29 protein-coding genes, 1 tRNA gene and 2 pseudogenes are annotated in these 42,407 nt (G+C 47.7%); 18 read left to right on the forward strand and 14 right to left on the reverse strand.

Translation table 11 applies throughout. The features are described from left to right. Positions 1–149: 149 nt before the first annotated feature. Positions 150–599, forward strand: a pseudogene (locus tag EV12_RS08595) (transposase); the annotation flags it as partial. Between the two features lie 950 nt (positions 600–1,549). Here the strand turns inward: EV12_RS08595 and EV12_RS08600 are convergent. From EV12_RS08600 to EV12_RS13480, 5 genes are all read right to left on the reverse strand, one after another. After that, positions 1,550–10,828, reverse strand: coding sequence for a lectin-like protein (locus EV12_RS08600; protein WP_036914605.1), 9,279 nt, complete (start codon positions 10,826–10,828; stop codon positions 1,550–1,552). A gap of 1,230 nt (positions 10,829–12,058) precedes the next feature. Continuing rightward, positions 12,059–12,694, reverse strand: coding sequence for a hypothetical protein (locus EV12_RS08605; protein WP_152562326.1), 636 nt, complete (start codon positions 12,692–12,694; stop codon positions 12,059–12,061). A 1,106-nt stretch (positions 12,695–13,800) separates the two neighbouring features. Then, entirely contained in the window at positions 13,801–14,976 is a 1,176-nt protein-coding gene (locus EV12_RS08610; RefSeq protein ID WP_036931145.1) for a tyrosine-type recombinase/integrase, read from the reverse strand. A 3-nt stretch (positions 14,977–14,979) separates the two neighbouring features. Further along, the gene (locus EV12_RS08615) at positions 14,980–15,159 is read right to left on the reverse strand and encodes a hypothetical protein (protein ID WP_036914608.1); all 180 of its coding nucleotides are present in this window, start codon (positions 15,157–15,159) and stop codon (positions 14,980–14,982) included. 877 nt (positions 15,160–16,036) lie between these two features. After that, a complete protein-coding gene (locus tag EV12_RS13480) occupies positions 16,037–16,393 on the reverse strand; it encodes a Nif11-like leader peptide family natural product precursor (protein WP_081939880.1) in 357 nt (118 codons plus the stop codon). Between the two features lie 68 nt (positions 16,394–16,461). Between EV12_RS13480 and EV12_RS08630 the strand changes: the two genes are divergently transcribed. Beyond that, on the forward strand, positions 16,462–16,827 hold the full coding sequence (locus EV12_RS08630) for a hypothetical protein (protein ID WP_241466509.1): 366 nt from the start codon (positions 16,462–16,464) through the stop codon (positions 16,825–16,827). Positions 16,828–17,298: 471 nt separating this feature from the next. Here EV12_RS08630 and EV12_RS08635 read toward each other — a convergent pair. From EV12_RS08635 to EV12_RS08650, 4 genes are all read right to left on the reverse strand, one after another. After that, a tRNA-Met gene (locus EV12_RS08635) sits at positions 17,299–17,375 on the reverse strand. 48 nt (positions 17,376–17,423) lie between these two features. Continuing rightward, positions 17,424–18,401 (reverse strand): asparaginase, encoded by a 978-nt coding sequence (locus EV12_RS08640; RefSeq protein WP_036914610.1) that lies wholly within the window; start codon positions 18,399–18,401, stop codon positions 17,424–17,426. Between the two features lie 156 nt (positions 18,402–18,557). Beyond that, positions 18,558–18,926 carry a ribosome silencing factor gene (gene rsfS, locus EV12_RS08645; RefSeq protein WP_036914611.1) on the reverse strand — a complete coding sequence of 123 codons (369 nt, stop codon included), beginning with the start codon at positions 18,924–18,926 and terminating at the stop codon, positions 18,558–18,560. Beyond that, a complete protein-coding gene (locus tag EV12_RS08650) occupies positions 18,919–19,554 on the reverse strand; it encodes a DUF3318 domain-containing protein (RefSeq protein ID WP_011826028.1) in 636 nt (211 codons plus the stop codon). The genes rsfS and EV12_RS08650 overlap by 8 nt, the downstream gene beginning before the upstream one ends. A gap of 120 nt (positions 19,555–19,674) precedes the next feature. On the opposite strand from EV12_RS08650, the gene carB reads away from it, so the two are divergent. Continuing rightward, positions 19,675–22,983: a carbamoyl-phosphate synthase large subunit gene (carB, locus tag EV12_RS08655; RefSeq protein WP_036914612.1), complete on the forward strand. Its 3,309-nt coding sequence runs from the start codon at positions 19,675–19,677 to the stop codon at positions 22,981–22,983. 36 nt (positions 22,984–23,019) lie between these two features. Continuing rightward, a complete protein-coding gene (locus tag EV12_RS08660) occupies positions 23,020–23,703 on the forward strand; it encodes a DUF3386 domain-containing protein (protein ID WP_036914613.1) in 684 nt (227 codons plus the stop codon). A gap of 524 nt (positions 23,704–24,227) precedes the next feature. On the opposite strand, the gene EV12_RS08665 is transcribed toward EV12_RS08660, so the two are convergent. Together EV12_RS08665 and EV12_RS08670 are read right to left on the reverse strand one after the other, a co-directional pair. Next, positions 24,228–24,464 (reverse strand): DUF6447 family protein, encoded by a 237-nt coding sequence (locus EV12_RS08665; protein ID WP_036914636.1) that lies wholly within the window; start codon positions 24,462–24,464, stop codon positions 24,228–24,230. Positions 24,465–24,639: 175 nt separating this feature from the next. Then, a complete protein-coding gene (locus tag EV12_RS08670; RefSeq protein ID WP_036914614.1) occupies positions 24,640–26,397 on the reverse strand; it encodes an ABC transporter ATP-binding protein in 1,758 nt (585 codons plus the stop codon). A 37-nt stretch (positions 26,398–26,434) separates the two neighbouring features. Here EV12_RS08670 and EV12_RS08675 point away from each other — a divergent pair, with 37 nt between their 5' ends. The 3 genes from EV12_RS08675 to folP are packed head-to-tail and all read left to right on the forward strand — an operon-like array spanning position 26,435 to position 28,217. Further along, complete coding sequence (locus EV12_RS08675) at positions 26,435–26,632, forward strand: RNA-binding S4 domain-containing protein (RefSeq protein ID WP_036914615.1); 198 nt, start codon at positions 26,435–26,437, stop codon at positions 26,630–26,632. 33 nt (positions 26,633–26,665) lie between these two features. Further along, positions 26,666–27,397 carry a triose-phosphate isomerase gene (gene tpiA / locus EV12_RS08680; protein WP_036914616.1) on the forward strand — a complete coding sequence of 244 codons (732 nt, stop codon included), beginning with the start codon at positions 26,666–26,668 and terminating at the stop codon, positions 27,395–27,397. Further along, the gene (folP, locus tag EV12_RS08685; protein ID WP_446727372.1) at positions 27,375–28,217 is read left to right on the forward strand and encodes a dihydropteroate synthase; all 843 of its coding nucleotides are present in this window, start codon (positions 27,375–27,377) and stop codon (positions 28,215–28,217) included. The genes tpiA and folP overlap by 23 nt, the downstream gene beginning before the upstream one ends. 23 nt (positions 28,218–28,240) lie before the next feature. Here the strand turns inward: folP and EV12_RS08690 are convergent, their stop codons facing one another. Continuing rightward, positions 28,241–32,284: a magnesium chelatase subunit H gene (locus tag EV12_RS08690; RefSeq protein ID WP_036914618.1), complete on the reverse strand. Its 4,044-nt coding sequence runs from the start codon at positions 32,282–32,284 to the stop codon at positions 28,241–28,243. 115 nt (positions 32,285–32,399) lie between these two features. Between EV12_RS08690 and dapB the strand changes: the two genes are divergently transcribed. The 4 genes from dapB (at position 32,400) to EV12_RS08710 (ending at position 35,720) form a co-directional block, all read left to right on the forward strand. Next, positions 32,400–33,251 (forward strand): 4-hydroxy-tetrahydrodipicolinate reductase, encoded by an 852-nt coding sequence (gene dapB / locus EV12_RS08695; protein WP_036914619.1) that lies wholly within the window; start codon positions 32,400–32,402, stop codon positions 33,249–33,251. 17 nt (positions 33,252–33,268) lie between these two features. Next, positions 33,269–33,925: a hypothetical protein gene (locus EV12_RS08700; protein ID WP_036914621.1), complete on the forward strand. Its 657-nt coding sequence runs from the start codon at positions 33,269–33,271 to the stop codon at positions 33,923–33,925. Positions 33,926–34,295: 370 nt separating this feature from the next. Further along, a complete protein-coding gene (locus tag EV12_RS08705; RefSeq protein WP_081939882.1) occupies positions 34,296–35,486 on the forward strand; it encodes an FAD-dependent monooxygenase in 1,191 nt (396 codons plus the stop codon). 21 nt (positions 35,487–35,507) lie between these two features. Next, positions 35,508–35,720, forward strand: coding sequence for a DUF2949 domain-containing protein (locus tag EV12_RS08710; RefSeq protein WP_036914624.1), 213 nt, complete (start codon positions 35,508–35,510; stop codon positions 35,718–35,720). On the opposite strand, the gene EV12_RS08715 is transcribed toward EV12_RS08710, so the two are convergent. Next, positions 35,711–36,229 (reverse strand): adenine phosphoribosyltransferase, encoded by a 519-nt coding sequence (locus tag EV12_RS08715; protein WP_036914637.1) that lies wholly within the window; start codon positions 36,227–36,229, stop codon positions 35,711–35,713. The two genes, EV12_RS08710 and EV12_RS08715, sit on opposite strands and share 10 nt — an antisense overlap. Before the next feature lie 43 nt (positions 36,230–36,272). Between EV12_RS08715 and EV12_RS08720 the strand changes: the two genes are divergently transcribed. The 3 genes from EV12_RS08720 to EV12_RS08730 all read left to right on the forward strand — a co-directional run bounded on the left by EV12_RS08720 (position 36,273) and on the right by EV12_RS08730 (position 38,022). Then, positions 36,273–36,872 (forward strand): DUF3038 domain-containing protein, encoded by a 600-nt coding sequence (locus tag EV12_RS08720; RefSeq protein WP_241466510.1) that lies wholly within the window; start codon positions 36,273–36,275, stop codon positions 36,870–36,872. Next, positions 36,872–37,489 (forward strand): DUF4335 domain-containing protein, encoded by a 618-nt coding sequence (locus EV12_RS08725; RefSeq protein WP_036914625.1) that lies wholly within the window; start codon positions 36,872–36,874, stop codon positions 37,487–37,489. The genes EV12_RS08720 and EV12_RS08725 overlap by 1 nt, the downstream gene beginning before the upstream one ends. A gap of 131 nt (positions 37,490–37,620) precedes the next feature. Next, positions 37,621–38,022: a hypothetical protein gene (locus tag EV12_RS08730; RefSeq protein ID WP_036914627.1), complete on the forward strand. Its 402-nt coding sequence runs from the start codon at positions 37,621–37,623 to the stop codon at positions 38,020–38,022. On the opposite strand, the gene EV12_RS08735 is transcribed toward EV12_RS08730, so the two are convergent. Beyond that, positions 38,019–38,540, reverse strand: a complete 522-nt coding sequence (locus EV12_RS08735) for an EF-hand domain-containing protein (RefSeq protein WP_052039485.1) — start codon at positions 38,538–38,540, stop codon at positions 38,019–38,021. The genes EV12_RS08730 and EV12_RS08735 overlap by 4 nt on opposite strands. 151 nt (positions 38,541–38,691) lie before the next feature. Here EV12_RS08735 and EV12_RS08740 point away from each other — a divergent pair, with 151 nt between their 5' ends. The 4 genes and pseudogenes from EV12_RS08740 to EV12_RS08755 all read left to right on the forward strand — a co-directional run. Then, entirely contained in the window at positions 38,692–39,417 is a 726-nt protein-coding gene (locus tag EV12_RS08740) for a response regulator (protein ID WP_193742191.1), read from the forward strand. Beyond that, complete coding sequence (locus tag EV12_RS08745) at positions 39,417–40,739, forward strand: ATP-binding protein (RefSeq protein ID WP_036914628.1); 1,323 nt, start codon at positions 39,417–39,419, stop codon at positions 40,737–40,739. The genes EV12_RS08740 and EV12_RS08745 overlap by 1 nt, the downstream gene beginning before the upstream one ends. A 134-nt stretch (positions 40,740–40,873) precedes the next feature. Then, positions 40,874–41,815, forward strand: coding sequence for a polyphosphate kinase 2 (gene ppk2, locus EV12_RS08750; protein ID WP_036914630.1), 942 nt, complete (start codon positions 40,874–40,876; stop codon positions 41,813–41,815). Positions 41,816–42,160: 345 nt separating this feature from the next. Next, a pseudogene (locus EV12_RS08755) lies at positions 42,161–42,407 on the forward strand (S-layer homology domain-containing protein); the annotation flags it as partial.

The raw sequence follows: 42,407 nt of genomic DNA on the forward strand, positions 1-42,407 counted from the left end.
GTTGCCACCTAGATGAACATCGCACTGAGCCCGTTTGCATCAGGTGGCTCCAAGTCTCAATCGCGTTACGGATCTTGGTGTGAAGCTGGCTGTGCTCTCAGACGACGCGTGATTTAGTGATCAGTGGAATAACAGCTCTGAGGCTGTAGATGTTCGAGCAAATGGGAGCAAAGGTGAGAGCAAAACGCTTACTGCCATCTGGCTGCAGTTTTCACATCACGCTGCGCTGCAATGGCAGGCAGTTCTTAATCGCCAAAGCCCTTAGGCGTGATGTGTTGTTGGCGGTACTTAAAAAGGCCAAGCAGAAATTTGCCGTGAGGGTGTATGGGCTCTGCCTGATGGCTAACCACCTTCACTTGCTGCTTAAGCCAACCGATGCCAAGGATTTGCCGAGGTTGATGCACTGGTTCGCTTGGTATTCCGCCATGGCCTTGAACCGCTTGAGCGGTCGTTGTGGGCACTTCTGGGAGGCCAAGTATTTCTCAACGCCGATCCACCCCAAAGATCACCGGCGAATGCTGAATAGCTTGAGGTATATCCATGCCAACCCAAAAGCGGCTGGGGTAAGGAAAGGCTTTTATGACCCCTATTCCAACTTTATCAATCTGTCCACTAGGTTATGGCTATGACTTGGGTTTGAGGGTGTCTTTAGGGTTGATATGTCAGTGATATGCGCTTGTTTGACAAGTAGATGTGACCTTCCATAACCACCTTCCTCCCCCTTGATCCCATCTATAGATAAGCCCATCTTATTACTATAGCATGATATTGACAAGAAAAGCTAATAGAAACAGATGAACAGCAAATCCTTCGGCATCCTCGGCCAGGATCTGTCTTCAAGTATATGTCTATCTTATAGAGATATAATGATAATGTGAGTAAATATTAGGGAGAGCAGGAGGAGATGGTTATTCTCGTCTAACCCAAGCGCGTTAGCGGCTGCTTCTATTGACTATGGCTGCGGCGAGAGCGTTCTGCTCTATCCACGCCGTAAATAAGCCTTAGCGCAGGGATGACTGAGAGGCCCATGCCCACAGCTTTGACCATCAGGCCACGCTGGAAGGCCCTATAAGCGCTCTAATGGCCTTGTTAGAGAGTCCCCTCAAAGCTTCTTCTGCTCCATGCAGAGGCATGTATAGGGAGTGGCTCCTTCCTTTTTTCAATGAGGGGGTTGGCTATGGGGGAAATTAGTGGCCCTCGTCTATACGTATACCCTTCAGAAAAAAATGTCATTTTACTCCGAAAATGTTTAACCAGATACATACCTCTAAATGAACGCATAGACATCAACAGGGAACCTACCTTCCCTCAATCAAGCATTAAATAAAGACGGCTCATAAGTATCACTCCCAGTCATTAAATCACCATCTGAGGCCTGACCCAAGTGGCTTTGAGCTGCTTAGGAAGCCTGACTCAGTCTTATGCCAACCTTCAGGGATTTAATTGAGCCGATCATCTCAATTCCAAGCCAATCGTTGTTGGCTGGCAAATAGCCTTCGCTTGTTGTTTTACTGGCGCCAGTGCAGATGGCTGTTTTAAGCGATGACGCTTAAGTCGATAGCGGATCCTGGAAATAATCACCAGCAATGTCGTTATCGCTGCTGTCGCTATTGCCATCTCCTCCGATCACCCCTGTCGTACCTGAGCTTTCCAGGGATTCAACGAAGTCAGTGCCGGCTTCTACAGCGTTTTGATCCTTAAACGCTTGGTTATCCCAGGTCGTGTCGCCTGTTGTGCCTTGGTTATCCAGTTGCTCCCATGAAATTTCACTCTCGCCAAGGAAGGCATCTGTTGATGTTTCTGCTACTTGATGCAGGCTTTCGCCCCAGTCGGCATCCAACACAGCTAGATCAGCCATCGAAATCTGCCCATCAAAGTTGGCATCCACTCCTCGCGCCACACTCGCATCAACAAAGCCATCTCCATTTGCATCCACTGAATCGGGATCCTCACTGGCTTGTTGTTGTCTTGCTGCTCCAGCATTGAGATACGCCAGATCTTTCATCGAGACCCTGCCGTCGTAGTTGAGATCGCCTTGGAAGGTGATTAGGTTTTTGGAGCCCTTTTGATTTTTAAAGATGTCTGAGCCTGTTGCTTGAAGACTGAGGATGCCTTGGCTTAGATCAACAACATTGCCTGCAGCACCGGTGATCTCGATATCGGCAACCAGTTGCGCTGTTTCTTGGCCTGCTTGCACAAATGCGCCATCAACAAAGCTGCCACTCTCGAGGTCTGTTGATGTTTGACTGTCGTCAGGTGAACTGATATAGAAACCAGAGCTCGTTAAACTTGCATTGGCATTTGTTAGGCCAGTAATTTGTATGTCTTTTGCCTGAATGTTGCCAACATTGGTCCATTCACTTGTGGCTGTAATCGTATCGCCAGCTCGTACTAAATTTGTTTGTTTTGAGTTATAAGAGCCAATATCAAGATCACTACTTAAGATCAAGCCATCGCCTTGTTCTTCTAGATTGATTGTTGCCTCATAAAGGGTGACTTTGGTTCCTTCTACAGCTAAATCACCACCAAGATCGCGCAAGCTCTTGATCTCGCGATTGCTCAATCCTGATGCATCGGTGAGATCCTTAGAAAATACTGTTTCATCTTGATTGGCACTCAAGCCAAAGAACAGTGGTGTGCTGGGATCAAGGATCTTGCCATTGGAGTTTTGCGTGAGCGTATCGAGGCGAAACTCATTGAAGTTCAGATCAATCGATGCCAAAACACCACCATCCGCGCCGATGCTCGCTCCAGCATCGGCTAGATGGTTTCCATAAAGATCTCCTGGAACTAGATCACCAAGACTTGCAGCAGCAATACGGATTGTTCCCACATCATTATCGATGCGAACCGCATTGGCGATGGGTAGTTGGCCGCCAATGGTGATATCCGATGCCTTGATCTCGTTAAACAGAAAAGGATCAAAGTTGATCGTGATATCTGCTGTTTCTAAGTCATATCCAGCTGCCAAGCTCTTGGCTGTGATGTCCAGGCGATAGGTGTCTTGCCAATCAACAGAATCGCCAAGCACTGCCAGTTGCTTGAGATCAGTTTGTGTGTCAGTGCCATTGATTGAGTGAAGGCTATAGCTCAGTTCCAGATCGCTATCTGGTGTTAGTGAATAGGCTGGAGCATATTTACTCAGAAAAGCATCTTTACTACCATTATTGATCTGTCCATCAAGGTTGCCAGCTGTGTAGCCAGCGATATAGATCGAGCCGTCGCTGCCTGTTGTTAGCGCAGTGGCTTCGTCACTTGAAGCTGTACCTAATAGGTGGGTCCATTCTTTATTGCCATCAGGATCATATTTAGTTAAAAAGGCATCACGACTTCCACTATACGGTTTTTCATCAAGGTTGCCAAGTGTGTAGCCAGCGATATAGATTGACCCGTCGCTGCCTGTTGTTAGCGCATTGGCTTCGTTATTTGAAACTGTACCTAATAGCTGGGTCCAATCTTTATTACCATCAGGATCATATTTATCTAAAAATGCATATCTTTTAACACCTATTAAATTGCTGTACGGAGGAATAGTGTAAGCATTGCTATCGTCATAAATAGAACCAGCGATATAGATCGAGCCATCGCTACCTGTCGTTAAGGCATTGCCCGATGAATTTTTGTTTGGACTTAATGTATCGGTCCAAACCTCCGTGCCATCAGGATTATATTTAGTTAAATAAGGAAGAAAGTCGAGAGTAGCAGCGACATAGATCGAACCGTCGCTGCCTGTTGTTAGTGCTCGGGCATCGTCATATGAAGTTGACCCTAATAGATTGGTCCAATCCTTCGTGCCATCAGGATCATATTTTGTTAAAAAGGCATCACCACGTCCACTATGCGGTTTTCCATCAAGGTCTCCACCTGTAATACCAGCGATATAGATCGATCCGTCACTGAATGTTGTTACCGCATGGGCATGTTCATATGAAGATGTACCTAATAACTGGGTCCAATCCTTCGTGCCATCAGAATCATATTTAATCAAGAGGGAGTCGGAGCTACCACTATTCGTCTGTCCATCAAGGTCGACAGTTGAGTAGCCAGCGATATAGATAGAACCGTCGCTGCCTGTTTCTAGCGCATAGGCCTGAATGTCACTTGGTCCTAAAAACTGGGTCCAATGCTTCGTTCCATCAGGATCATATTTAGTTAAAAATACATCTTCGCTACCACTATTCGTCTGTCCATCAAGGCTGAAATTTGCATCGCCAGCGATATAGATCGAGCCATCGCTTCCCGTTGCGAGGTATTGGTCGCTTACATAGGAAGCACCCAATAGCCTCGTCCATTGTTTGGCTAGAGGAGGTTCCCAACTCTGTGTAATATTCGGATTACTTCTGGCTAGGGATATTTCAGCAATGCCTTGAAGTTCTGCTATACCAGGCCAATTAGGATTTTCACCATCATCCCAAAGACCTGATTCACCGATGTAGCCGTAATCCTGCCCATTCGGATCGCTGGCTGTTGAATTGTCTGGATTAGTGCCAGACCAGTTTGTATAAGTGGAACCACTTCTATCAGCCCACTGCCAATCTCCTTCTACCTTGTAATCACTGAAGCCAATCCACTTTTTAAGACTTAGATTCTCAGTTAGCCACTGATTCTTTGCTGCATCATTAATCGTGACCAGATTCCCTCCAATACTTTGAGCGTTAGCTTCTGCTTCTTGCCATGAAGGCCCATCAACAATCACATAAGCCGAATCACCACGGCGTACGTAGTTGGTTGACATTGATGTGTCTTTGATCTCTACAGTGGCTGTATTGCCAACTTGCTCTGTGCGTAAAGCATCAGTAAATAGTTTGACGTCTAAGCTTTCAGGGCCTTCCCTTGTTTGATCATTCCTGAGCGTATGGGAGAAAGAGAACTTACCTTCTGAATCAGTTTGGCTTGAGCCTGTTAAAGCACCTTCTTCAAAGTCTCCTTGATTGATACCAGTACCAGAAACTGACCAATGCAGTTCAGTTCCTGGTTCTACAAATCCTGTACTGACATTAGTTGTCAGCACCTGGCCTTCTTCTATTGAGCTGGAGGATGTTGTTAGCTCATAGGTTGGTGGCTGAGATGTATCTCTGATCTGTACATCGGCAACTATTCCTGCCCAGGTTGTGCCAGCAACAGGCTGGTTATGGGCTGCATCCGTGAATAGCTTGATACCTAGAGTTTCATCTCCTTCTGTCTTTGCATCTTTAGCGAGGGTATGCGAGAAGATGAACTTGCCTTCTGAATCAACCTGACCTGACCCTTGAATTTGCCCATCAGAGAGATCATCTTGATTGATATTCGCCCCAGTTAATGACCAATGCAGTTCTGTGCCTTCTTCTACATATGTCGTACTGACAGTAGTCGTTAAAACATCGCCTTCATCAATTGCCTTGCTAGAGGTTGTGAGTTGATAAAGCGGTTCTTTTGAAGTGTCTACCACTTCAATGGCTCTTGGCTCTACAACTTCCTGTGTGCGCTGTGGATCAGAGAATAACCTTATTTGAAAGGTCTCCAGATCTTCTGTTTTGAGATCCTCTGCAAGTGTGTGAGAGAAGGAAAATTCAGCAGCGAGGTCTGGTGTTTCTATATTGTTAGTCAGCTCTACTGTTCCAGAACCTGTTAGTTGCCCTGAACTAAAGTCTGATTGATCAATATTGTTGCCTGAGATCTGCCAATACAGTTCAGTACCCGGATCCACATAATTGGTATTAACGCGGGTTGTTACAACATCGCCTTCTTCTAGATGAGTAGTCGTAGTGGTAAGACTATAAGCAGGAGACTTGGATGTATCTTGAATGATAATTGAAGCACTCTGTGCAACTTCATCTGTTCGTTGATAATCGGAAAATATTTTCACTCGTAATCGTTCTGCTCCTTCTGATTCACGATCATTCGCAATCACATGAGAGATCGTTGCTTGGCCTTGGGAGTCAAGATATTCCGTTCCCTTCAATTGACCTGAATTAACATCAGACTCTGTTATGTCATCTCCTGCTTCACCAACTAATGACCAATAGATTGGCGTACCTGATGGGAGATTCGTTGTATTGATTGTGCTCGTAAGAAGTTCCCCTTCTTGCAAGGACTCTTTTGAGCTGAAGAGCGAGTAAGTTGGAGTTAGAGAAGTGTCTATGATTTCAATCTCCAAGGTCTCGCCTACTTGGTTATCTCTTAAAGAGTCAGTAAATAATTTGATCTCTAAGTTTTCGTTTAGTTCTGTTTTGCGATCATTAGCGAATTCGTGAGTGAAATTCGCTTTTCCGAGTGCTCCGATGAGAATTGAGCCTTCTAAGTTTCCTTCTGAAAGGTCTGCTTTGGTTATGTTATTGCCATCTAAAGACCAGAACAGCTCTGTTCCTGGATCAATATTGGTCGTGCTGACATGAGTAGTGAGTCGTTTTCCTTCTTCTATTATTGTTGATGAAGATGTTAATGCGTAAGTTGGAGTTTTGGATGTATCAACTATTTCTATCGATACTGGGTAAGCAGCTAACTCTGTTCTTTGCTCGTCAGAAAATAGGTTAAATTTGATTTCTTCGTTGCCTTCTGTCTTTTGATCATTATTTAGAGTATATGAAAGATTTATACTGCTGTTTCCTTGAGCGGTCCAGTCTCCATCAAGCTCGCCTGCCGCGAAATCATCTATATCAATATTTTCCCCTGAAAGATTCCAGTAGACCTTAGAGTTTGAATTGGCATCTAAGCTTTCTATCGAGATGGTAAAAGATTGATCCTCTTCGGTTTGAGTCGTTGATGTCGTTACTTCAAAGCCTGCTTCATAACTGTATTTTGTAAGGTAAAAATCCTGGTTGCCCGTGTAACCCTTACCATCATCGCTATAAGTTTCACCATTGAAATTACCCTCTGTAGCGCCAATCAAATAGATTGAGCCATCTTCATATATAGCCATATCAGCAGTATTCTGAGTTCTGGAAGCAGACATGGCTCCAGAAAATGTATTGCTAGCAGATGTAGAAATATAATTTCCATTAATTAGTTCACTGTTGTAGCTATCAAAGTCGCCTGTTCCATCCGATCTAATCTTCGAGATATATACATCCATTCCATCTCCGAAAGACCAACTTGATCCTGCTGAAACGACTGATCCATCCTTATAGGTATCGATTTGACCCCCATAGTCAGGCGGGCTTCCGCCTAGCAATCTTGTCCATTCTCTATGGCCTTCACTAGTCAATTTAGATATAAAAACATCTTCCTTAGAGCTCCATATGCCGCTGTGATTATTTTGCTCACCATACATATCTCCAGCCGTACTTCCAGTAACATATAGTGAATCATCAAACCCTACTGATACTGACACGCTCCCATATTCATTTTCAGCACTGCCTATAAGGGTTGTCCAACTTCTATCACCATCTTTCGTGTAAGAACTGATGAATACATCTGCTGCTACTCCATGATTATTTTGGCCATCAAGCACAGAACTAGTTGTGGTTCCGGAGACATAAACTTGACCATCACTATCAGTAGCTAGTGAGGAAGTAATATCATAGGCCCAATCATTTCCTATCAGATTGATCCAATCAAAAGCACCATCGCTATCATATTTACTGATAAAGCTATTATTTCCTCCAAGAACGAAAAAATCACCTGTTACATAAATAGAGTCTTCTCTGTCTACGTGGATATCTTTTGGGGCTGATATATATCCAACTTCACCTGTATTATTGATTAATTTGCTCCATATCAGATCTCCATCAGAAGTATGAGTACTAATGAAGCCCAGGCGTACTACATGCTTTACTGTCTCGCCTTCGTATTCTATTTTGTAATCCGTATCATCGCCAGCTCTTATAGTTCCTGCGATATGAATATTTCCATCTTCGGCAACTGTGACAGCATTCGTTTCTTTTGAAGCGTTTGTAATTTCAAATAAGTTATTCCATTGCTGCGTACCTTCGCTTGAATATTTGCGTATAAAGGATGATCCATCTACTGTTCCTGTTATGAATACATTCCCGTATCTATCAGTCGCTACTGAACTAAGAGATGTTGCTTCATGATCATCTAATAACTTTGTCCAATGATGTTTATAGGTATTCAGTGGAATGCTTGTTGACGTGTCATTAATCAGAATATTTGAACTCTCGGCTACTTGATTAGATCTTGCTGGATCAGAGAAGACCTTGAGCTTTACGGTTTCGTCGCCCTCCGTCCCGTGGTCTTCTGCAAAAGTCTGCGAAATGATGATTTTGCCTTCAGAATCAACCTGAGCAGAACCTTCTAATTCTCCAGCTTCTAAATCATTAGCAGTTATATTTCTCCCGCTAAGCCTCCAGTAAAGAGTCGCATCTGGATCTGCATTAGTAGTAATAACTGTAGTTGTTAACTGTTGGCCTTCATTAACCTGGCTAGCGGAGGTTGATAATGTGTATGTGGGGTCAAGCGATGTATCGTTGATAGCAACTGAAGCAGTATTAGCGACTTGAACTGTTCTGGCAGAATCAGTAAAGATCTTGACTTTTAGATCTTCATTGCCTTCTGTTTTGCGATCTTCTGCAAGCGTATGAGAGAAGGTGGCCTTGCCTTGAGAATCAACCTGCGCAGAACCTTCTAATGCGCCGGCTTCTAGATCATCTGCTGTGATGTTATTGCCACTCAGTTGCCAGTAAAGCGTGGTGCCAGGGTCTATTTCGGTTGTCGTGATTGTTGTTGTTAGCTGTTGGCCTTCATTAACCTGGCTCGCAGACGTTGATAACGTGTAAGAGGGATCAAGCGATGTATCGTTGATGGCAACTGATGCTGTATTTCCTACTTGAGAAGATCGTGCGGAATCGGTATAGATCTTGACTTGCAAGTTTTCATTGCCTTCTGTTTTTCGATCTAATTTAAGTGTGTTAGTGAAGCTGGCCCTACCTTGATCATTAACCTGCGCAGAACCTTCTAATTCGCCAGCTTCTAAGTCATCCTCTGTGATGTTATTGCCGCTCAGTTGCCAATAAATCGTGGTTCCAGGGTCAACAAACGATGTACTAATTATGCTTGTGAGAACTTGGCCTTCATTGACTTGATCGGCGGAAGTAGAGAGGCTATATGTCTGTTGATCATCAAGATCATTCACCCCAAGAGTGAATGACTTCGCAACGGCTAAACCTTCTGTATCTTTTGCTTGTAGCCGTACAGAGTAGCTATCTTTAGTTTCATAATCAGCAGCTTCATTAATGACAAGTTGATTGCCACTGATGCTAAAGAATGAATTATCTTGGCTGCCAGCTCCTGATAAGAATGAGAAGCTATGGTTGTTGCCTGAATCAGGATCCGTTGCTGATAGCGATACAATCGCAGTTCCAGCTGCTAGGTTTTCATCAAAGCTTGAGGCTGAAAGCGTTATATCGGTTGGAAAGTCATATGTTGAGCCATTGAAATTAATCCGTTCAATATTGAAGAGTTGATCTGTTCCATCTCCCCCTCTCAAGGAGCTGAGGAGTTGATCTGTTCCATCTCCCCCTCTCAAAGAGCTGCTATCAGCAACTTGAAATGCTCCACTACTGCCATCCAGGCTTAAATTGTATTCACCAATATTTCCACTAAAGGCAGCTGTATCAAATCCTGCCTGGCCATCTATGAGGTCATTGCCTGATTCTCCAAAAATAATATCGCTATTGTCTCCCCCTTGAATCGTGTCATGTCCATCTCCCCCTTGAATCGTGTCATATCCAACTCCCCCCTGAATCGCATTATGATAGTCGTTTCCTACTATCGAATCAGAAAATGATGAACCTTTCGCATTTTCGATAACAGCATTGCCTGTTGAGTTATAAGCAATCGTGTAACCCTTAAGTTCACCATCAACTTGAGAAACAAAGCCGCCACCTCCTGGCTCATTCTCTAATGTTGCATTGCGTAGGTCAATTGTGACTGATCCAGTAGCACCTGATGCATCAATGGTGTCATTGCCTGCAGCATCCCAGATTGACTGAAAGCCATTTAAATTTAAATCTAGTGAGTAAGTGTCATCGCCAGTTTTGTTGGATTGGTTAGGGCCATAGAGATACTGGATGGCTGCAATATCAAAAGCACCGATTCCGGTTAAATATCCATTGGTATCTGATAAGGAAGGAGCATATTGATTCGCATCGTTATTGTTGTAGGTCATCACCGACCAAGGAGTGGCGTTTAAACCGTTATCGCCTCCATCAGTCCATGCTGGTGGCCATTCACCAGATTCAGTTGGCTCATCTGTTGGATTTTCTATACCGGGGAAAGGCGGGAATGGAGTTCCATAACCGTCTCCGCCAGTGGCATGTGGATGCTTTAAACCAAGTGCATGGCCAAATTCATGAGTATAAGTTAGGTAATTGTTTCCACCAGGTTCAAGACTTTGGCTTGTTGTCTCGTCGTAGTATGCCCTATTGATTTGTATAAGACCAGACAATAGTGCGTCTGGGTGAGTTATCCATCCCCAGCCTGGTCCATCGTTCGGATCATCAACTATTGACCACTGAATATTTGCTGGATTATTAAACTGATCAGGATCTGTATTTTCAATAAACCTTAAATTGCCAACATCTGAGTAAGCAGACATTGCGCTTAATGCCGCATCCTTTTCAGCTTGTGTCAAGTCTAAATTGTTTACATTTAAGTCAGGCGCAAGATCTGTTATATAAACGTCAAAAAGCTCCTTGAATTTATTGTTAACCGCGGCCCACTCTCCAGCCGGAGAAAAATGATACTCAATATCTACTATGACATTGTTGTCAGGATCTAGATTCCCCCACTTGCCCCCATCTATCAGCCCTTTTATATATGCATTGCCTCCATTTAGTTCATCCCATGTGTTAACAGAATCTAATACAATCTCTGGAGGATTTGGTTGCATTACCTTTTGCCCCCGCTCATTAGCTCCCCTCTAGCCACTAGGTAATATCTCTCATCTAATATGCACTTCATTGCTTGCTGGCGGCGGATGATGTGATCCATACCCTCCAGAGCAACTCTTTATCAAATCACTGTCTGGTGTTTGATGGTGTGTTTCTTTTTAATTCTCTATCCAAGAAGCCAGACAAGAATCTTGGCAGTAGGTATTTAGCGCAGTCTTCTTGCGTCATATATGCACTAATGCGCCACTGCAGACCTAAAGCCCTCTATCCCAGGTAAAAACCCTTGGTACATGCTCTAGGTCAACGCAAGACAACCGCAGAGGCAACTAGTTCCACGCTCTTCGTGGATTGATCTTGGTGTTGTGGTTTCAGCTCTTCTGGCTGTAAGGGCTACCTACCTACAAATAACTAGGCATCTCTAAGCACACACACCTCCTAATGGCATCTCAAGGAATTGAACCTTGACTAGGCACCAGCGATGCTTTTTTCTATAGCAAAGGACACAAGCAAGGTGTCACCTACAAAAGAAACTAAACCACTAAAGACTACCTCTGACCACTCGAACCACCAAGGGATCAACAGGCTCCGATATTTATGCCTCGGTAACGGGCAGTAGTCTACTGGTGGTCATATTGTTGGTCCTAACCTAAGAGGGCTTCAGCCGCACTGAAGTAGGAATCTCTAATGCTGTGCAATGTCCTACGGGTTTTACCCTTCTTGTAAGTATTTGCGTAGGCGTCAGCTCGTACAGCCTTCTTGATTAGAAAAGCTGCTACACGCTCTCTGCTTGTCAATTCTTGTGTTGGCATTGGATTACTGGGGATGATTAGAATGATTCTTTACTGGCTCTTCCAAAACAAATAACTCCTTTTATTAGGTATTCAAGTTGAGGAAATCCACCTTAAAGAGTAATATATACAGGCATACTTCGTATGCAATATATAGCCTTTAAGGCTGTTATACCTTCACTAGGCATTATAGATGCTAGGGTAAAAACCTTCTATATATATTAATTCGCTTCGCTCATACAAACACTGGGTTTTCCAGTGCCTTCACTGAGGCGATTATTAGAGGGGCTATAGAACTCAGGAACCTTCAAAACCTGGAACTACGGGGACTCTTGCTGACTGTGCAGCGTTTTATCCTTCGTATAGGGCCCCCTCCCTTATTTTTCCCTGAGATTTCTTGTGTTAGAAGGGATCCCAGGGATAGGGGAGAGGGTACAAAATTTAGAGTAGGTATTTATCGAGGATGTCATCCAGCCTTGTGTTGTGCCTCTTTGGGTGGGTGGTGAGTGTCACCTTGAGTGGTTCTGCGTTTGGTTTTGTTTCCCAGTTAATGACCATCTCTTCGATCTCTTTTTTTTCTTCCTCAGTCATTGGTTCCTCTAAGTCTTCGTATAGAGATGCGGCTCCCTCCCAGCAGGCCATATTCATCTGGAACTTAGCTAGGTCATAGTCGATACGGCCTGTGTCTAGATCAATTGCTTCAGCACTGTGCTCAAGCAGCCAATCATCCAACAGTGCATTTTCTCTCTCTTGGCGTTCAACAGCTTCGTCAAAGCTCTTCTCCTTTGCTGCATGTAGGGCTTTCAGAGTTGAGCCACCTTGTCTGTCTCTTCCCCCTGCATCCAGCCACTCTCTATTGAGTTGTTTCTGGCTGATCTTCTTGCTTTTTGTCAGGCTTCTGATGTCTCCTCTGCGGATTGATTCAGCCAACTCCAGGTAGTAATACCTCAAAGCTTCAGCTTCAGTGATCCTCCACTGTTCAGCGCCTTGCCGCAGCAATACACATTCACTTTCAGTAAGCCTGATCTGTAGCTCATGATTCCTTAGACCAGCTTCAATGCCTCTGTTAGCACCCATAAGTGCAGAGTGTGATCGGTGCCAAAGCACTGCGCTATCTTGCTCATACATGGCTATCCGTATCGCCTCAGAGCTGTTCTTGCATTGAAGAATGTTGGTTAAGCCTTCCAGGACTTGAAGCTCATTGTGAGTCATCCGGATGGTTTTCTTCTTGGTCTTCTTTTCTTTGTTAGTCCTTATCGGGTGTTTGGTCGTATCGAACCTATGCTTATGGATAGGAAAATAAGTACCTAACGTGCCCTTATTGAACTTCTTATTCTTAGCCATTTTTGGTTTGGTCGGTTCAGTCCTTTTGCAGGTTTAATGTCTCGGCAGGACAATACCTTCAGCAATGGATTCGATCCATCAGCTCTAGCTTTTTGTCGAAGATTAAATTGATTGATTTCTGTTTCCCTTCTATTAATATTATAGGATACTTTTCAATCTAAAGTCAACCTTATTTGAGGATCTCCCTTAGATTATCCATGTAGATGCCAAGCTCAGCCTCTGGTAATCCTTGAGGGATTTTTCTTACAGCTTCTTTGAATTCAGCTTGTTTGCAGAGATAGCAAGGCTTAGTCAATTCCTTGTCGTTGAGGGCTACGTATGCCTTGCCGCAATTAGGACACTTTGTTTTTATAGATAATCATGAGAGATAACTCCTTCCGGTGATAAGCGCAGCTGTATAAGTTTTCTTGGGGGCAAAGGTCTGGGAATTTTTAGAGTTAATTACTCGCAATTCCCCTCTCTTACGGGCATGACCAAACCGCACCCTCTCAGCAGCACCTAGAAGCGCCTGCAACACACTTGAAAAGCAGCCGCGTCTACCAGGCGTAAATCGGGGCTTTTGTTCGCTACAGGCCCTCATAGGGGCCTCTCAGGATTTGAAATCTTTTGGCTTTTAGATTAGCTGAGCTTATTGATTATTGGGTTGTTGTGGTTCCTCTTGTTAACCAGTCCACCCAAATCAATGGGCGTTTCTCCTTAAGCAACAGGGATCAAATCAAGGAGCGTTTTTCTTGTATACATGTCGGACCAAAACTCACCCCTAGAAGCCCCTGCAATAAGCCTCTGCTATCTACACGCTGATTCTACCTATTTAACATTTAGGCGCCTTCTGGCTCCTCCTATACACCTCTCTGTGCCCAGCTGTCTAATACCTTCCACACCTTCTCTGCTTCTCTACGTAATAACTCCTCTGGGTATTGCCCATAAGTCATCGACATCTGACTACCTGCAAAGTGTCCAAGGATCCGCTCAACTGTAAACTCCTCAGCACCTGCTAATCGTGCTGCTGTTCTGTATCCGTGTCTGAAACTATGGGGGGTTAATTCATCGTGTGGTCTCAGCTTATTGAAGTGTCTTCTAAACGTCTGAGCATGGACTTCCACAACACCTTTACTTTTAACAAGTATTCCCTTAGTCCGTTCAGCTAGCTCCTCTGGAATCGGTACCTCCCTAATGCTCGCCTTGTTCTTTGGCTTCCAGTCTAGGGTAGGTCTAATGATTAATTTATTAGTTTCAATTGTACAGTTAAGCGCTTCTCCGATCCTTACGCCTGAGAATATCAATAATTGAAGGATTGCCCTTTGTCTAGGGGCTAGATTCCCTCTTTGAGCCCACATGTATTGATAGTCTTCTGGCTTAGCTTTATACAAATGCCTTGTTGAGGCAGCACTCGTATCAACTCGATCAAAGGGGTTGGTGAACTCATCATCTGTAAACCCACCCTTGATGAGAGATGAAATTAGATTCGATAAACCACTGGCTCTACAGGCAATGGTTAGTGGGCTTAATCCCTGAGCTTCCATTCTCTCAACCATCTCCCTTACATCTGCTGTCTTGACTGATAGTGGGCCAGCCTTAACAGCTCTTGCTGGTAGTGCCCTCAGGCCCGCCTCAACGTTCTCTTTCCAGCTCTTACTTACCTCTCCACCCCTCTTCCTTTGATGCCTCTTTGCAGCGATCTCAATAGCCTTATCCCAGTTGATCCCTCCTACTACCTCCTCTACTTCTAGGTCTACTTCTTCTTCATTGAATAGGTTTATTGCACGTGTGGTCGCAACCCTTTCCTTTCCTGTATCTGGATCTAGCTCTGTATACGTGATGGGTTCAAACCACTTGTACTTAGTTGGGTCTGCAATCCTCTCTAGCTCTGCTTGAGCCTCAGGCCATCTTCTTAGTGCCTCTGATCTGATCTTGGTCTTAAGGCTGATGTGATGCCTCTTCCCTTTGATCATCTTCACTGCATACCAATAGCCGGAACTATCGATACGCCGTGGTCCTGTTGCTGCTCTAGGCATGAATTAATTATCAGGTTCAACTTCATCGGTGTTTTCATATGCTTCCGGGAAGCCTCTGACTGCTTCTTCAAACGTCTTGTAGATCTCAGGCAATGGCATTCCCTTGTCTTCGTATAAAGCAGCTAAGACCTCAAGGTGTTGGGTGGTGAGGGCTAATAGCTCTAGAGATGCAAGGTCGTCCATAGTCGTGACGTTGATGAGTCAGTGCGTTTGACAAGTTTAGACCAGTGACTCTGACAGTGATCTAATGCTGATCTGCCTTTTAGAAGCTCTTAGAGCCTAATCCAACTATGGCCACTACAGCAGGCTGCAATCAGACGGGATCAGTGAATGGAGCCCTGCCTTTTTAAAGCTATCGGCAACGCTCGATGGATGTGCCAATCGCTATGAGCTTTTCTGCCAGCGCTATCGCCATCACGGCAAAGCTGCTCCCAAGTGCCACTGGGGCTCACGGATGCTGAAGCGATTTGTTCAGAGCAGCAGGAGCAACAGAAGCAAGAGAAATCGAATATCACCAGGCCAACAACGATTGCCATGGGATTGGGATGTTCGCCTCAATCAAATCCCTGAGGATTGGCATCAGGTTGCGGTGAGATTTAGAAAAACAAATGGAATCAGAGATGGAGATCAAACTCTCAGACTGTGGTGATTAAGTTAGGGATATAAGTAGTTTTAGAGTCAAAGAAGTTGAAGGTAAATTTGTGATGAATGCCAAGAACTATTGCTGATTGATGCCTGCTGAACAAGACATGAAGGCAACTTGTCGAAAGTCAATGGTGCCAGGCATTGGATAACTTTTTTGTGATTCGAGAGTGATTTAAGAAATAAAAAACCCCTGCTAATACAAGGGCTGTGAGTGTGTAGTTCTGTGTTGTTTAACATATCGCGACAGCGACAGCGGTTCCTATTTGATTTCTTCGGATCTTCTGGGCAGACATTTTCAGATCCGACATTCTTCCGCTATGCAGATCCCTCCTATGATCGAACAGGCAGGTCAGCATGTTGCCTCATTTCTCCCAGCTGTTCTTAACGGTCCCGAATGGTTGCCAATGGTTGAGTGTTAAGTGTTCCTGTTCACCCAGAAAGTTCGATCATGATCGGTCTTACATAAGTCACCATCAGTCCTCTTAGTCACCATCCTGTTCACCTTCCAGTCGAAGTGTTGCAATGATGATCGATTCCAACAGCCCCGGCAACCATCTGTATTGCCAGGATAACCCCCAGCCACACCTTCCAGTTCACTGTCCGAAAGTTCAGCATTAAACCAGCTCTTAAAATCATCGGCAGAAATCATAAAACCTGCTTCTTTTGCAATCGCAGTCACTGCATCAACATCAGCAGCGGCTTTGAGCTGTTCCAGAAGGCTGGTGTCGGCTTTGACTTTTTCAAGGAACGCTTTGAGTTGTTCTTCTGACATTGGTTGTTGGGTCGATTTTTAATATGTGTAGCCCAACCCAAGCTTGAAGACTGCAAGCATCGATTGAATTGAATGAAATTTCCACATTCCACAAGAGCTGGATAGCAGAGGGCATCAGTGAATGGCACCCAACCTTTTTAAAGCTCTCGGCAACGCTTGATGGATGCTCCAAGCGCTATGAGCGTTTTTGCCAGCGCTATCGCCATCACAGTAAAGCTGCTCCCAAATGCCACTGGGGTAGTCGCAAACTTAAACGGCTGGTGAGCAGTGCAAGAACTAGAAGTAAGAAGAAGAGGGTTTCACCAGGTCAACAACGATTGCCTTGGGCTTGGGATATTCGCCTCAATCAAATTCCAGAGGAGTGGCATCAACTTGCCATGAAATTTAGAAAGGCAAATGGAATCAGAGATGGTGATATTCAGTTCACGTTCTGAGAGTGAATTCAGGAGATATAGGTATTGGCTAGAGGCGAGAAGTTGATGGTTAGCTTTTCAGTAGCGCATGACTATGTTCCAGACGGGCTTGTAGTCGAGGACCCCGGATTACATAGTTCCGTTTCTTCCTGACCATCCGGAACCGACACCTAGAGGTAACGAGAGCGTTGGCTCGGTGTCGAACTCGTCGAGCTTCTTCTGCGTTCCTTTTGGCATTTTTTCGACCCCCGTAGCTGATGTGGCACTAACTTGAGAGGTACACCTCGAAATGTTCGGCAGTGAACATTTTGAAGGCTGTTTCCCCTCGCTTAAGTGTATCGGGAACGGACGTCACTCTGGTAGTTGCCTACCAGACCTACGGTGAGCATTGGCGTGTTTTATGTCCTATTAGGAACAGTTTGCTCGCTCCTGTCAGTTTTAGAACTTCCTAGTCCAGGACATTAAAAAACCCCTCAGAGAGGGGCTTTTAAGTGGTGGCGGGGGGGAGATTTGAACTCCCGACCTTCGGGTTATGAGCCCGACGAGCTACCAGACTGCTCTACCCCGCGGTGACCCTCAAAAGCATACCTTTTGAGGCTGTCCAACCTGGTCTTTGTTTAGGTTTCCTGGTATCGCAGAGCGCCGGCCACTTCCAGCTGCACACCTGGAGCAATGAGCAACACCTGTTCCTCTAATTCTTGCAGTCCGGTTGGGGTGAGCCAATCAAGTTGGCGAAGTAGGTGGAGCGCTACAGCATGTTTTGCTCGTTTGGATCCGTCTTCTACTTTGATCGCTACACCCATCCCTTCACCAACGCGGCTTAGACATTGGACACCTTCTGCTCCACCCTTGCTCACGATTTGTCCGTGAGCTCGTCGCATGAGCTCAGTGTCAAATCGGCCTTCCCCTGCTACGAGTTCAGGATGGGCCAGCATTGCCCTAATTACTTGTTCCATTTCTGCCTGACGTGATGCCCCGAGATGGGCATAGAGCAGAGCTATTTGGTCTAGCCGTAGGCGAAGGGTTGGAGCTCCACAGTCATCCCGGGCAGCTACGAGCTCGTCGGCCGGTAGCCCAAGCAGTTCGGCTATGCGTCGATTCACTTCGACTTGCAGAGGATGGTTGCCTTGCAGGTATGAATCAAGGGGCCAACCCATTTTCTTGCTCGTCGCAAGAAAGCCAGCATGTTTCCCGGAGCAGTTGTGCTCTAGCGGGCTCGTGCCTCCTGTTGGAATCGGGCATTGCAGCAGGCTTGGGTCTAGCTCGGCATTCCAAAGCAACCTGAAGGCTTCGCGGGCATGGGCGGCTGTCCCTGAATGGGACCCACAGCAGATTGCCAATCCTTTTTCCCCACAGTTCATTTGCTCTGCTGCGCCACTACTCAACAATGGCAGTGCTTGAAAGGGTTTTAGAGCTGAACGGATGAAGGTTTCAAAGTCTGCACAGCCCGCTCGCATCAGGATGCGCCCACGCCCATCGCAAACCACAGCATGGACGCGATGGATCGACTCCACGCTGGAGCCACGCTTAAGGCTTACTTCAAGAGGCGTTGTGCTCGAACGCTGTGAGCTTCCGAACCAGGTTGGAAGATTCATGCTCAAGCAGACTTTTAGGCTTCAGAGAGCCTGGCAGAGACGCGCCCCCTTTGATGATGAGGCTTGTGATGAAGTCCATGGTTGGTGCCAAATAACTAAGCAATGGAACTTCGAGTTGGTGTTAATTGCTACTAATTCAAAGTGGTGTTTTAACTCTCAGGATGCTTTAGAGAGATCCGAGCTCATGAAGCCGTGATGCTTTCCATGACTCCAGAAGGCTTCCAGGTCGTAAAAGCCTCGTTCGCTTGGCTGTAGAACATGCACGATTAATTCGCCGTAATCGAGCAGAGCCCATTTGCCTTCATTGAGACCTTCGCTTCGCAATGGCAATCGATCGGCTTCTAGCTCAATGCGGTCTTGCACAGATTTGGCAATTGCTCGTACTTGGACTTCAGACAGTCCTCCGGCAATCACCATCCAGTCCGCCAGGCTGGAAACCTCATCGATACGGATCAGTTGAATGTCTGTAGCTTTGCGATCGTCGCAGGCTTCAGCGGCCATTTCTGCTAGCTGTTCACTATCCATAGACGTTCTCACTGCTTACGGATTGGCGAGATCCTTCCTGTTCAGCCATCTCTGCTCGAGCTTTGCCAGCACTTTTTCTAAGGGCTTCCAATCGATCTTCATAGAAGCTGCGCTTCTTCTTTTTGCGGGTTTGTTCCACAAGCTCCTTTAGAGCACCGCCGAGGCTCTTGTAGGCATTCGGCACGCTGTAATTAAAACGACAGGCCAGATCGATGGCCCTTTCATCGGCAGCGATTGCATCCTGAAGCCGCTTTTCAGAGTTGTTCTTTAAATAGAGCCGATATCCAGCGAAGCCCGAAAGACCCAGGGCCATTAGTAGCAACAATCCGTCTTGAACCCAGAGTTCACCGATTGCACCGCCAAGGCCGATGGCGAGAGCAGCCATTTCCCAGCCATCGCGTGGAATGGTGTCGTTCTGGACTCGACCGACTTCATGCCAAAACAGCAAGTTGCGATGGTCGAGCGCGAGGTTGTCCCATTGTTCGAGATCGATTTGGATCTCGACCTCATCACGTCCTATTTCCTCGAGGGTGATGAGCGGTGGATCTACCGCTGCTGCCGCCTCCACGAACACCCAGCTCTGCATCTCTGGCGGCAGCTGCCCCTTAAGGCGCTGGAGTTCGCTCATGGTCTTGATCTCTCTCCGTACTCATCAAGCTAGCGACTACATGGCGCCTGGGTGTTTTTCCTGAGCTATCTCTGACGTTGCGTGGGAAGCTAGTCGCGTTTGGCCAATACCTGAAATTCCATGCCCCGTAGGTCTGATCTGCGTCGCATCCTGCTGCTGGGGTCAGGTCCGATCGTGATTGGCCAGGCCTGTGAATTTGATTATTCCGGCACTCAAGCATGCAAGGCCTTGCGTGATGAGGGTTTTGAGGTGGTGCTGGTGAATTCCAATCCGGCCTCAATCATGACGGATCCGGAGATGGCTGATCGCACCTATATCGAGCCGCTCACACCCGAGGTAGTGGCTCGTGTCATTGAGTTAGAGCGTCCTGATGCGTTGCTGCCAACCATGGGCGGCCAGACGGCTCTTAATTTGGCGGTGGCATTGGCTGAAAATCACACACTCGAACGTTTCGGCGTTGAGTTGATCGGTGCAGATCTAGACGCAATTCGAAAGGCTGAAGATCGTCAGCTGTTTAAGCAGGCGATGGAGCGCATAGGCGTCAATGTTTGCCCTTCAGGGATTGCTTCCAGCCTCAAAGAGGCAGAAGACGTTGGTGAAGTGATCAATAGTTTTCCGCGCATTATTCGACCGGCCTTCACTCTTGGTGGCAGTGGTGGTGGCATTGCTTACAACCCAGAAGAATTTGCAGCGATCTGCAAAAGCGGTCTAGATGCCAGCCCTGTTTCTCAGATCTTGATCGAAAAGTCTTTGTTGGGTTGGAAGGAGTTCGAGTTAGAGGTAATGCGTGATTTGGCGGATAACGTTGTGATCGTCTGTAGCATTGAAAATGTCGATGCGATGGGTGTGCATACAGGAGATTCAATCACCGTTGCCCCTGCACAAACTCTTACCGACCGTGAGTATCAGAGGCTTAGGGATCAGTCCATTGCCATTATTCGTGAGATAGGTGTTGCTACAGGGGGTAGCAATATTCAGTTCGCTATCAATCCAGATGATGGCGAGGTGGTTGTTATTGAAATGAATCCGCGCGTTAGTCGATCATCAGCGCTGGCAAGTAAGGCCACGGGTTTTCCAATTGCCAAGATTGCTGCTCGTCTTGCTGTGGGTTATACCCTCGACGAAATCATTAACGACATCACGGGTAAGACACCAGCCTGTTTTGAACCCACAATTGATTATGTCGTCACTAAGATTCCACGATTTGCGTTTGAGAAGTTTAAGGGCAGTCCTGCTGTCCTCTCTACGGCAATGAAGTCTGTGGGAGAGGCTATGGCGATCGGTCGCTGTTTCGAAGAGTCTTTTCAGAAAGCGATGCGTTCTCTGGAAATCGGGCGGGCTGGTTGGGGTTGTGATCGTCAGGAGCCAGAACTTACTCCTACAGAAATTGAGCGTTTGTTGCGCACACCTTCTCCTGAGCGGATCATGGCAGTGCGAACAGCGATGTTGGCCGGACGCAGTGACCATGATATTTGCGCTTTGAGTAAGATTGATATTTGGTTTTTAGCCAAATTACGCCATCTGATCAACACTGAGATAACGCATCTGTATGGGCATAAATTAGATGAATTGGATGAGGAATGTCTTCTCTGCTTAAAGCAGCTTGGCTATTCCGATCGTCAGATTGCTTGGGCGACAGGTTCTGAGGAGCTCGATGTACGTGCTCGTCGTGAACTGTTAAATATCAAACCTGTTTTTAAGACAGTCGATACTTGCGCTGCTGAATTTTCATCAACTACTCCATATCATTATTCAACTTATGAGCGGCCCCTGTACCGCCTTGATTCTGATGACCAATTGTATAAACTTGAACCAGAAAGCGAGGTCGTTACAGACAGTCGCTCAAAAGTGATGATTCTTGGCGGCGGTCCTAATCGCATCGGCCAAGGAATTGAGTTTGACTATTGCTGCTGCCATGCTTCATATGCAGCTCAGGATCAAGGATTTGTCACTGTGATGGTTAACAGTAATCCCGAAACTGTCTCTACTGATTATGACACTAGTGACAGACTTTATTTTGAACCTCTTACTCTTGAAGATGTACTGAATGTTATCGAGGCTGAACGCCCAAATGGTGTCATCGTTCAGTTTGGTGGTCAGACTCCACTCAAGTTGGCAATTCCCTTGCTTCGTTGGCTAGAGAGTTCGATCGGACAGTCAATAGGCACTCGTATATGGGGTACATCACCAGAATCAATTGATCAGGCTGAAGATCGTGAACAGTTCGAGGCGATCTTGCGGCAACTTCAGATTCGCCAGCCTCGTAATGGCTTAGCTCGTAGTGAAGAAGATGCTCGAGCCGTAGCAGTTCGCATTGGTTATCCCGTTGTCGTTCGTCCCTCTTATGTGCTTGGAGGCCGAGCCATGGAGGTGGTGTTTGATGAACAAGAATTGAATCGCTATATGGCTGAAGCGGTTCAGGTCGAACCCGATCATCCAGTGCTCATTGATCAGTATCTGGAAAATGCTGTCGAAGTTGATGTTGATGCTCTCTGTGACTCTGATGGGGTTGTAGTGATTGGCGGTTTGATGGAACACATTGAGCCTGCTGGAATTCACTCTGGTGATTCCGCTTGCTGCCTTCCCACCATCTCTCTTGGTGAGCAAGCCCTTCGTACGATTCGTCTCTGGAGTGAAGCGTTGGCCCTTGCTCTCAAAGTTCAGGGGTTGATCAATTTGCAGTTCGCTGTCCAGCGAGATGAAGCGGGTGATGAGCAAGTGTTCATCATCGAGGCCAATCCTCGCGCTTCTCGTACTGTTCCTTTTGTGGCTAAAGCCACAGGAGTACCCCTGGCCAGGATCGCCACTAGGCTCATGGCAGGTGAGACGTTGGCGTCTGTTGGACTTAGAGATGAGCCTCAACCAGCTCTTCAGTCTGTCAAAGAAGCTGTATTGCCATTCCGTCGTTTCCCTGGGGCCGATTCGGTACTGGGCCCGGAAATGCGATCCACTGGAGAAGTGATGGGTTCAGCCTCGAGTTTTGGCATGGCGTTTGCCAAGGCTGAAATTGCTGCTGGTGAGGCTTTACCAATTCGTGGAACAGTCTTTCTTTCAACTCATGATCGGGACAAGCCAGCATTAATACTTGTCGCTGAACGGCTGATTGAACTTGGTTTTGATCTCACGGCCACATCCGGAACTGCTCAAGCCCTTAATCAGGCTGGATTGAACGTTCAGCCAGTACTCAAGGTTCATGAGGGACGTCCCAATATTGAGGATTTGATTCGCTCTGGTCAGATTCAGTTGGTGATCAACACACCTATTGGCCGTCAGGCCGCTCATGACGACAAATATCTGCGACGAGCAGCTCTTGATTACTCCGTGCCTACCCTTACGACGATTGCTGGAGCACGTGCTGCTGTCGAGGGAATCACGGCACTCCAGCAACAGTCACTATCCGTAGCTGCCCTTCAGGACATCCATGTTTGACAACCCATTAGGGTTTGCTCAATTGAAGTTCTTGCCGTGATCGCTAACGCTTCTCCTATCGTTTTGGCTCCTGGTAGTGATTGTCGAGAACTATTTCAGGCAGCCTATGAGAATCGCTACACCTGGGATCCGGTCTTTTCTGGTTATCGGGGTCGATGTCTCTGGGTAAAGGATGATCGCGTCGTGGAAGGGCGGTTTGAATTGGGAGCGGATCTCAAGGCTCATGTTGACGGTATAGAAGATGAATTGATCTCTAAGGCTGTCTCTTCCCAGCTATGGGAAGTTGCGATTCATCGAGTGCGACGCAGTTTTGAAAAGACCCATGCTGAAAACACTTTTACCGCAGGGGACAACGATGAAGTTGGTTTGGAAGTGATCGTTGGAGGGAAAAATGTTGGTGATCGTTATCGCATCAAAAATGATGTGGTGACGATGGTTCATCGCCATATTCACGGAACTGTGGTAACCATTTTTACAAAAAGCACGACGAATACAGGCTATGGCTACCTAAGTCATACTTACAGCAGTCAATACCACGATCCGAAAACGAACGAACCTACCAGTGGTATGAGTCAGTTCACTGATACTTTTGTGCCCTTGGCTGATGATGGCTTATGGGTATTGAGTGAGAGGCTAGTGGAAAAAGATTCTTTTGCTGGAATAGCTGCTGAACGGCAATTATTTCAGTTTGTAGATCTTAAGCTGCTACAAAATGAGTGATAATGGTTGTCAATTGATTTGAGACTAATAATGCAAACTTTGTTTGAACGATAAAACTAAATATGTGCGTTTTGCGATAGGAGGTAATCAATTCTTTTAAGCTTGTCTATTTTTGGGTACAATTAAGACTATTGATGACTAGGCAAATGTTCGATCTAGGGTTGAGTAATTTTCATCCTTACCTTGTTAACAGCTAACTTGATGATGCTAGGAGTGGGCTTTATGTCTTCATTGGAGTGTTGCTATTGCTGTTCCTAGTGCTGGCTCCAGCTTATGAGGCAAGACCTATCTCTCACTATCTCGAAAACTTTGCTGAGAATAATTTGTGAACAATCAGAAGCCCAAGTTTATATTGCCTCCATCACTAGCTGAAGGCAATAGGTTTAGATATTCTTTTCGCCCTCTATTGCTAGTGGTTTTGCCTGAAAGAATTGGCTTGATAAAAGACCCCCATAGGAAACAACCTTTAACTTTGGAGCACAATTAATTAAAAAAGTGGTAGGCGGTAAGCAGAAAAAATCAGTTCAAGATGCCTCTGGTAAAGGGGTGACGTCTTTGAGCTTTTCATTCAATTGCATTGCCAGAGTCTGACGGCCTACTGCCAGCACTTTTAGAGTGTCTTCGTGCATGCGTAGTTGGGCATCAGCAACTTGCATGCCACGGATCAGTTCTTTCAATTCATCTGGTAATGAATTCAGGTCGTAGCGTTTGCCTTCAAAAGTGAGTACAGGATCAGGCTTGTTCGCTGCTGAGTCAGTCATCGGTGGTAAGTTCTGTTCTTGAGTGGCATTTGTGCTTTCGGACCTTCCGAAGGGCCATTTCGGAGGCATTTGTTTACCAAAAGGGTATCCAACACTTTCTAAAGCATGAAAATGCAATTGTCTATAGCTCGCCTAAAATTATATCCTAGGGATTTGCCATGATGGCTCTTATCCGTTATTGGCTCGGAGCGCTTCTTTTTATATCGCGAATGAACTGTCGTTCGCAGAGCTCTCTATAGCGACCCGTGCGGGACATTAGTTCGTCATGGCTGCCACGATCACTGATACGCCCTTGTTCCAGCACAACAATCTGATCTGCTTCCTGAACAGTTGCAAGACGGTGGGCTATCACTAGAACAGTTCGCCCCTGCATAGCTTGTTTAAGACCTAGTTGAACGGCTGCTTCCGCTTCGGCATCCAGCGCACTAGTGGCTTCATCTAACAGCAGCACGGCTGGATTGCCGAGCACCGCTCTAGCAATGGCGAGGCGTTGAAGTTGGCCACCAGAAAGATTTGTGCCTCGTTCTTCTAATTGAGTGGAATATCCTTCCGGTAAGGACATGATGAAGTCATCAGCGTTAGCCAAACTCGCAGCCTGCTTCACTTTTTGCTCATTTGCCTGACGGCCGAAGCGAATGGCATCAGCCACACTGCCTGAGAATACCGTTGAGCTTTGCGGAACCAAGGCCACCTGACGTCTTAGCTCCTGGGCTTTGACCTGGCTGAGCTCATGCCCATCTAAAAGAATCTTCCCTTGCTGGGCCGTGTTGAAGCGTAAAAGTAATGAGAACAGAGTGCTCTTGCCAGCACCAGATGGACCCACCAATGCCACGACTTGGCCAGCCTTCACCTCTAGAGATAGATCCTGTAGCACCTGTTGCTCATTGACATAGGCAAAACTGACGTGACTAAGCACCAGATCACCTTTTAAGCGACCCAGTGGTTCAGCCTGGTCAATGTCAGGGGGTTCTCGTGGTTCGCGTTCAATTTCTCGCAGGCGTCGTAGTGAGGCCTGTCCTTGCTGGAATTCATTGAAATTCGTGGTGAGGTGGCTAATGGGATCGATCAGCATCAGCAAGGCAGCGACATAGCTGCTGAAACTTTGCCCATCCATTCCGCCGGTTTGAATCCGAGCGGCACCAATCGCCAAGACTGTGAGGATGCCAGCGGCTTCGATGAAGCCCACGACAGGATGTTGTAGAGCGAGCAGACGCAGGGTTTGGTAACGCGCATGACGATGAAGATCAACTTCGGCATCAAAGCGTTTCTGAAGCCAGGGTTCTGCAGCAAAGGCTCTGACCAAAGGCAACCCTTGGATTGCTTCACCAAGTAGCGCTGCAAGATCGCTCACCTGTCGTTGGCTGCGTTCTGCAGCTCTCATGACTCTGGCACCAAACTGGCCTACCAAGATCGCCACTATCGGCGCTAGCAGCAGGGTGGCTAGTGATAGTTGCCAGTCAAGAAAAACCATATAGCCAAATACCGCTACCAATTGCAGAGCACTTGGTGTGGTGTCTTGAATGGTCTTGTAAATCACTTCTCCTACACGATCGGCATCCTCAGTGAGCCGATAGGTGAGATCTCCTGAGGACAGTTTCTCGAGGGCCCCAAGTTCTACTTGTTGCAGCTGTGCAAATAAATCACGACGCAGGTCTTGGCTAACGCGCAATGCTGGCCCGGCAAGCATTGTGTCCTGTCCGAATTGAGCCAGTTTTTGAACCAGAAAAACAGTGAGTGCTATGGCAATCACCTGGACGACCTGGGTCAGCTTGCCTGCCCCGATCGCTGGAATCAGCTGCCCAGCAAGCCATGCCAGCAGCGGCCAGCATCCTACGTAAATCAGCATGCACACACCTCCCCAGATCAACCTGCGCAGGTGAGGGCGTAAGAGGGGAAGCAGTCTGCGGAAGCCGGCTTCGGAGGAGGAAAACATCAAGTCACACTAGTTGCGTGAACCCTCTGCTTATTCAATGAAGTTGGATCAATTTCTTAAATGGCAGGGCTGGGTAGCCACTGGAGGCGAGGCGAAACAGCTGATCCAGTCAGGGCAGGTGTTTGTCAATGGAACCGTTGAAACAAGGCGTGGCCGCCATTTGAGTTCAGGCAATCGGGTTCGATTGGGCACAGATGAGGCGGTCTTTGTCGGCAATGCTTCGACAGGGCCGTAAGTTAGCCCCTGCGGAACTTCAGAGGACCCGAGCGTGCGTAAACCCGTGATCGCTGGCAACTGGAAGATGCACATGACCTGTGCTCAGGCACGGGAGTACACGGCCATGTTCCTGCCATTAATCGAAGCCACTCCCAATGACCGTCATGTGGTGATTGCTCCACCATTCACTGCCATCTCCTCAATGGCAGAGTCTGTTGGCGGCACTCGTCTGGAATTGTCAAGCCAGAATGTGCATTGGGAGGATGATGGTGCTTATACCGCAGAGGTTTCGCCAACGATGCTTCTGGAGCATCAAGTGCGATACGCGATTGTTGGTCATAGTGAACCGCGCAAATACTTCAGTGAGAGTGATGAACAGATCAACCGCCGTGCTCGTTCTGCTCAGTCTCACGGTTTGATTCCGATTGTCTGTGTGGGTGAAAGTGATGAGCAGCGTGAACGAGGAGAGGCCGAACGAGTCATACGACGTCAGGTGGAACAGGGACTTGAAGACACTGATCCAGAACGACTTGTGGTTGCCTATGAACCCATCTGGGCTATTGGCACTGGGAAGACTTGTGAAGCAACGGAAGCCAACCGCATTTGTGGGCTGATTCGTCGCTGGGTTGGTTCTTCGGAACTAATTGTTCAGTACGGCGGTTCGGTAAAGCCAGGAAATATCGATGAACTGATGGCGATGAGTGATATCGATGGAGTGTTGGTGGGTGGTGCTTCCCTTGATCCAGAGAGTTTTGCTCGCATTGCCAATTATCAAACCAGTTAAATCTCCTTGGCCTCAGGGATGGGGACAGCGAACGAATGTGATGGGGGTGATTAATATCACTCCTGATTCATTTAGCGATGGTGGCAATTATCTAGACCCTGCTAGTGCCCTTGCACAGGCAACTCTTCTTTTACAGCAAGGAGCTGATGTTCTTGATCTTGGTGCCCAGAGCACGAGGCCTAAGGCCGAGGAGGTTGGCTGGCAAGAGGAGTTGAACAGAATGATGCCTGCTCTTCGTTCAATACGTGCAGCTCACCCGCAGGCGTTGATCTCTGTGGATACATTTTTGGTGCAGGTGGCGGAGGCAGCTCTGCAAGCAGGTGCAGATTGGATCAATGATGTCAGCGGCGGCAGGCGTGATCCAGAGTTGCTGCGGGTTGTTGCCGAAGCAGGTTGTCCCTATGTGTTGATGCATAGCCGTGGCAACAGTCAATCCATGGATCAACTCGCCACTTATAGCGATGTGATTGAAGAGGTCCGTCTTGGATTACTTCGTCGAACGGATCAAGTTTTGGCAGCTGGTATTCGATCTGATCAGTTGATTTGGGATCCTGGCTTGGGTTTTGCTAAAACCACTGAACAAAATCTGATGTTGTTGAAGCATCTGGAGAGGATTTGCTCTGAAGGGTTCCCTGTTTTGGTTGGACCTTCCCGTAAAAGATTCATTGGAGATGTTTTGCACCAACCGGATCCAGAGGCTCGTCTATGGGGTACAGCCGCGGTGGCGTGCCGTTGTGTGCAGGCGAAGGCGGCAATGGTGAGAGTGCATGATGTGGGTCCAATCCATCAGACCCTTCAAATGGCTAGGAGACTGTGGTAATAGGGGTTTCAGTTACTTTTTAATCATTCGCCAGACGATTGGTTCTCTGGAGTTGTTACTCCTTCAATTCGATCTTCAATTTCCTGGTACAGCTCTTGCAATTGCTGGATGTTCTCATCAGATGTTTCCCAATATCCTCTGCCATTGACTTCTAAGAGGGTGCCAACAATACGACGGAAACTATGCGGATTAAGTTCCATGAGACGCTTACGCATCTCTGGATCATTGATGAAGGTTTCGTTTGACTCTTCATAGACAAAGTTATCTACCTGTCCGCTAGTTGCGCTCCAGCCGAGGGTAAAGTTCAGGCGCTTGGCGACTTCGCGAACACCTTCATAGCCTGAGTTGACCATGCCTTCATACCATTTTGGATTGAGTAACTTTGTACGCGAATCCAATCGAATCGTTTCGCTCAGAGAGCGGACCTGCGCATTTGCTGTTGTCGTATCTGCGATGTAACTCGTTGGAGCTTTGCCATCACCTCTAAGACCCTTGATTAAATTTGTGGGGTCTGAGTCGAAGTAGTGGCTAACATCAGTAAGCGAAATTTCGGCAGAATCAAGGTTTTGGAATGTGACATCTGCTGTTTTCATGACAGATTCAAATACTTCTCTGTTTTGGTTCATCTCTCCTGGGTTGTCAGCATTAAAGGCAAATGTCTTGCGTGAAAGATACATCTCTTGAAGTTCATTCTCCTCTTCCCATGTTGAGTTCTCTACTGCAAGATTTACGTTTGAGCTATAACTTCCACTTGAATTAGAAAATACACGGCAGGCTGCATCCCTAAGGGTTGTGCCATGTGCCTTTGCTTGTTCAAGGGAGTGTTTGCGTACGAAGTTTTGATCCAGTGGTTCATCGGCCTCAGCTGCCATCTTGACGCCTTGATCGATTAATGCCATTTGGTTTATAAACAGATCTCGAAATACTCCTGAACAGTTCACAACCACATCAATCCTTGGTCGACCAAGCTCTTCAAGGGGAATGAGTTTTAACTTGTTAACACGACCTACAGAGTCTGCTACTGGATTTACACCGATAAACCAGAGAATTTGCGCAAGCGATTCACCGTAAGTTTTGATGTTATCTGTACCCCAAAGAACACAGGCAATCGTTTCTGGCCAATTGCCCTGTTCTTGGCGTTGACGTTCAATTAATTTATCGACAACTCCTTTTGCTGCAGCAACGGCAGCTCTGGTTGGGATGGCCTGTGGATCGAGAGCATGAATGTTTTTGCCACTTGGCAGAACCCCTGGATTTCTAATTGGGTCTCCACCTGGACCAGGAAGCACATATTCTCCATCCAGGGCACGAATGAGGCTCTGCATTTCCATGTCTGCGCATATCTTTTCAAGGCAAACGCGCAAATAAGCAAACAGTTTGTCAAGCTCAATGGAATCAATTTTGCCGAATCCAGCTTTGCTACAGGCTTGCAACCATGCATTGGGGCGTGTTACACCAAAACGCTGAAGGAGATTAAAAAACCAATCCAAATACCAGTTGGAATTATCTTTCATATTGACGCGTCCGTCTCGTCCCGTGAGAGATTGCACCATCGCCCTAACGGCGACACGAGATGCCTCAGTGATTGTGCGATTGAGCTCTACATCAGCAAGAATGCCGTCATCATTTCCTTTGTAGATATCTTCTATTTTGCGATCTATCGCTTCTGCTAAGAGCCCAGGAAGCGAACGAAGACCATCGTCTTCACGTTCAAGGGCGGCGATGCTTACCAGAGTTGCTATCGCTTCTTCTGCCGTGGGTGGTTTGCCGATCGTGTGAAGTCCACATGGAAGTAGACGACTCTCGATTTCCATTAATTGGCTATACACCGCTCCTACAACTGCATCCCGTTGGTCGAGATCTAGCTCTGCTGCGTCTTGTTCTGGCAGGTCTACGTCGCGATCAAGATTGCATTGACGTGCGGTTTCAATGATGGTATTCACAATTTGCACACCACGTCCGCCTTCACGCAGTTGCTGGTAGGACCCCACCAGTTCGCCCAGTTCCTTGAGGCCCTTATAGAGGCCTGCATTTTCTGCTGGAGGAGTGAGGTAGCTGATCGTGGAGGCATAACCTCGTCGCTTGGCAATCGTTGCTTCGGAGGGATTGTTCGCGGCGTAGTAATAAAGATTTGGCAGCCCTCCGATCAATGAATCTGGATAGCAGGTTTCACTCATGCCCATCTGCTTCCCTGGCATGAATTCGAGAGAGCCGTGGGTGCCAAAATGGAGCACAGCATCAGCTTTCCAGATTTTTTCGAGATAGGTGTAGTAAGCAGCAAAGCCGTGATGAGGACTGGCGCTTCTTGAGTAGAGCAAGCGCATTGGGTCTCCTTCGTAGCCAAAGGTGGGTTGCACGCCTACAAAAATGTTGCCGAAGTGCCGTCCATAGATCAGTAGGTTTTGACCATCACTATTGAGTTCTCCTGGCGGCTTGCCCCAGTTTTCTTCAAGGCGCTCTGAATAAGGTGTCAGGTGCTCGTACTCAGCCACACTCATACGGTGTGCAATGGCCAGTTCTGGTGCTCCTTCTAGTGCTTCAGGATCATTGATCACCGCCTCCATCAGTGCTTTGGAGTCTTTGGGGAGGTTTTGGATGTCGTAGCCCTGAACCTTCATTTCCTCCAAAACACGATGGATGGAACCAAAAACATCTAGGTAGGCAGCACTCCCAACATTGCCTTTATCTGGAGGGAAACTAAAAATAGTAATTGCTAATTTTTTCTCAGCTCTTGGCTTGATTCTTAGAGATGACCAACGGATTGCTCGTTCAGCAATCGCATCAACCCGGTCTTGAAGTGTGTGGGCTTTGCCGGTGGCATCATCCCTACCAGAGAGCACGATTGGCTCGATGGCTCCGTCTAGTTCTGGGATGGCGATTTGTAGTGCAACCTGTACTGGGTGCAGGCCTAGGTCACTGACTTCCCATTCCTGAGTCGTTTGGAATACAAGCGGTAGCGCCACCATATAAGGGCGGCTGAGGCGCTTGAGAGATTCGATAGCCTTGGGGTGATCCTGTCTGGCAGGGCCACCCACAAGGGCAAATCCAGTGAGGGAAACTACCCCATCGACTAGAGGTTGGTCAGGGTTGATTGGGTCGTAGAAGAAGGCATTGACAGGCTTAGAGAAGTCAAGGCCACCGCAGAAAATAGGGAGGACACGTGCGCCACGGAACTCGAGTTCCTGAATGATTGCGACGTAATGGGCATCGTCACCAGTGACGATGTGGCTTCGCTGCAGGACAAGGCCGATCATTGGACCTTTGCGGGCGGCGTCTGTGAGGTCGGTGCGGCTGGCCGTCCAGTTGAGGTACTCCTTAAGGTCTTCAAACATGGACGGAGCCATGGGATGCCAGATGCCCAGGTCTGGGAAGATCTCTGGCTCCACGATTTCTAGTTTTGGACGTCCTTCTCCTTCTTTCATGGGGAAGACGTATTTATCTGCCAGCATCAACAGCAGGTTGCGCAGGTTGTCTGGCGTACCTCCTAGCCAGTATTGAAAGCTGAGCACGAAGCTTCTTGCATCTTGTGCTTTATCAACCGGCAGATATTTAAGAACGTTGGGGAGTGTATTTAATAGTTTGAGCATTGCGTCTTGGAATCCAGCTCCGCTTGATTCCTTTCGCTTTTTCATGAAGTTGGCGATAACACTATCGCTCTGTCCAAGCTGGGCCATGGTGAAGGTGCCAAGCTTGTTGAGCCGCATCACCTCCGGCATGGAAGGAAAAACAACAATGGCTTTGAGCCGCTCGCGATGGGGTGTGACAGCGTCCACCACTTTCTGAGCTAGGTCTTCAATGAAAATCAGCGAGGCGATAAAAACATCGGCTTCGGCTACATCTGCTTGGAAGTCTGCAAAGTTGCTTGGATCGCGCAGTTCTTCGATGAGGTAACCACTCAGTTCAACGCCAATGGCTCCATTTTGTGCATTGAGGCTGTTTGCGGCCTGGGAAAGCGCACTTTGGTACTGAGGTTCGAGTACCAAATACACCGCTTTCATCACAGCTTGATGACTGTGGTTCTCAGCAGGAGCAACTCGGCGATCGGCTGAGCGAACCTGCGTGAACATTGGCGTACTGCAAAGTAATTTGATGAAGCCTAGGTTGTCTGGCGCTCAGCGTGAAGTTCGCTGCCTGGGTGTTACATGAGTCGACCCATAGGCTTTATTCAGCGATCGCCCTCCCATGACCTCAGTCCCTCCAGAGTTGATTCCTGTTGTGGTTGCTGGCGCACTGGGCCGCATGGGGGCTGAGGTCATCAAAGCTGTTCATCTCGCTTCGGATTGTGAGTTGGTTGGTGCAGTGGACACAACTCCAGGCAAGGAAGGCGTGGAGGTTGGGGAGGAGCTTGGAATTGGTGTTCTTGATGTTGCTTTGACGTCCGACCTTGAGGCTTGTCTTTGTTCTGTTAGCCAGTCTTTTCATAGGACTGGACCTGGACAAGGTGCTGTGCTTGTTGATTTCACTCATCCTTCAGTGGTTTACGAGCACACCAGGGCGGCATTTGCCTATGGGGTTCATCCGGTCATAGGCACTACAGGTCTGTCTCCAGATCAGTTGCTTGATCTCAGCAACTTTGCTGAAAAGGCCTCGATGGGAGGCGCTGTGATTCCAAATTTCTCTGTTGGCATGGTCTTACTGCAGCAGGCAGCAGCAGCGGCTGCACGCTTTTATGACAATGCAGAACTGACAGAGCTGCATCACAACCGTAAGGCTGATGCCCCGAGTGGCACATGTATAAAAACCGCAGAGATGATGGAGGAGCTCGGGAAAAGTTTTAATTCGCCTGAAGTTGATGAGCATGAATCGCTGACTGGTTCCCGTGGTGGCTTACGAGCTAGTGGCTTAAGACTCCATTCGCTTCGTCTTCCTGGATTGGTTGCCCATCAGGAAGTGATGTTCGGAGCTCCTGGAGAGAGCTATACACTCCGACACGACACCATTGATCGTTCGGCCTACATGCCAGGTGTGTTGCTAACCGTTCGTAAGGTGCGACAGCTTCAAGGTCTGGTTTATGGCCTTGAACGCCTCATCTGAAATTCATTTGCGTGTCGATGTTGGTCCCTTTGCGTCCAGGAGAGCTTCAGAGGCTTATCCCTGCAGTGGCCACCAGTAATCAATTCGCAGCGGCCCTTGGCAACCCTCGAAAGATTCTGCAGAGGGTCATGATCGCAGCCATTGGAGGTGTGATCACACTATTGATTAGTCAGAGTCAGCTGGCGAGTCGATGGGGTGCTGTCTGGCTTGTTGCTGGAGTGGCTCTTCTGCTTTATGTGCTTTGGGGCCCAATTGTTGAAGCGGGTCAGCGTAATGCAGGACTTCGTCGTTATCCGGCGGCGGCCATCTTCGAAGGTGAGGTGGCCAATGTGTTCACCCGTGAACGAGTGCTGGAACGTCATGAGCAAGCGAACAAGCTCGGAGAATTGGAGCTTGTTGAGAACAGACGTACTTGGATTGTTCTTGAGTTAGAGGATGAAGATGGATATTTGGGTCAATTGAGCTTTCCGATGTCCAAGAAGCATCAGTCCATCCGAGCTGGATCTATCATTCGTTGCCTGGTGCTGAGCGATCGCAAGGATTTCAGCCGTATCGCTGCACTGACTGATGCATGGTTGCCAGGGCAGCGGTTGTGGGTCGGGGAGTATCCCTTTTTGCTAAGGCCTGCATTTGAGGAGCTTTGTCAGTTGCGTTTTGCTCGCCAGACCAGCTGAATCGAGCTAAGAGATTTTTCTTGCCACTAGCTTGAAGAGTCTTAGGCGTGCAAATGGCATCGTTCGTTTGACTTATACGATTACTCGATTCCTCTGTGAGGTTCTCAACAAGAGGATGGTTGATCAATCAATACTTTTAAGATTGAAAACCTTTAGGATTTGCCACTGAAATACAGAGGGGATGCCAGCCAGTTAACATCTCTGTGGATGCTTCGCCATTCTCAGGGATATTGCATTGCTGTTCACTTTTTGCAGAGATGTTTGGGAAACTGCTTTTAGGAGCTTTAGAACATGATTGATCAATTCACAGCTATTGGCCAACTTGTAGCAAAATCACTAGTGATCTGTTTCTCATTTTCTGGTTGACCACTTGAACCGGTTCTACTCTGCAGCAAAAGGGTCTTTGCCAGTTGACATACGAGTGAAGATCCTTGGCGCTGGTCCCACTGGGTCGCTTTTGGCGCTTGCTCTTGCTCGGCTAGGTAACAGCGTCACCCTCTGTGACCCCTTAACAGTTGAAGAGTTGCCAGCACGAAGTAGAGCCTATGCCCTTACTCATTCATCAAGGCGATTGCTTCAATCACTTGATCTATGGGCCTCACTAATTCCTCATCTCGCTCCATTTACAAGATTGCGGCTAGATGATCAGGAGCTGAATCGTCATACCTATTTTGAGGTTGATGATCTTTCAAGCCAAAATCAGCTTCACGGGGCCGTCGGCTGGATTCTTGACCATCGATTGTTAATGGAATTGCTGATTGATCGTCTTCAGACATCTCCAAAGGTGCTTTTAAATTTGGGGAAGTTTGATAACAATCATCTCGATGGTCACGATTTGGTTGTTGCGGCTGATGGTCCGAGATCTCTTACCCGGGAGGCATGGGGTATCAACACTTGGAACCATCCTTATCAAAATGGGTGTTTAACAGCCAAGGTGCTGCTTCGGGGTGCTGATCCCTTGATGGCATATGAGCTTTTTCGTGCTGAAGGTCCTCTAGCTGTCTTGCCAATGGGAGGTGAGGTCTTCCAGATGGTTTGGAGTGGTCCTTTGAGACGATGCCAAGAACGTGCTGGTCTTTCTCCTTCGTGCTTTCTTGATCATCTTGCTGCGGTGTTACCAGATGGCCTTCAGCCAGATGTGCTCTTGGATCGCCCTGCGGCATTCCCTCTCCAACTCGCCTTTGCCCTTCGTTTGCAACGAGGTCGTGGCGTCCTTGTGGGTGAATCGGGGCATCGCTGTCATCCTGTCGGAGGACAAGGGTTGAATCTTTGTTGGCGTGACGTAAGCACCTTGATGAACCTTGTGAAGAATGTCGATGAGGGCCAGTTGCCTGTTGAGAAGTTGCCTCAGCTCTATGCCCGCAAGCGCATTTTTGATCTCGTGTTGGTTGGTTTATTTACTGATTTGATCGTGCGTTTTTTTTCCAGTCGAAACATCATGTTGCTGATGGTTCGACTCCCGCTGATGTTTCTTCTGGCGCGCTTCTCTTTGTTGCGTCAGTTGCTTTTGAAGGCCATGACTGATGGACCCATCACAGTCATCAGATTGTTGCCAGAATGATCGTCTACTGCAGTTGGTTCAATGGTGATCAGTAGCCATCCGCAGCCCTCATTCTCACCCCAGTTACTGCAGTTTTTGCAACAGAAACTCGGCCTTAGCGAGAACGCTCTGAACTTGGGTTTGCGTCAGGCAGAACTGGAGCAAGCACCTCTGCCGGTCGTGCTTTGGAGTTTCGGTTTGCTGAGCTTGACTCAGTATCAGCAGGTTCTCGATTGGGAAAATGATCAGGAGTAAATGATCAGTGACTTCACTGGTATCTCAACTGGAAGTTGCTGACGCCCGCCGAGATCGGCTAATTCGATCACAAAACCACATCCCACCAGATCACCACCAGCCTGCTCGATTAACTCGACTGTGGCTCTTGCAGTTCCTCCAGTCGCCAGAAGGTCGTCCACCATTAAGACACGGGGATGACCTTGTAGAGCATCGGCATGAATCTCGAGCCGATCGCTGCCGTACTCCAGTGAATAGTCGATGCCAAGAACATCACCAGGCAATTTGCCAGGCTTCCTAACCGGAACAAAGCCGATTTTGCGAGTCGTTGCTAAAGCTGTTCCCACAATGAATCCACGTGATTCGATTCCGACAATTAAATCGGGTTTGAATTCTGTGCAGAGATCTCCTAGCTGTCGCATCACTTCATCCCAGCCATCGGGATCACGCAGCAGGGGACTGATGTCCCGAAAGAGAATTCCCGGTTTTGGGAAGTCTGGTACGTCTTGAATGAGGTGGCGAAGATCCAAAGAGTGGTGACGCAGGGGCCTTAGGCCTGGCATCATCGCAGCCATGATCAATGCAACAACCACTTCAGATCCTTCATCAACTGTTCAGCAACAGAAACCCTTTGAGCAAAAGCAGAGTGGCGTGCAGAACAACACCGTTCTTGGTAGGAGAGGACTTGAGCGTCTAGACCTTCTCTTGCTTGTGGTCGAATCACTTGATCTCAATGGTGGTGAGGCGATGCTTTGGGCAACGAATCAGCTGGGTTTGCAGGAACAGTTCCCCAACCGGGTTGAGCTTTGGAAGCGACGTTGTCACAATCCACTGAGACGCGCTACCCGTAGAGGTGACCTCAGTTCTATTGATACTGAGGCTTTGCTTCGCCTGCTTTGTTTCATGGCAAGCCGTCTTTATCCCCTTCTTCATCAGCTGCTTTCTTCACGTGAACCAGAAGAACTCAATTTGCAGCGTTGGACTTTGCTTGATCAGCGATTGCGTGATCTGATTGAGGAGAGGATGAATCCTCGGCGCGGAGCTGTTCAGCGTCTGTTGAAGCCAGAGCAATCTCAGCCTATTCAGCGTGAGCTGGTGCTTACGCTTGCGCTTGCTGCTGGTAATGGAGGAGTCGATCGCCTGCGCGCCAGCTTGCTTGATCCAACACCCTGATGCTTAACCTCTCTTTCCGTTATGACCAAACGGCAGTCCGCCTTCAGGTGGAGGGCCTGCCAGATTTCTCCGCAGGTCATGGGGATGGTGCTCTAGGCATCCTGTCGGGTTGGCGGCTGCAGTTGGTTGGTTCACCAGAGCTAGAAGGCAAGCGTGAACATTTGCAGGCCTTGATGGCTTCTGTGCTCCCCTATTCACGCCACCGCATTTCTGGTGTGAGTCGAGCTTTTGGTGACGAAACCAGTGTGGTCGTTATTTCTCCTGTTGGGGATAGACATCAACTGCTTTTGCGAAGTACTCAGCCGAATGTCCCTCCTCTCACTCTTAACCTTGACGATGCAGAGCTTGCTGATCTCGTGCGCTGTCTGGATGATCTTCGCCTTGACTCACGTGTGCAGGTTCACTGGGAGTTGCCAATTGATTACCCATTGCCGCGTCAGGAACTTGCCGAGCGAGTCCCTCTTGGCCAACGCTTAGGAGCTCCATTGATTGGTGGCGCAGCATTATTCTTGATTGCAGGTCTTGGTCTGTTGTTGCCTGTTCCACGCTATCCAGATGGAACTCAGCCCCCTGCCACTCCTAATGCGCCAGAGTTGCAATCACGTTCTGATCGTTGACGAACAGATCTTGCAGGTCAGAATTACGGTCTATTGAAAACACTTTTATACCTCCCATTGGGAGATCTGCAGGCGTGAAGATCGAATTCATCGTGTCCTGTTGAAGCGGACCCCCTCTACTGATTTATCCCATGAGCAGTCCTCTTCGAAAATTCAATAACTCAGATCGTCAACGTCAGGTTTTCCGCAGATCTAGACCCAGAAAGGTGCTTCCTCTTTGGCGTCAGTTTGTTGAATCCCTGCTGATGTTGGTTGGCGGCATCGGGTTATTAGCTTTTTTGAACTGGGTTCCTCAAAGACTCGATGGGGTGGTGATTGTCAGCGAAGCAATCGCTGATCTGATTCGCGGTATCACTCATCTGCTTGAGGCCCTTTTGGGCCTTGGTTCGGTGATTTTGTTGGCTGGACTCGTGATCATTGGTCTGAGCCTTCTCCTTGGTGGCAGCTGGCGGATGTTGAGGTTTTTTACACAACTATGGAGTAGGCCGAAGAAGGTTTCCAGGAGGCCAATACGTCGCCAGATCCGTCGTTAGTGCCTGCGAGGTTGAGGATGAGGATGAGGCGCCAGGGATCTTTGCAACATCCAAAGCTCCTCCATGGTTATATCGCTATCGTTGTTGAAATCCAGTCTGTTGAAGTTGTTGGCCAGCCAGGGGATTGACTCAGCTTCATAGCGATTGAGTTTCCCATTGCCGTCGATATCGGCTTGCTTGAAACGTCGTTGGAGCCTTTTACCGTTTGGATGAGTACCGGGAGGTCGTAAGTCCTCTAAAACTAAATATCCTCGTGAATTCTTTCTATTTAGCCTTCTTTTCAGGTAAGTCTTTTCTCCTACCTCGCTTGCATCCAGCCGACCATCGCCGTTGAGGTCCAATCGTAAGAACATATCCTCCATGCGCTGTCCGTAGTACTCAATGCCATCTGGTACGGCTTCGGCACCGGTTTGGTTCAGCAGAGTTCCAGCGCTGATCAGTCCTGCAGTGATTAACCTGAAAACCTTTGACTCCAATGATTTCGGCCAGCAAAGAGGGGGCCTTGGCTGATTTGTCATGAAATCAGCCTATGGATCGTGACCAGCAATGTCGATGACTGAACTATGACCAAAGCTCTTTGAGCTGTGACATGGTCCAACCCCTCTAGAAAAAGCGATAGAGATTGTCTATACCATCGAAGAACAGTGGCTTCTAGAGCACCCAATAGTGATGGAACGCTCCTCGATGATCTGGGTTGTGGACGATGACCCAGAACTGCGTCAGATGGTGGGTACTTATCTGATTGACCAAGGTTATGACGTTCGCTGTCTCAGCGATGTCAAGCAACTGGAAGCACGTTTGGAATTTCAACGACCTGATCTTGTTGTCCTTGACTTGATGCTGCCGGGTGATGATGGCCTTTCCGCTCTGCGTCGTTTGCGTGATGCAGGGGATGATTTGCCTGTTGTGATGCTTACCGCGAGGGGGGAAGCTGTCGATCGGATTATCGGTCTCGAGCAAGGTGCAGACGATTACCTTGGCAAGCCATTCCTTCCACGAGAGCTTTCTGCTCGTATTGAAGCTGTTTTGAGACGACGCAGTGCGCTGCCTGCTGGTACCCCTTTAGCCGAGGGTGGCGATGTTGTTTTTGGTGGGAATGAGTTAAATCTTTCGGCTCGTACCCTCACCCAGAACGGTTCTCCAGTTGTGATCACGAGCGGAGAATTCAGCTTGTTGTCTGCCTTTGTACAACATCCTCATCGCCCTCTCTCTAGGGAAAGATTGATCGAACTCGCGCGTGGGCCAGGTTGTGATACTGATAGTCGAAGCATGGATGTTCAGGTTTCGAGAGTGAGAAGGTTGGTCGAACCTGATTCCAGTCGACCTCGCTATATCCAGACGGTATGGGGATATGGATATGTCTTTGTTCCTGATGGTGAGCCCCGGTCTCGCTGATGACTCGGACACAACGCAGGCCGGCGATCGTGTTCATCTCTTTGGGCTGGAGTGGCCTTGTTCTTGGCAGTTGGGCACTTTGTTTATTGGTGTTGCAGGTGCTCTTTGGCCGACAGTTAGAGATGCTTCAGACCATTCAACTTGGTCGTGATCTATCACTCAACGTTCGTCTTACTGAGTTAGCTCTTGAACGGTATCCCCCTGGTTTGGTTTCTGAACTCACAGGGCTGGATCTAGCAGTGATCGATCGTCCACCAGATCCGCCCCGATTTGATCATTCTCTTCAGCGGCAAACAGATGCGCTTCAGAAGCAGTTATGCCAACGACTCTCCCATTGTCCAATGGTGGTTCCCTTCCAATCTGAAGGTGCGCAACGTGGAGCTTTGATTGAACTTATTTCCCCTTTAGAGCCTGTTTGGCTCCGAGTTGGACTGCGTTCCGCTCTTGGTTGGCCACCGGAGCCAATCATGTTTGGACTGGCTTTGGTTGGTGCCGTGGTGATTTGTGGTGGTCTTTTTCTTCTTTTTCAGGTTGATCGACCATTGAGGGGTCTGGAAAGGGCCCTCGCTCGCGTTGGTGATGGTATGGATCCGGAAGCAGTCGCAGCAGTGGGCGCTCCTGAAGTCCAACGCCTCACTCAACGTTTCAATGCCATGCTTTTACGCTTATCTGCCAATCGCCGTGAAAGGGCAACGATGCTTGCAGGCATCGCCCATGATCTGAGAGCCCCGATAACTCGACTCAGTTTTCGGCTGTCTTTGCCATCCCTCAGTGCTAAGGATCGTGATCAATGTTCAAGGGATTTGGAGTCACTTGAGCGAATCACGGGCCAATTCCTTCTTTTTGCCGGTGGAGGTGATAGCGAAGCCTTGGTGGAATTACCTCTAGATGCGTGGATGGCAGAGGTCTGTGCGACTCATCCTGCCGATCTGCTGAGGCTTGATCTTGAACCTCTTATCGCCAGAGTGAGGCCTGTTGCCTTGGGACGAGCAGTTGTGAATCTCATCGACAATGCATTTACCTACGGTTTAGCACCTGTGACGGTGTTGCTGCGTGGCTTTGAACACAGTTATCGCATCGAAGTTTGGGACCAGGGAAACGGCATGCCAATGGATCAGTGGGAGCGAGCCTTACAACCTTTTCAACGCTTGGATGAATCGCGCCGGGAACAGGGGCATAGCGGCCTCGGGCTGTCGATTGTTGCTCATGTTGTTAGTCGACATGGAGGGCAACTCAGCTTTGTTGCTTCTGATGGATCCACTGAAGACCAACCTGGTCGCTTTGCGGTAAGGCTTCAATTGCCTTTTGAGCCTCCTGAATAGTCGTCGAAGTAGAAAAATATTGTTAATCTAATATTTTTTTTGGCAAAATTGTCCAAGCGCTGAGGAAAGTTGATTCATGGTTTCTTTTTGTCACTTTAGGAGGCAACACAGGGTAGCTTTGCTAGAAGGTTGTGATGGGCAAAGACAAGAACAAGAAACAGAAGAAGTTTTCTTCCCCATCAGAAACAAACACTGGGCTCGACTTGGAAAGTCTTGATGGTACCGATAAAGACATTAAACATCCATCATCATTTTCAGATGGTCCTCATTCAAGTATTCAACGTCTCAACAAGAAGCTATATGAGTCTGAATTGAAGAAGCTTCAGTCCGATTTGGTGAGGATGCAGTACTGGATAAAGGCCACTGGTTTTCGCATGATTGTGCTGTTTGAAGGTCGTGATGCAGCTGGTAAAGGGGGCACGATCAAACGACTGACAGAACCTTTGAATCCCCGAGGTTGCCGTGTGGTGGCCTTGGGGACCCCATCAGATCAACAAAAGACTCAGTGGTATTTCCAGCGATACGTTGACCATTTCCCTAGCGCTGGCGAAATTGTCGTGTTTGATCGCAGTTGGTATAACCGCGCTGGAGTAGAACGGGTGATGGGTTTTTGTACACAAGAGGAGCTAGAGCGCTTCTATCAAGCTTGTCCTCAATTTGAAAGGATGTTCGTACAAAGTGGCATTCTTTTGCTCAAGTATTGGTTTTCAGTTAGTGATGTGGAACAGGAGGCCAGGTTCCAGTCAAGGATTAACGATTTAACGCGTCGTTGGAAGCTTAGCGAGATGGATCTTGAAGCTCGCAATCGTTGGGTTGAATTTTCCAAAGCAAAGGATGTGATGTTTACTCATACAAATATCCCTGAAGCTCCATGGTTCACCGTAGAGGCTGACGACAAACGTAGAGCTCGTCTGAATTGCATTCGCCATTTGCTCAGCAAGGTGCCCTGGGAAGATATGACCCCTCCTGCAATTGAACTTCCAGCACGGCCTGAACAGGGTGAATATATGCGCCCACCAAAGAATGAGCAGTTTTTTGTACCTAATACCTATCCCTATAACATGACCAATGATTGATTAATCATGCTCGATCTGATTGAGCTCTGTTACTTAATAATTTTCATCATATTAATAAGGCGTCCTGTATCTCAATACTACCTTTTCAATAAGGCCGGGATTGTTGATGCATTCATTTTCTCTAAGGTCAGCTTTAACTTGGCTGATATTAAAGCTAGACTTTTATAGAGTCTAAATTGATCAGACCGTCTTGAATTGCGTATCAAATGGTACGTTCAAATTCAGGCACTGTGGCTTGATGACGTAGAAATTGCTTTAATTGAATGAATTAATAGTATTGGCACGGTTAACGCTAGTAATAGATAATTATCACGCGGTATTGCCGTTTTTCGTGTGAGGAACCAAATGAAACTCTTCCAGCAATTGCTGGTGGCACCTGCTGCCTTGGGCCTGATGGCCCCTATGGCTGCTAATGCCGCAGACCTAGATATCAAAGGTGTGTCCGATTATTCGGCCTCCAGCGAGCAGGTCACCAGCATCTCCCAATTCCAAGATGTTTACCCAACCGATTGGGCTTATCAGGCTCTTAGCAACCTGATTGAGCGCTACGGCTGTGTAGCTGGCTATCCAAGCGGTAGCTACCTCGGCAACA

Origin of the sequence: Prochlorococcus sp. MIT 0701 (assembly GCF_000760295.1) — a bacterium.
In the GTDB taxonomy this organism is placed as follows: Bacteria; Cyanobacteriota; Cyanobacteriia; order PCC-6307; family Cyanobiaceae; genus Prochlorococcus.

Coding starts and splice junctions, on each gene's coding strand:
- EV12_RS08615 (WP_036914608.1), bottom strand. CDS start 15,159: ATGGACGACCTTGCATCTCTAGAGCTATTAGCCCTCACCACCCAACAC.
- EV12_RS08740 (WP_193742191.1), top strand. CDS start 38,692: ATGGAACGCTCCTCGATGATCTGGGTTGTGGACGATGACCCAGAACTG.
- dapB (WP_036914619.1), top strand. CDS start 32,400: ATGACCTCAGTCCCTCCAGAGTTGATTCCTGTTGTGGTTGCTGGCGCA.
- EV12_RS08605 (WP_152562326.1), bottom strand. CDS start 12,694: ATGGGTGCTAACAGAGGCATTGAAGCTGGTCTAAGGAATCATGAGCTA.
- EV12_RS08700 (WP_036914621.1), top strand. CDS start 33,269: ATGTTGGTCCCTTTGCGTCCAGGAGAGCTTCAGAGGCTTATCCCTGCA.
- EV12_RS08725 (WP_036914625.1), top strand. CDS start 36,872: ATGCTTAACCTCTCTTTCCGTTATGACCAAACGGCAGTCCGCCTTCAG.
- EV12_RS08690 (WP_036914618.1), bottom strand. CDS start 32,284: ATGTTCACGCAGGTTCGCTCAGCCGATCGCCGAGTTGCTCCTGCTGAG.
- EV12_RS08650 (WP_011826028.1), bottom strand. CDS start 19,554: ATGAGCGAACTCCAGCGCCTTAAGGGGCAGCTGCCGCCAGAGATGCAG.
- carB (WP_036914612.1), top strand. CDS start 19,675: ATGCCCCGTAGGTCTGATCTGCGTCGCATCCTGCTGCTGGGGTCAGGT.
- EV12_RS08745 (WP_036914628.1), top strand. CDS start 39,417: ATGACTCGGACACAACGCAGGCCGGCGATCGTGTTCATCTCTTTGGGC.
- EV12_RS08730 (WP_036914627.1), top strand. CDS start 37,621: ATGAGCAGTCCTCTTCGAAAATTCAATAACTCAGATCGTCAACGTCAG.
- EV12_RS08720 (WP_241466510.1), top strand. CDS start 36,273: ATGATCAATGCAACAACCACTTCAGATCCTTCATCAACTGTTCAGCAA.
- EV12_RS08735 (WP_052039485.1), bottom strand. CDS start 38,540: ATGACAAATCAGCCAAGGCCCCCTCTTTGCTGGCCGAAATCATTGGAG.
- EV12_RS08710 (WP_036914624.1), top strand. CDS start 35,508: ATGGTGATCAGTAGCCATCCGCAGCCCTCATTCTCACCCCAGTTACTG.
- ppk2 (WP_036914630.1), top strand. CDS start 40,874: ATGGGCAAAGACAAGAACAAGAAACAGAAGAAGTTTTCTTCCCCATCA.
- EV12_RS08640 (WP_036914610.1), bottom strand. CDS start 18,401: ATGAATCTTCCAACCTGGTTCGGAAGCTCACAGCGTTCGAGCACAACG.
- EV12_RS13480 (WP_081939880.1), bottom strand. CDS start 16,393: ATGTCAGAAGAACAACTCAAAGCGTTCCTTGAAAAAGTCAAAGCCGAC.
- EV12_RS08600 (WP_036914605.1), bottom strand. CDS start 10,828: ATGCAACCAAATCCTCCAGAGATTGTATTAGATTCTGTTAACACATGG.
- EV12_RS08670 (WP_036914614.1), bottom strand. CDS start 26,397: ATGTTTTCCTCCTCCGAAGCCGGCTTCCGCAGACTGCTTCCCCTCTTA.
- rsfS (WP_036914611.1), bottom strand. CDS start 18,926: ATGGATAGTGAACAGCTAGCAGAAATGGCCGCTGAAGCCTGCGACGAT.
- EV12_RS08665 (WP_036914636.1), bottom strand. CDS start 24,464: ATGACTGACTCAGCAGCGAACAAGCCTGATCCTGTACTCACTTTTGAA.
- EV12_RS08675 (WP_036914615.1), top strand. CDS start 26,435: ATGAAGTTGGATCAATTTCTTAAATGGCAGGGCTGGGTAGCCACTGGA.
- EV12_RS08610 (WP_036931145.1), bottom strand. CDS start 14,976: ATGCCTAGAGCAGCAACAGGACCACGGCGTATCGATAGTTCCGGCTAT.